Source organism: Mucilaginibacter sp. 22184 (genome assembly GCF_052045695.1).
In the GTDB taxonomy this organism is placed as follows: domain Bacteria; phylum Bacteroidota; class Bacteroidia; order Sphingobacteriales; family Sphingobacteriaceae; genus Mucilaginibacter.
The window spans coordinates 230686-288356 of sequence record NZ_JBQEPI010000006.1 but is presented as its reverse complement, the minus strand read 5'-3'; the positions used below and the strand labels follow the sequence as shown (position 1 = coordinate 288356).

45 protein-coding genes (2 of these 45 only partly in view) are annotated in these 57671 nt (G+C 40.8%); 32 read left to right on the top strand and 13 right to left on the bottom strand.

Annotated elements, in window-relative coordinates; translation table 11 throughout:
* From ACTJKG_RS15230 to ACTJKG_RS15215, 4 genes are all read right to left on the bottom strand, one after another.
* On the bottom strand, positions 1-328 hold the 5' end (the start) of the coding sequence (locus ACTJKG_RS15230) for a TonB-dependent receptor (protein WP_440739709.1). The gene continues 2993 nt to the left of window position 1, outside the view; the window shows 328 of its 3321 coding nt (coding positions 1-328); it begins with the start codon at positions 326-328; its stop codon lies off the left edge, out of view.
* A gap of 270 nt (positions 329-598) precedes the next feature.
* Entirely contained in the window at positions 599-1732 is a 1134-nt protein-coding gene (locus tag ACTJKG_RS15225) for a FecR family protein (protein ID WP_440739708.1), read from the bottom strand.
* A gap of 68 nt (positions 1733-1800) precedes the next feature.
* A complete protein-coding gene (locus ACTJKG_RS15220) occupies positions 1801-2373 on the bottom strand; it encodes an RNA polymerase sigma-70 factor (RefSeq protein WP_172337364.1) in 573 nt (190 codons plus the stop codon).
* Positions 2374-2695: 322 nt separating this feature from the next.
* The gene (locus ACTJKG_RS15215) at positions 2696-3304 is read right to left on the bottom strand and encodes an RNA polymerase sigma factor (RefSeq protein ID WP_172337363.1); all 609 of its coding nucleotides are present in this window, start codon (positions 3302-3304) and stop codon (positions 2696-2698) included.
* A gap of 169 nt (positions 3305-3473) precedes the next feature.
* On the opposite strand from ACTJKG_RS15215, the gene ACTJKG_RS15210 reads away from it, so the two are divergent.
* The 3 genes from ACTJKG_RS15210 to ACTJKG_RS15200 all read left to right on the top strand — a co-directional run bounded on the left by ACTJKG_RS15210 (position 3474) and on the right by ACTJKG_RS15200 (position 10192).
* Positions 3474-4631: a FecR family protein gene (locus tag ACTJKG_RS15210; protein WP_440739707.1), complete on the top strand. Its 1158-nt coding sequence runs from the start codon at positions 3474-3476 to the stop codon at positions 4629-4631.
* A gap of 310 nt (positions 4632-4941) precedes the next feature.
* Positions 4942-8313 carry a TonB-dependent receptor gene (locus ACTJKG_RS15205; protein WP_440739706.1) on the top strand — a complete coding sequence of 1124 codons (3372 nt, stop codon included), beginning with the start codon at positions 4942-4944 and terminating at the stop codon, positions 8311-8313.
* 10 nt (positions 8314-8323) lie between these two features.
* Positions 8324-10192 (top strand): RagB/SusD family nutrient uptake outer membrane protein, encoded by a 1869-nt coding sequence (locus ACTJKG_RS15200; protein ID WP_440739705.1) that lies wholly within the window; start codon positions 8324-8326, stop codon positions 10190-10192.
* Between the two features lie 138 nt (positions 10193-10330).
* Here the strand turns inward: ACTJKG_RS15200 and ACTJKG_RS15195 are convergent, their stop codons facing one another.
* Both ACTJKG_RS15195 and ACTJKG_RS15190 read right to left on the bottom strand, forming a co-directional pair.
* Positions 10331-11290 (bottom strand): glycoside hydrolase family 26 protein, encoded by a 960-nt coding sequence (locus ACTJKG_RS15195; protein WP_216650670.1) that lies wholly within the window; start codon positions 11288-11290, stop codon positions 10331-10333.
* A 76-nt stretch (positions 11291-11366) separates the two neighbouring features.
* A complete protein-coding gene (locus tag ACTJKG_RS15190; protein WP_172337359.1) occupies positions 11367-11726 on the bottom strand; it encodes a winged helix-turn-helix transcriptional regulator in 360 nt (119 codons plus the stop codon).
* A 110-nt stretch (positions 11727-11836) separates the two neighbouring features.
* On the opposite strand from ACTJKG_RS15190, the gene ACTJKG_RS15185 reads away from it, so the two are divergent.
* Entirely contained in the window at positions 11837-12433 is a 597-nt protein-coding gene (locus ACTJKG_RS15185) for a short chain dehydrogenase (RefSeq protein ID WP_172337358.1), read from the top strand.
* Positions 12434-12686: 253 nt separating this feature from the next.
* Here the strand turns inward: ACTJKG_RS15185 and ACTJKG_RS15180 are convergent, their stop codons facing one another.
* Positions 12687-14321, bottom strand: a complete 1635-nt coding sequence (locus tag ACTJKG_RS15180; RefSeq protein ID WP_172337357.1) for an ABC-F family ATP-binding cassette domain-containing protein — start codon at positions 14319-14321, stop codon at positions 12687-12689.
* 183 nt (positions 14322-14504) lie between these two features.
* On the bottom strand, positions 14505-14621 hold the full coding sequence (locus ACTJKG_RS15175; RefSeq protein WP_172337438.1) for a hypothetical protein: 117 nt from the start codon (positions 14619-14621) through the stop codon (positions 14505-14507).
* A 326-nt stretch (positions 14622-14947) separates the two neighbouring features.
* Here ACTJKG_RS15175 and ACTJKG_RS15170 point away from each other — a divergent pair, with 326 nt between their 5' ends.
* The 6 genes from ACTJKG_RS15170 (at position 14948) to ACTJKG_RS15145 (ending at position 24687) form a co-directional block, all read left to right on the top strand.
* Complete coding sequence (locus tag ACTJKG_RS15170; protein WP_172337356.1) at positions 14948-15538, top strand: RNA polymerase sigma factor; 591 nt, start codon at positions 14948-14950, stop codon at positions 15536-15538.
* 71 nt (positions 15539-15609) lie between these two features.
* The gene (locus ACTJKG_RS15165; RefSeq protein ID WP_440739704.1) at positions 15610-16554 is read left to right on the top strand and encodes a FecR family protein; all 945 of its coding nucleotides are present in this window, start codon (positions 15610-15612) and stop codon (positions 16552-16554) included.
* Between the two features lie 128 nt (positions 16555-16682).
* Positions 16683-20075: a SusC/RagA family TonB-linked outer membrane protein gene (locus tag ACTJKG_RS15160; protein WP_440739703.1), complete on the top strand. Its 3393-nt coding sequence runs from the start codon at positions 16683-16685 to the stop codon at positions 20073-20075.
* 28 nt (positions 20076-20103) lie between these two features.
* Positions 20104-21642, top strand: a complete 1539-nt coding sequence (locus ACTJKG_RS15155) for a RagB/SusD family nutrient uptake outer membrane protein (RefSeq protein WP_440739702.1) — start codon at positions 20104-20106, stop codon at positions 21640-21642.
* Positions 21643-21714: 72 nt separating this feature from the next.
* A complete protein-coding gene (locus tag ACTJKG_RS15150) occupies positions 21715-22764 on the top strand; it encodes a metallophosphoesterase (RefSeq protein WP_172337353.1) in 1050 nt (349 codons plus the stop codon).
* A gap of 66 nt (positions 22765-22830) precedes the next feature.
* A complete protein-coding gene (locus ACTJKG_RS15145) occupies positions 22831-24687 on the top strand; it encodes an FG-GAP-like repeat-containing protein (protein WP_440739701.1) in 1857 nt (618 codons plus the stop codon).
* A gap of 367 nt (positions 24688-25054) precedes the next feature.
* On the opposite strand, the gene ACTJKG_RS15140 is transcribed toward ACTJKG_RS15145, so the two are convergent.
* The 3 genes from ACTJKG_RS15140 to ACTJKG_RS15130 all read right to left on the bottom strand — a co-directional run bounded on the left by ACTJKG_RS15140 (position 25055) and on the right by ACTJKG_RS15130 (position 28511).
* Positions 25055-25900, bottom strand: coding sequence for a hypothetical protein (locus ACTJKG_RS15140; protein ID WP_172337351.1), 846 nt, complete (start codon positions 25898-25900; stop codon positions 25055-25057).
* Positions 25901-26444: 544 nt separating this feature from the next.
* Positions 26445-27584 carry a hypothetical protein gene (locus ACTJKG_RS15135; protein WP_440739700.1) on the bottom strand — a complete coding sequence of 380 codons (1140 nt, stop codon included), beginning with the start codon at positions 27582-27584 and terminating at the stop codon, positions 26445-26447.
* Between the two features lie 33 nt (positions 27585-27617).
* Positions 27618-28511, bottom strand: coding sequence for a TssN family type VI secretion system protein (locus ACTJKG_RS15130; RefSeq protein ID WP_172337349.1), 894 nt, complete (start codon positions 28509-28511; stop codon positions 27618-27620).
* A 117-nt stretch (positions 28512-28628) separates the two neighbouring features.
* Here ACTJKG_RS15130 and ACTJKG_RS15125 point away from each other — a divergent pair, with 117 nt between their 5' ends.
* On the top strand, positions 28629-29564 hold the full coding sequence (locus ACTJKG_RS15125; RefSeq protein WP_172337348.1) for a type VI secretion system baseplate subunit TssG: 936 nt from the start codon (positions 28629-28631) through the stop codon (positions 29562-29564).
* An 8-nt stretch (positions 29565-29572) separates the two neighbouring features.
* On the opposite strand, the gene ACTJKG_RS15120 is transcribed toward ACTJKG_RS15125, so the two are convergent.
* Entirely contained in the window at positions 29573-31426 is a 1854-nt protein-coding gene (locus ACTJKG_RS15120) for a type VI secretion system baseplate subunit TssF (protein ID WP_172337347.1), read from the bottom strand.
* A gap of 10 nt (positions 31427-31436) precedes the next feature.
* Complete coding sequence (locus ACTJKG_RS15115) at positions 31437-31871, bottom strand: GPW/gp25 family protein (RefSeq protein ID WP_440739699.1); 435 nt, start codon at positions 31869-31871, stop codon at positions 31437-31439.
* A gap of 200 nt (positions 31872-32071) precedes the next feature.
* On the opposite strand from ACTJKG_RS15115, the gene ACTJKG_RS15110 reads away from it, so the two are divergent.
* The 21 genes from ACTJKG_RS15110 to ACTJKG_RS15010 form a co-directional block, all read left to right on the top strand.
* Positions 32072-32593 (top strand): hypothetical protein, encoded by a 522-nt coding sequence (locus ACTJKG_RS15110; protein ID WP_440739698.1) that lies wholly within the window; start codon positions 32072-32074, stop codon positions 32591-32593.
* A gap of 5 nt (positions 32594-32598) precedes the next feature.
* Complete coding sequence (locus ACTJKG_RS15105; RefSeq protein ID WP_440739697.1) at positions 32599-33087, top strand: type VI secretion system transmembrane protein TssO; 489 nt, start codon at positions 32599-32601, stop codon at positions 33085-33087.
* Between the two features lie 44 nt (positions 33088-33131).
* Complete coding sequence (locus ACTJKG_RS15100) at positions 33132-34091, top strand: PKD domain-containing protein (RefSeq protein ID WP_172337343.1); 960 nt, start codon at positions 33132-33134, stop codon at positions 34089-34091.
* 14 nt (positions 34092-34105) lie between these two features.
* A complete protein-coding gene (gene tssR / locus ACTJKG_RS15095) occupies positions 34106-36499 on the top strand; it encodes a type VI secretion system protein TssR domain-containing protein (protein ID WP_440739696.1) in 2394 nt (797 codons plus the stop codon).
* Position 36500: 1 nt separating this feature from the next.
* Positions 36501-38981 (top strand): ATP-dependent Clp protease ATP-binding subunit, encoded by a 2481-nt coding sequence (locus ACTJKG_RS15090; RefSeq protein WP_440739695.1) that lies wholly within the window; start codon positions 36501-36503, stop codon positions 38979-38981.
* A 96-nt stretch (positions 38982-39077) separates the two neighbouring features.
* On the top strand, positions 39078-39518 hold the full coding sequence (locus ACTJKG_RS15085) for a type VI secretion system contractile sheath small subunit (protein ID WP_172337340.1): 441 nt from the start codon (positions 39078-39080) through the stop codon (positions 39516-39518).
* A 26-nt stretch (positions 39519-39544) separates the two neighbouring features.
* Positions 39545-40924 (top strand): DUF5458 family protein, encoded by a 1380-nt coding sequence (locus tag ACTJKG_RS15080; RefSeq protein WP_440739694.1) that lies wholly within the window; start codon positions 39545-39547, stop codon positions 40922-40924.
* Positions 40925-41045: 121 nt separating this feature from the next.
* Entirely contained in the window at positions 41046-41615 is a 570-nt protein-coding gene (locus ACTJKG_RS15075) for an NAD(P)H-dependent oxidoreductase (protein WP_172337338.1), read from the top strand.
* Positions 41616-41720: 105 nt separating this feature from the next.
* Positions 41721-42119, top strand: coding sequence for a type VI secretion system tube protein TssD (tssD, locus tag ACTJKG_RS15070; protein ID WP_076376521.1), 399 nt, complete (start codon positions 41721-41723; stop codon positions 42117-42119).
* Between the two features lie 79 nt (positions 42120-42198).
* A complete protein-coding gene (gene tssD, locus ACTJKG_RS15065; RefSeq protein WP_172337337.1) occupies positions 42199-42591 on the top strand; it encodes a type VI secretion system tube protein TssD in 393 nt (130 codons plus the stop codon).
* Between the two features lie 97 nt (positions 42592-42688).
* On the top strand, positions 42689-43582 hold the full coding sequence (locus ACTJKG_RS15060; RefSeq protein WP_440739693.1) for a hypothetical protein: 894 nt from the start codon (positions 42689-42691) through the stop codon (positions 43580-43582).
* 2 nt (positions 43583-43584) lie between these two features.
* Positions 43585-44205: a hypothetical protein gene (locus ACTJKG_RS15055; protein WP_172337335.1), complete on the top strand. Its 621-nt coding sequence runs from the start codon at positions 43585-43587 to the stop codon at positions 44203-44205.
* A gap of 17 nt (positions 44206-44222) precedes the next feature.
* Positions 44223-46094 (top strand): type VI secretion system Vgr family protein, encoded by a 1872-nt coding sequence (locus ACTJKG_RS15050; RefSeq protein ID WP_440739692.1) that lies wholly within the window; start codon positions 44223-44225, stop codon positions 46092-46094.
* Between the two features lie 2 nt (positions 46095-46096).
* The gene (locus ACTJKG_RS15045) at positions 46097-46975 is read left to right on the top strand and encodes a hypothetical protein (RefSeq protein ID WP_440739691.1); all 879 of its coding nucleotides are present in this window, start codon (positions 46097-46099) and stop codon (positions 46973-46975) included.
* Between the two features lie 38 nt (positions 46976-47013).
* Positions 47014-48375, top strand: coding sequence for a PAAR-like protein (locus tag ACTJKG_RS15040; RefSeq protein ID WP_172337332.1), 1362 nt, complete (start codon positions 47014-47016; stop codon positions 48373-48375).
* Positions 48376-48394: 19 nt separating this feature from the next.
* Positions 48395-49162: a PoNe immunity protein domain-containing protein gene (locus tag ACTJKG_RS15035; RefSeq protein WP_172337331.1), complete on the top strand. Its 768-nt coding sequence runs from the start codon at positions 48395-48397 to the stop codon at positions 49160-49162.
* 614 nt (positions 49163-49776) lie between these two features.
* Positions 49777-50781 (top strand): LacI family DNA-binding transcriptional regulator, encoded by a 1005-nt coding sequence (locus ACTJKG_RS15030; protein ID WP_172337330.1) that lies wholly within the window; start codon positions 49777-49779, stop codon positions 50779-50781.
* Between the two features lie 256 nt (positions 50782-51037).
* Entirely contained in the window at positions 51038-54226 is a 3189-nt protein-coding gene (locus ACTJKG_RS15025; protein ID WP_440739690.1) for a SusC/RagA family TonB-linked outer membrane protein, read from the top strand.
* Between the two features lie 21 nt (positions 54227-54247).
* Positions 54248-56068: a RagB/SusD family nutrient uptake outer membrane protein gene (locus ACTJKG_RS15020; protein ID WP_172337328.1), complete on the top strand. Its 1821-nt coding sequence runs from the start codon at positions 54248-54250 to the stop codon at positions 56066-56068.
* A gap of 67 nt (positions 56069-56135) precedes the next feature.
* Positions 56136-57341, top strand: coding sequence for a glycoside hydrolase family 172 protein (locus tag ACTJKG_RS15015; RefSeq protein ID WP_440739689.1), 1206 nt, complete (start codon positions 56136-56138; stop codon positions 57339-57341).
* Between the two features lie 304 nt (positions 57342-57645).
* A protein-coding gene (locus ACTJKG_RS15010) for a sodium:solute symporter family transporter (RefSeq protein WP_440739688.1) crosses the window boundary here: on the top strand, positions 57646-57671 show its start. The gene runs 1816 nt beyond the window's last position; 26 of the gene's 1842 nt are visible here — the first part of the coding sequence; the start codon lies at positions 57646-57648; its stop codon lies beyond the right edge, outside the window.

The following is a 57671-nucleotide window of genomic DNA, read 5'->3' as shown; positions in this document are numbered from 1 at the left end:
GTTGTGCATCAGCTGTTTTCGATGGTTGAACAGTTACGGGAAGTTCTTTAATAAAAATAGTGTTATTCACTATTTCATAGCTTAAATGCAGGCTTTTTAAACAGGTTGTCAAGGCCACATCAAGGGAAGCGTCTTTAATATTTACGGTAATGTTTTTATTACGGATAACTTTAGATTCATAAAAAAACACATAACCAGTTTGATCATTAATGACTTTCAATACCTTTTTTAAAGGAGCATTGCTTTCATTAAGACTAATCTTTTGACCAAAAACCGCAGCACTGCATTGCAGTATTGCCAGTAAAATCATGAGGGTAGTCAATTTCATAATCAGTATTATTTTTTTGGGGAGCCACCGATTTTCAGTGGACACAAAAAGAGACTTTAATTTCATACTTTTGAAAAGTTTGAGTTAATGGATGATTGCTGAATAAGATCATTTTTCTGTAAAGGAGGTTAACTCAGATATGCGTATCCCGATTGCAGTCGGGGTACGTTTCTGGTTTTAATTAACCGCCGGCGATTTGCCTAAGGGACTGTTTTTTGTACTTTTTTTCTCATATATGTTGTTTAAAATGAATAACTGGTGTGTTAATAATTAAGGCATAATAATAATTGTTCTGCCCTCTATCCGGTAATGGATCTGCTCAATACTTAAAATGTGCATCAGCTGTGAGGCATTGATGTTTTTATTCATTTGCCCCGAAAATTCCCTTGTGGGAATTTGCCCTTCGTATTTTACAACTACATCGTACCAGCGCGAAAGCTGCCGCATTACCGTTTGAATATCATCATCCTTAAAATAAAAGAATCCCTTTTTCCAGGCTATGGCTTCTTCTATGTCGGCCTGTGCTATTGCCAGGTGACCATCTTTAAATTGAACCTGCTGGCCTGGCCTTATTTTGCTGGTCATTTCACCTGCTGATACTTTAACACTGCCTTCCAGTAATGTGGTCCTGGTCATTTTTTCATCAGGATAGGCATTCACATTAAAATGGGTGCCCAAAACCTCCACTGTTTGCCCATTTGATATTACCAGGAATGGTTTATGCTGATCATGGGCTACTTCAAAGTAAGCTTCGCCCGAAAGCTCTATTTCACGTTTTATACCGCTGAATGTTACCGGGTATTTTAATGTCGATGCGGCGTTGAGCCAAACTTTGGTGCCATCACCTAAAACAAGTTGGTATTGCCCCCCTTTGGGTGTAATAACGGTGTTAAATACATTGGCCCCGGGAGTTGCATTGTGGCTGGATTCATCATAGGTAATGCGGCCATCTGCGTTTTTATGAATAACTACACCTTTCTCATTAGCCAAAGCCCCGTTTTTGGTATCATTTAGGTTGATGGTGCTGCCGTTTGATAAAATTAGCGTGGCCCTGTTACCGCCGGGAGGTATATTTGTATTACCCTTTTTAACCGCATAGGATGGCTGACCCTGATGGGGCGTGCGGTATTTTATAAATAACACACTGGCACATAATATCAAAATGGCAAGTGCTGCGATACTGATCAACCTGCCGAAATTAATTTTCCTTGTGCCCGATACGTCAGACAGAACGCGCCGGAGAATTTCACCGCGATTTTTTTCCAGCTCCTGATCGTCAATTTTAGGAGTAGCAGCGTTTTGGGTATAAGCTGCATACCAGCTTTCTACCAAAGCTTTTTCTTCTTCGGATACCTCACCGTTACGGTATCGGTTCAACAGATCTGTCGCGTCTTTTTTTGACATAATTGGTTAAGGAGTGAGAGCCCTTATTACGCTATATGCACTTCAGGAAGGTGTAGGGAGTAGATGAATTATAAAAAAAGAAAAAAAAATTTACTTCCCAGTTTTAATCTTAAAATTTTCAATGAGTTATTAACCTGTTTTCTAACGGTCAACACGCTGAGATTAAGCTGATCAGCGATTTCCTGGTGCGAAAGATGGTTGTTTCTGCTCATCTGAAATATGAGCCTCATTTGTGCCGGAAGCTTCGTTATTTCTGCTTCAACAATGGCAATAAGTTGTTTTATGCGAATAGCCTCATCTGCTTCGGGTTGACTATTACTATCCAGGTAATTTTGAAATGACGCGATATAATCTTTTTTAATTTTCAAATGCCTGAAGTTGTTCAACACCTTATTTCGTACAGATGTATACAGGTAAGCAGCAAGATTATCTTCTGGGTTTATACTGTCGCGGTTGTTCCATAAATATACAAAGACCTCCTGGAGCACATCCTTTACCGCTTCGGAATCGGGCAAGCTTTTATAGGCATGGTGGTAAAGCACGCCATAAAACCGGTGATAAATTTCTGTAAAGGCCATTTCATCACTATCCTTTAACAGATAGGCCAATTCTTTATCCGAATAAGCGTGATGATTAGACATACAATATTTTTAAACAATCAGGGTATATAGCCGGCTATTTGTTGCCGGGTACATGTTTAGTATTAATAAGGGTGTAGCAATAAAAAGTATATAATGGTTTATAAAGTTGGTAAATGTTTACCAATTAAAATTTTGCGAATTTGTCATAAGACTAAGCGAAATTGGCAGTAATCTAAAAAGGGAGCATTTTCATAATCCTTTTTTGCTAAATCCCGGATAGCTGATTCAATGGTCGCACCAATGGTTGAATCGAGTGGCCTTGGGGCGAGACGCTATAACTACACGTCAGGATACAACCTTTGTATTACTTAATCTCAATGAACTATAACGGGAATTTCGAATGTAGAACGAACAGTTTTGCAAGGAGCAACACGGTCGGATAGTGTTTAAAATATGGCTTTAGGAATCGCAATGCCAATGAGATTTGATTTTCGACAGCTCTTTTCGAAATGGATAGTTTATCTGCAATTTCTGTATTCGTCAGGTTATTCACCCTGCTCAACAAAAATATTTCCCTGCATCGCGCAGGCAGCCTGTCCAGCAATTTCTCCAAGTCGCTGCTTAATTCGATTGTCTGGATATTGCTTTCAGCATGATTATATACTACACTCAAATCATCCAATTTTTGATAATCCTGAACATAGGTTAGGGGAGAAGCATGATTCGCTTTGATGAAATTGTACACCCGGTAGCGGGCAGCAGAAGTCAGATAATTTTTGAAAGTGATAATGTTCAGCGCTTCTCTCTTTTCCCAGATGTTAACAAAAATATCGTTGACGATAGCCATACAGGCATCGGTATCATGCAGGTAAGAAAAAGTTTTTTTATAGATTAATGCCCAATACCGTGCATACAACAAGTTAAACGCTTTTTTGTCATTGCGCTTAACTGCTTCAAATAATTCTTCGTCTGTTGGTAAGGGGTGGTTCATTTTAGTTGGTCTTAAATGTACACTTCAACCTCGCAATTTAATAACAAACTTTAATTGTGGACGGTTTCTGGGGATGCCATTCAAGGTATGTGTAAAAAAATCTAAAAAAAGTAAAAAAGTATGTGAGTTCTTCCTGAAATAGTTGTCTATAAGAGTAACCGTTATAACCATGTCTTACGAAGAATTTAAAAAATTATACGAGCGATGCACGTCTGGCAATTGTACGCCGGAAGAGCAAAAAATGTTTGAAGAATACAGGGATAGCTTCGACCTGTCTGATATTCCCTGGCTACCAGAATTTGGAAGTAAGGAAAAAATAGAAAAACGGCTTAAAGAAGATCTGCATACCAGAATCTCTACAAACCAAGTCAGAAAGCTTAGGTTGGTCTATTTGTCTGCGGCAGCGGCAATTCTGGTTCTTGTGCTCAGCGGGCTATTTATTAGCAAAAAATATTTCGGAGCAAAAAATACTATGCCTTATGAATTGGCCAGTAATAAAAGCACCGTTAAGCCGGGCGACAATAAGGCGATCCTAATACTCGCAGACGGTAGGCAAATAGCGCTTGACAGGTCAAAGAAAGGGGAATTGTTTACACAAAACAACGTTACCGCTGAAAATTATGCTGATAGCACGCTATTTTATAAAAAAAATACATCCGGATCTTTTCACTCATCCCTGCTTTATAATGTCATGTCAACGCCTCGGGGAGGAAAATATCAACTGGTCATGTCTGATGGAACGAAAGTTTGGTTGAATGCGGCCAGTACAATTAGATTCCCTGTTGATTTTGCGAAAACCGAAAGAGTTGTGGAATTGTCAGGGGAGGCCTATTTTGAAGTGGTCCATGATGCGGGCAGACCGTTTAAAGTGCTCAGCGCCGGGCAGGTGGTACAGGTATTAGGAACGCATTTCAACGTCAACGCTTACCAGGAGGAGGGGGTAATTAAAACTACCCTGCTGGAAGGCCGTGTTGAAGTCTATGGAAAGAATCGGCCGGCCTTATCGAGTGGTGGCGCGCTTGCTATCGAACCGAATGAACAAGCCATTTTCGGGAATGGTCAAATTGCTAAAGTGACCGTTGCGGCAGAAGATTATACCGCCTGGAAAAAGGGGGTGATCTTATTCAGGAATGCTGATATCCAAGATGTAATGCGTAAAATTTCCAGGTGGTATGATATTGATGTGGTTTATCAGGGGCCGATAGGTAAAGATACCTATAGTGGAGAAATACCCAGGAACGCATCATTTTCTGACGTGATCAAAATTCTCACACTTGATGATATCCATATAAAAGTGAGCGGTCGAAAACTGATCGTTTCATCATAGCCGCTTTTGATTTGCTGATTGTAACCTCAGAATCAATAACCAATTATAAACCACAAAACCTCATTTATTATGAAGAAAGAAAAATACTAGAAAAACTCCCACAAGAATCTCCCTGAACAAAAATGCCGGTAGTGCGCTAACACAACCGGCTAAGTCCGCTTGCGCGGAAGTTTCTGGCTTTGAGATTTATAGAAAACCTACTCAGTTTACTTTTTAACCCAACCAAAAACCTAACGAAGCTATGAAAATTTATCTACGTAGTTTAAAAAACTGCGAGTTTCTGTTTTTATGTCGAAGAACATTTTTACTGATGAAGCTAATTATTTTGTTAACGATTGCTTTTACTTTTCAGGTTAAAGCAGACGTATTCGCCCAAAAGATCACCTTGTCAGAAAGTGGGGTATCACTCGAGAAAATATTGAAGGAAATCAATAAGCAAAGCGGCTACACTTTCTTTTATAAGAACAAGTTGTTGCAAAGCTGTCCACCGGTATCCATTCACGTTAAAGATGCCGATATCAGGGATGTGCTTGATCTATGTTTAAAAGGACTGGCGCTATCCTATAACTTTGCTGAAAAGACGGTGGTTATTAAAAGTAACGATAACGCCAGAGGAGGGCAGGACCTCAGTGAAAAACGACCCGTAGCGGCCAATATAGATGTTAAGGGAACTGTAGTGGATGAAACAGGCAAGCCCCTGCCAGGTGCATCTGTGAAGATCAAGGGATCCGAACAGGGCATGACCACAAATGATCTAGGGGAATTTGCCTTCAAGAACATTCCAGGTAATAGCACCCTGGTCATATCCTTTATAGGGTATGCAACCAGGGAGGTTCAGGTTACAAAAGATCTTGGGGTTATTGCGCTTAGTCCCGGAACGGGGCTACAGGAAATTGTTGTTGTAGGGTATGGAACACAGCGAAAAGAACGCGTTACAGGCGCGATAGCAGCCATAGGCACCAAAGAACTTCAGCAAAGTCCGGTTGCTAACTTAAGTAATGCACTGGCTGGCCGTTTACCTGGATTATTAGCGGTTCAAAATAGCGGCGAGCCCGGAGCAGATGGGTCGAATTTGAATATAAGGGGCTTTGGCACCACCAATAATTCAGCACCGCTGATCCTGGTAGACGGTATTCAAAGAGATTTCAGCGGGCTGGATCCTAACGAGGTGGAAAATGTAAGTATTTTAAAAGACGCCGCATCAACTGCTATATATGGTATCCAAGGCGCCAACGGGGTGATCCTGGTTACTACAAAAAGGGGTAAAATAGGTACATCACGCATAACTGCAACCGCGCAAAATGGCTGGCAATCACCAACCTCCCTACCTCAATATGTTGATTCTTATACCGGGCGAAAGCTTTATAAAGAAGGCTTGATCAATGACGGTCTTTTCGCAGACACGAGTACTTATTCCGACGTACGGTTGAATAAATATAGGGATGGTACCTATCCGGCATATCAATATCTGTATCCCAATGTTAACTGGACAAAAACGATGCTGAAGCCCTTTTCTTACTTAAGACAGGGAAATCTGAATGTCTCGGGAGGCACTGAAAAGGCAAGGTATTTTATCTCCTTATCTTACCTTCAGCAAAATGGCTTGTATAATTACGAAGAAGCAGTAAGCAAGTATGATATACAAGCGATAACCCACAAATACAACTTTCGTTCGAATATCGACCTAAACCTTACCAAAAATCTAACCCTTGAGCTTAACCTGGGAGCCATTGTTTATGACAGAAACTACCCTGGGGTAAGTGCATCGCAGATATTTAATGATATCAAGCAGACGCCGGCCTGGTACTATCCGATAACCAATCCCGACGGCTCACCCGGGGCTGCTCCAAATACTAACCAATCTCCTTACGTGGACTTGACCCAGTCTGGTTATCAAAGAAACTTTGAAACCGAACTGCAATCTACAGCTGGTTTTAAATGGGATTTAGGCTGGTTAACCAAAGGTTTGAGTACACGGGTACGGCTTTCTTTTGATAACGATAATTTCCGGAACGTTAACAGGCCGTTATCTAATATCACCTATCAATATTTGCTAAATCCCGGAGTTGCAGATACAGAGACAGATTTAGCAACAAACGGGCATTATGTAATAGTCAATAACGGCAAGGGAACCCTGGACTACCAGGTAAATGCCAATGGTTCGCGTCGCACTGTATTGGAAGCTTATCTTAATTATGATCGGGATTTTGGCAAACATTCGGTCAAAGCCATGGCCATCTATAATCAGTCGAGCTTTTTCGACGCTGTAGGCGGTGGAGTAGCTAATGCCATTAATGGTTTGCCCTATAAATACCAGGGTCTTTTAGGGCGAGCTGCCTATGCCTATGACGATCGCTATCTGGCGGAATTTAACTTTGGTTATAACGGCTCCGAAAACTTTGCTCAGGGTCATCGGTTTGGGTTCTTTCCTGCTTTTTCTGCGGGGTGGATAGTATCCAATGAACATTTTATAAAAGATAACTCATCCTTCGGCTTTGTTGATCAACTGAAATTACGGGGCTCCTATGGACTTGTTGGTAATGACAAGATCGGATCAAGCAGATTTCTTTATTTAAGCACCTGGGTACAGGGCAATGGTTATACTTTTGGCTTCAATAGTAATGGAAATACCTATAACGGCTATCTGGAGGGGCAGGCCGGGAACACACTACTGACCTGGGAAAAAGCTAAGAAAATAAACCTTGGACTTGATTTGAGTTTGTGGAAAGGAATGCTGACTGTTTCGGCAGATGTATTTAAAGAACGCCGCAATGATATATTGGCAACTTCACAGCTGATACCGGGATTCATCGGCTTACCGCAAATTCCGGCTGTCAACGCAGGAATAACTGACAATAGGGGTTATGAAATTTCGCTTACCCACCGAAACGAATTCGGTAAGAAACAAGGGTACAGTATAACGATTAATTATGCTTATGCTCGCAATAAGATTCTGTTCTATGCGCAGCCTGATTATCCTGGGCGTGAATGGCAGGCTCTGAAAGGCACAAGTATTAATGAAATTTACGGATATACCGCTATCGGGTTATTTAAAAGCCAGGACGATATAGATAAAAGCCCGTCCCAATCCAGTCTTGGTGTTACCAAGCCCGGTGATATCAAATACAAAGACCTTAACGGCGACGGTATCATTAACAGTCTTGATGCGGGCTATCTGCCTGGTAAAGTAGCAAATCCCACATCCCAATTTGGTGTGGCATTAGGTTATCATTATGCCAATTTTGATGTTAGCGTATTGTTTCAGGGAGGGCTTGGAGGCTCAACCCTGCTGTCTGGATCTGGTATATATCCATTCTCCAGATTTGCCAGCGCCCTTGAGCAGGTTGTAAATAACCACTGGGTAGTATCAAACCCGGATGGCAATTATATGTTCCCGAGAATTTCTTCGGCCGATAATGTGAACAATCAGCAAGCTTCCACTTTCTGGATCTATTCGTCCGATTATCTCCGTTTAAAAACGGTTGAGCTGGGTTATACCTTGCCTGCAAATTTGATGAAGCGTATAGGGATAGATAATGCGCGTGTTTTTGTGAACGGCATCAACCTCCTGACATGGAGTAAGCTCAAAGACTTCAATTTTGACCCTGAAATTAGTAATAATGGTACCGGTACCTATCCGCAGCAAAAGGTGATCAACGCCGGCCTGAAATTTACATTTTAAAGTATTTGACATGAAAAACAAGAAATTCATATACCTGATCGTCATAGCCTGCATTGGCCTGGCTTCCTGTAAAAAGTATCTTAATGTAGTACCTACAGAGCTGGTTACCCAAGATGCTGTTTTTAATAATATTCAAAATGCAGAAAGTGCCTGGGCGCATTTATATGCATCGTTAAACAGTGGCGATGTGCAGTTCATTCACGGCGGCGGTACTGTGTTGGGCGCCTGTACCGATGAATGTAAAAATCACTGGGAAAATGTGGCCGAACTGCCTTTTAATTCCGGTGCATGGAACGCGACCAATAACTCGCTTGATATCTGGAGCGGCGCTTACCAGTATATTCGCTCTGCAAATATTTTTCTGGCCAGCATTGATCAAACACCCATCCCGGATTCGCGCCGCGACTACTATAAACCCCGGATACCTCTTTACAAGGCGGAGGCCAGGTTCTTACGGGCCAATCAATACTTTGAGCTATTCAGAAGGTATGGCGCTGTGCCTTTGGTCAATAAAGTGTTGACTCCAACCGACCCGGCCGCTACTACAACGACACGGAATTCTGTGGACGAGGTAGTGAAATTTATCACGTCGGAGTGCGATGCGATAGCGGCAATTCTCCCCATATCTTATGCGAATGGTTCAAGTGATTATGGACGGATTACCAAGGGAGCGGCATTGGCGCTAAAAGCGCGTACTTTACTTTACGCTGCGAGTCCTTTATTTAATGGTAATTCAATGTATGCCAATATTAAAAATGCCGACGGTACCCAGTTATTTTCGCAAACCTACGATAACAATAAATGGTTGTTGGCAGCAAATGCCGCAAAAGCTGTCCTGGATCTGAATGCCTATTCCCTGTCTAATCCCAACCCGGCCAATCCCGTTGATAATTACGCACAGTTGTTTTTTAGCAGAAACTATAATGAAATCATACTGCCGCTGATCATAGGAGGTAACCGGGATTTTGAAGGTACTTATATGCCCAATGGAAGGGATGCGAACGCCGTTAACGGGAATGGTAAAATGAGTGTTTTTCAGGAACTTGTTGATGCTTATGAAATGAACAATGGACGGCCTATAACAGATCCTCAGTCTGGTTATCAAACTACCGGTTTTTGGAATGGTGAGTTGTGGGATGGCGTGCAAAACACAGCTGTTTCAAATATTTCGAACATGTATAAAAACAGGGATCCCCGATTTTATGCTACTATATTCTTTCAATATGACGTTTGGAATTATACCAATAACGCGAGACCGCTAAAATTTGCGTGGTTTGGAAATAATGGTGGCGGATGCGACGGATGGCCAAAACCAGGAACGAATTGTGAAACTGGTTATAACTGGAGGAAGTGGGCAGATCCGTCGGTTAATTTAAAAGGGGGCGGTAGCGCCAACCGTAATTTTCCGCTGATACGCCTGGCCGAAATGTATTTGATTTATGCTGAAGCGATGAATGAGTATCAACCGGCGCCAACCAGCGAGGTTTATAGTGCTATAAATAGTGTGAGGAGCCGCGTTTCTATGCCAGGTCTACCCATCATCGCCTCTGATAATACCAAAGAGGGTATGCGGAAAAGGATACAAAACGAGAAACGAGTGGAATTTGCTTTTGAGAACCAACGATTTTGGGATGTGCGTCGCTGGCTGATCGCCAAAACAGTTGATAACGGCAATATGCATGGTTTAAACGCCAGACCGACCCCCGCAGAACTAAGTTCTAGCGGTTTTGATTCCAATAGTGAAGCCGCAGGCGTAGCAGTATTTTACAAAACCGTTGTTGACCAAACAAGGGTTTTTGCAGACCGTCATTACCTAATGCCTATACCACAAACAGAGATTAATATTGATCCGGCATTGGTGCAGAACTATGGGTGGTAATCGGTATTGAATTTGGATATCTACAGCGATTGCCTTTAAACACAATCGCTGTAGATTGACAGCCCAACTGCTGGATTTTATAATGTTTAATGCTAAAACCAGGCAGAAATCATTAAACCTGATTAAGAACCTGCCACATTAAGGTATGTTGAAGTAGGGATCTTTTGCCATATTTCGGTAAGCATCCAATGATTTTTGCTTACTGTTGATTTGCCAATGCCGCTCTTTGTCTACATCAAACCAGACTACGGCTTTAATTGCCGGAAATTGATTTTTTAAAGTTGGGATGACTTCTGATATCCACTTAGCTTTGTCTCCGCCGACTTCGTCTGAGGCCATTTCGCCAATTATTACGGGTTTGCCGGTCGCCGTGATTTTTGCATAGATATCTTTAAAAACGTTATAGAAGGTTTCCCATTCATGATCTGAATCTGAAGTTCCCCAATTATAACCATCGGCTCCTACCCAATCAACATAAGTATCACCCGGATAGTATTGCATAGCAGTTGGTGCATCAGGTGAATCTACATTATTCGGGCACCATACCCAAACCACATTTGTAGCGCCGCGGCGGACGAAGATGTCATGAATGTGTCGGTAGGCTTTAATATAAAGATCTGGATTGTGGCCACCCCAACCTTCTTCCTCATTCATTTCGGCAGCAAAGTCAAGGAAAAAATGTTTGCCAAGTCTTTTAGCTTCATCGGCCTGCAGACTTATCTGACTGTCATATTTACCATTCACAATATCTGTAAACTTAATATCAAATGGCTCCCAATTAACCAGAGGTATGCGTCCGTCGGTAAAGTCCTGTGTGGTGGCTTCATCTTTGGCCCAATGATCTGTCCATCCATAATAAGAAAGATGAATTTGAGGATGCTTCCCGATCCTGGTATCTGTTTCATTTATTGTACCAGTGCCATAAAAATGTCCCAGTAATGCTCCTTTAGCCGGAACTAATGCAACCTTGACAAGTGAAGACGCTGTTGGTATTATTGAATCAGAGGAGGGAGATTGGGCTTCAGTTTTTTTGCAGGAGACGAAGGTTACCATGCATATGCCCAACGTAAATAATAGATAAGACTTTAATAAATTCATTTGCAAGATTTCATCTATAACGAAGTTGTTTCATTCTTATTGTAACTGAAATGTTACAGTAGTTTAGATGACTTATTTAATTTTTTTCACTGACATCGGCGACAGTCATAATATGCTCAAGGCTCCATTCAGACATCAGTGTCATGATTTGGCGCAGGGATTTGCCTTTTTGACTTAGCGAGTATTCTACACGTGGGGGAATTTCCGGATAGGCCTTGCGGTCGATAATGCCGTCTGCCTCCAGCTCTTTCAAAGTCCGCGACAAGACTTTCAATGCCATGGTTGGAATGGTTTTGTGCAATTCACCGAAGCGCATAGAGCCTTTGAGGAGCAGCCAGATGATAGGCGGTTTCCACTTGCCACCAATCACATCAATGGTTGCTGTAATAGGACATTCCTCTGCACTGTGATATTTTTGAATTTTATTTTCTTCCATACTTCAGCAATAGCTTATTTAATACCTTTTTGTCATTACTTGACAAAAAGGTAACTACTTGACAAAAGTATAGTATTAGGCTAGCTTCGTCAAATAAAAGGAAATAAACTATGAAAATTATCATCATCGGTGCCACTGGCACTATTGGAAAACATGTAGTAAAAGCGTTGGAAACCGGCAACGAGATCATAAAGGTAGGGTTGAAAAGTGGAGACCATCAGGTAGATATAAGCGACACCAGATCTATCAGAAATTTGTTCGAAAAAGTTGGCCGATTTGACGCGTTGATCAGCACGACAGGCGACGCGCATTTCGGTCCGCTTAAAGATATGGCCGATTCAGAATTCAGGATCGGACTTAACAGCAAACTGATGGGGCAGATCAACCTGGTCTTAATAGGTCAGCACTATATCAATCCAAAAGGTTCATTTACGCTAACTTCCGGCAGCTTAAGTGAAGATCCGGTCACATTTGGAGCGGCGGTAAGTGCTATTAACGGTGCCTTGGATTCATTTGTTAAAGCAGCCGCTATTGAGTTGGAAAATAACGTACGTATCAATGCGATAGGCCCGGATGTGGTAGAGGAATCACCCCAATATTTTCCATACTTTTCGGGACATATACCGGTAACTATGCGCCGGGTTGCACAGGCCTATGTTAAAAGCGTTTTGGGCGCACAAACCGGGCAGGCTTATAAAGTACTTTAAGGAAAGAGTGCTCCGCAACACGTTTAAAACAAGTATCAAATAGAGGTGTTGAATTATGTTCATAGCTTATTTATTCATAATAAGGATAATTCATGTATCCTGATCGAAAAAGAAGTAGATTTTATTGACGTAAAAAAGGAGACAACAAATATGTTGTCTCCTTAACTGCCCTGCTGATCACAGTTTACTAATTTTTTATGGAGAGCTTAAGGAAATTGGCTGCAATAACTTGAAGATCGGATTAATAGATCATTTAACTTTGTTCGATCTCTTTTAAGCTATCCATCTTTTTGTAGGCTAAAAATCCTTTGATATCCTCAAAGTGCTCGCGTACACGTTTATTACCAAACTCAAATACTTTTTTCACCAGTCCATTCAGGAAATCCCTATCGTGAGATACCAGGATCAAAGTGCCATCAAAATCCCTAAGCGCATCTTTAATAATGTCTTTGGTCTTCATGTCTAAATGGTTGGTGGGCTCATCCAGTATTAATAAATTCACGGGTTCCAACAATAACTTGATCATGGCTAAACGTGTTTTCTCTCCTCCGGAAAGTACCTTTACTTTTTTGGTGGTATCATCACCGCTGAACATAAACGCACCTAAAAGATCCTTGATCTTTACCGTGCCATCGCTTAACGGAATCTGGTCGATGGTTTCAAATACGGTTAAATTTCCATCCAGTAATGCGGCCTGGTTCTGGGCAAAATACCCGATCTTGCAATTGTAACCTACTTTCAAGCTCCCTTCAAAATCGATCTCGTTCATAATAGCTTTGATCATGGTTGACTTACCTTCACCATTTTTGCCCACAAAAGCTACCTTTTCTCCCCGTTCAATCACCATAGACGCGTTTTTGAACACGACATGGTCGCCGTATGTTTTGGTCAGGTCTTCTACCATTACCGGGTATTGCCCTGAGCGTGGTGAAGGTGGGAATTTCAACCGTAATGCCGAAGTATCTACTTCATCTATCTCGATAATTTCAAGTTTCTCAAGCATCTTTACACGCGATTGTACCTGCAAAGTTTTTGAATAAGTTCCTCTAAAGCGATCTATAAACTCCTGATTATCTGCTATGAAACGCTGCTGCTCCTCATAGGCTTTCAATTGATGCACGCGGCGGTCGGCACGCAACTGAAGATAATGAGTGTATTTGGCTTTATAATCATATATCCTGCCCATGGTAACTTCGATGGTACGGTTGGTGATGTTATCTACAAAAGCACGGTCGTGCGAGATCACCATCACTGCCTTTGCCGAGTTGATCAGAAAGTCTTCTAACCATTGTATGCTCTCGATATCCATGTGATTGGTAGGTTCATCAAGTAAAATAAGATCTGGCTTTTTTAACAAAATTTTGGCCAGCTCAATACGCATCCGCCAGCCACCCGAAAATTCAGAAGTTTGCCGGCTAAAGTCTTTACGATCAAAACCTAGCCCTTTTAGCACTTTTTCTACTTCAGCATCATAATTGGTGACTTCTACGGTATAAACTTTCTCACTCAGTTCTGATACCCGCTCAATCAGCTTCATGTAATCATCAGTTTCGTAATCGGTACGGATGTTAAGCTGTTCATTTAGCTCATCGAGCTCCTTTTGCATTTGGTTCGCCTCTTCAAATGCTTTCATCGTTTCTTCAAACACGGTAACCTTATCCTGAGTGAGCAAATGCTGTGGCAAATAGGCAATTACCGCGTCCTTAGGACCGGTTACGCTACCGGTAGTAGGTTTGGTTACATCGGCAATTATTTTGAGGATGGTAGATTTACCCGCACCATTCTTGCCCATCAGGGCTATTTTATCGTTCTCGTTTATAGAGAAGGTTACATCACTAAAGAGCGTGGTTCCGCCAAATGAAACGGAAATGTTATTTACATTTATCACAGTATGAGCTTATTGAATTAGGTGCAAAGATGGTAAACCTTAACGAGAAATAGAACTGCAAAAATTATTGTTGTAAATATTTGTTTATCAGGGTTTTATCAATATTAAAAAAAGAGACAACACATAGGTGTTGTCTCCTTAAGTGAGCTTCTGCCCGCAATTTCGAACTCTTTTATAGAGAAGTTAACGATGTAATGATTTTTTACGTAAATAATTCAATAACTCTTTTGGCCTGTCTGTTTGGATGATGGTTGCCCCATGGGCAATTAGCCAGTCCCAGCTGTCCTTAGTATTACCCAGATTTACCGCTTTATAATCATCGTACCTGGCATTGAAACATGGTCATAGCGAGTTTGATCCGTGTTGATCGATGTATGCTTATTTAATAAAATGGCCGAGTATCAGTTTTAAAATTCAACTTAGAGGCTACCGGTTTCATGTGCTCCTGGTAATCCTTAATAATTTGTTTTGCGTCCGGTTTGTCCTGGCGCATTTTGACTTTCAATCACTTGTCATAAATTCGGCCATTTAATTTTTTATACAATTTAGATCATTGTAATTTCATGAGGTAATTATTTCCTTAAAGTTCAGTTAACATTAGTAGTGTAGGTTTGCGCCACTAAGTAATGGAAACTGCTGACGCTATTTTACTCTCACGTATCCGGGAAGACGATCATTCGGCTTTTGACCAGATGTTTGAGCGTTATTGGGAGCGGTTATATCGGGCAGCCCTGTCACGGCTTGATGACGAGGCGCAGGCACAAGACCTTGTGCAGGAGATTTTTATCAAGCTCTGGCAACGCAGGCGCAGTTTATCTATTCAAACCACCCTGGAGCAATATTTATTAAGCGCCGTACGCTTTAGCGTGATCAGTCATTTCAGATCGCAAAAAGTTACGCATGTGCGCCTGGAGGATGCCTTGCAAAGGGTGGAACTGCTGGAGAACTCTATTCATGACCATGCCGGATACCTGGAGTTGGAGCAAACACTTGAACAAGCGGTTAAACATATGCCCGAAATGCTGCAAAGGGTTTATCAATTGCGCAGCGAACATCAATCCGTAAAAGCCATTGCCAGCAAACTGGGTTTGGCCGAGCAAACGGTAAAAAATTATATCTCCGAAGTACTGCGGAGACTGCGCATAGTTGTTTCCGAAAAACACCCCGAACAAAGTGCTGCTTATATAGCTCTGGTATTATTTGTGCTTTACAATTAGTTAACAAAATGTTGATGTAAATTATAAGTACCTGTATGGCTTTTTAACGACTTACTGTTGAAAACCCCAACATGGAGCTACGTAAATTTATAAAACAATTGCGCCGGTATCAGAAAGATACAACTAATGAAACCGAAAAGGCCATCATTGAAGCTTGGTATGAATCGTACAAGACCGAAAGTGAAAAGAAATCCCTGCCTAAAGAAGAACTTGAGCGTGCCAGAAATGTTATACAAGCTAACATCAGCGTATCTATTCACAAACCTGTGCCATCATTATGGTTCAACTATCGAATTGCCGCGAGCGTTTTGTTATTATGCTCTTTGTCTGCCCTGATTTACTTTCTGCGCAGGCCTATAGCCCCACCCAAGGAAATCTTTACTACTTTAAGAACACTTAACGGCGAGATCCGGAAACTAACCCTGTCCGATAGTTCGGTTATTTGGCTGAACGCGCAAAGCAGGATTCGTATCCCTTCCAATTTTGATAAAAATATACGTCAGGTTTATTTAGATGAAGGTGAGGCCTTTTTTGAGATAAAACACAATAGACATAAATCATTCAGGGTTATTACCGCTCCTTTACAAGTACAGGTCTTAGGAACCTCATTCAATATCAATGCCTATCATAGTCTGCCCCATGTAAGGGTCACTGTAGCTACTGGTAAGGTTGGAGTGAGCAAGGGAGCAAAGCTGCTGTCATTCCTCACGCCTGGGCACGAGCTTACTTATGTGGCCAATAAGGGAACTTTTGAGCAGAAGGTAGTAGACGCCAGTCAGAGCCAAAGCTGGAAAGACGGCGATACCTATTTGAACCGCGTAAAATTTGAAGAGCTATCACTTGTTTTTAAAAACTTGTACGGTCTTACTTTAAAAGCAGGTAATCAACGGGTGCATGATTATCTGTTCAGTTTACGTATTAAACGCGATATGCCTGCCTCAGAAACGCTAAAACTCATCAGCGCTATACACAATGCACATTTCAGAAAGGAGGGCACTAACGTAATTATTTATTAGCCCTAATTAATAAAGAAACCGGTCCCTGTTTCAGCAGGAGCCGGCTTTAGTTTTCAGCAGGTGAAGGTTTGCCGACCCCGCCTGCCATGCTCAGCAACTATTTGACTCATTACAAAGCAATCAAAAATATGAATTTCCATACACAGTTATGCAGACAGTTTATGCGTATCTCTTTTTTACTTATTTCCATATCATTAACCATTGGCCTGGTATCGGTACGGGCCACTGAGTTAGCTGCCCAGGGGGTAAATACCCGGGTAGATATTAGCTTCGGCAAGGAGGACCTTTCTTCGGTTATCAAAAAACTAGAGCAAAAGGCCAATGTGGTATTTGCCTATGACGACGTATTTTTAAATCTCGCCGGCAAATATGTCGACGCGGCGGATTTTAAAAATGAAAGCCTGAAAAACATCCTTATGGCCCTATTCAAAGGGCAGGAGATCGGTTTTAAAGAACAGGCCGGTAACATTATACTTTACCGGCAACTTACCGGGCGGATAAGCGGTAGGGTCACAGATGAAAACGGTGAGCCCATGCCTGGCGCGTCGGTCAGTATCCTGGGCACTTCGTACGGTATGATAACCGATCTTGATGGTAAATATAACCTCAGCCTGCCCGAGGGTACTTACACGGTAGCCGTTACGTTTGTAGGCTACAACCGTGTAGAATCTGCCAATGTTAAAGTTACCGGCAACCGGGCCACGGTGTTAAATATCCGTTTGACGGCAGATAATCAGCTTAAAGAAGTTACGGTAAGTTACGGTAAACAACGCGCCCGCGAGGTTACAGGTTCAATAGCACAGCTTAGTGCCGCGCCATTGCAGGATATGCCGGTAATACAGTTTGCGCAACAATTGGAGGGTAAGGTAGCTGGTGTATCGGTTGTGCAAAGCAGTGGTCAGCCGGGCAGAGGGATAGATTTCCGTATTCGTGGTGCTGCATCTTTTTTTACAGATAACCAGCCTCTTTTTGTAATTGATGGGATGCCTATAACAGGTAGTATCAACAATATTAATCCCGATGAGATTGAGAGTTTTAGTATCCTGAAAGATGCGTCTGCTACGGCTTTGTACGGTTCAAGGGCTTCTAACGGAGTGATACTCATAACTACACGTCACGCTAAACCCGGTACGGGTACCTCGGTAGAATTTAATGCCAACTACGGTGTGCAATCTATCCCAGGCAATAAGGTGCCTAAAGTGATGAATGCCGAGCAGTTTGCTGAGTTTATGAGAGAGCGGGCAGAGGATGGTTTGTTATATGAAAAAAATTACACCATCGCCAAAGACTATAAAGCCGCTTACCTTGATGTCGACCCTTCAAGCTATGGTACCGGAACCAACTGGTATAAACTGCTTACGCGCACCGCGCCTATTCAGAATTACGATGTAACCATACAGTCGGCAACAGAAAAATCATCTTCCACTGCTATAGTAAGTTACCAGGATCAGCAAGGTGTTTTAATTAACACGGGGACACGTTTATTTTCTGCACGTTTCAATAAAGATCTGTCTGTAGCCAATGGCAGACTAAAAATGGGAGTTAATTTGGCGCCAAGCTACCGCCTGGATCATAACAACCGTTTAACAACAGATGGTGTGGGTGGCTTATTTGAGCGCATCTTCGAAGCCAGCCCGCTGATCTCTCCTTTCAATGCCGATGGATCTTATCAGCGCAATGTGAGTTCACCAGGCATGGTAGCCTATGTTAATCCATTGGCCCAGTTTAATCTTACTAATGATAATTACAAAACTACACGCATACTTGGAAATGCTTACCTCAATTATGAGGTTATCAAAGATCTGTTGTTAAAAGTAAATGTAGGCGTTGATAAGGGTGGCGAAACACGTAACTATTATCAGTCGGGTATTGTAACTTCTACAGCTAATAACCCAACCGGTACCAGCAGCTCAGTTGATAATGGTTCATATACAGCAGAGGGTTATCTGAACTATACTAAAACTTTTCATCAGGATCATCATTTCGAAATATTAGGAGGATATTCTGTTCAAAAGTATTCATCAACATCAAATACGCTAACCGGCCTGGGGTTCCCGAACGATGATATCCCATACCTGACCGCGGCCACCAGCGTAACCGGTAATAGCTCCTACACCGCTTATTCATTATTGTCGGTTATCGGACGTATTAACTATAATTATAAAGGCAAGTACCTGCTGCAGGGAGCATTCCGTAACGATGGATCTTCGCGTTTTGGTGCAAATTCCCGGTACGGTAATTTTCCTTCTGTATCGGCTGGCTGGGTAGTAAGCGACGAGAAATTTATGGAACGTTTAAAAGCCGTTGACCTGTTTAAAATTCGCGCCAGTTATGGTGTAACAGGTAATAACTTCTTTTCGAGCAATTATGTAGCACAATCTACTACTTCAAATTACTATTACAATTACAACAATACCATTACACAGGGTACTACGCTTAGTAATTTGGGTAATCCTAATTTGCAATGGGAGCGGAGTTTACAGCTTGATTTAGGGTTTGATTTGAGTTTGCTGAAAAACCGTATCAGTTTGACTTACGATTATTATCACAAAATTTCTGACCACCTGATACAAGCCAGGCCATTGCCAACTTCATCGGGTTATACAACAGTTTATGATAACGTAGGTAAGCTGGCATTCTGGGGGCATGAAATTACCATCAACACAGTTAATATTAATAAACACGATTTGAAGTGGAATAGCTCTTTCAATATTTCATTCGATCGTAACATCATCAAGAGTCTGGTATCGCCAGGTTACATCCGCCGAAATAATACCGTAACCTCCGATTATTTCCGCCAGCAGGTTGGCCACCACTTGGGTGAGTTTTACGGCTTTGTTTTTGAAGGTTTGTATAAAGACGCGGCCGATCTCGCCAACTCTCCAAAATACCTGGCTACAACTACTTCGCCTAATGGTTCATCAGATATAGGAACTATTAAGGTTAAAGACATTAATGGCGACGGTGTGATTGATGACGTGAACGACCGCACCTTTATCGGCGACCCTACGCCAACGTTTACAGGCGGTTTTACCAATAATTTTGTCTATAAAAGGTTCGACCTTAATATCCATACATCATTTTCCGTAGGAGGGAAAATCCTGAATGCAGCAAAATGGGCTTATCAAACCAATATGGATGGTTCGCGCGTGCCACTGGCCGCCGCGCTTGATCACTGGCGTTCTGTTGACGACCCCGGGTCGGGTATTTATCCGCGCACTAAAACAGGTACTACAGCAATCGGCCGTGAAGTAAACTCCCAATGGATCGAAAATGGCTCGTATTTCGCCATCAAAAACATTTCGCTGGGTTATACCATACCGTTTAAAAATAATATCGCCTTCAAAGCTCTTCGTGTTTATGCTTCGGTACAACAGGCATTTGTATTTACCGGTTACTCGGGCATGAACCCGGAGATTAACCTGAGCGGGCAGGATCCAACCCAGGGTATTGGTGTTGATGAAAATGCGTACCCCATCCCAAGGACTTTCTCATTAGGTGTTTCAGCCTCCATAAAATAAATCGAAAGCAAAACTTAAAAAGAGCACAATGAAAAAAATATATATTTTGATGGGGCTATTCTTACTAACAGCGGCCTCATGTAAAAAAAGCTTTATTGATTTAGCGCCCCAGTCATCATACAGCGATCAAAACTATTATAAAACCGATGCACAGTTTGGGCAGGCAGTTACAGCGGCTTACGCAGGTTTGCGAGACGTAGTAACAACAGACTACCTGTTTTCTGAAATGCGCTCAGATAACACCATTTATCAGTCGTTTTTAAATAACAGGGGTACAGCGTATACCGATCGTGAAAAATTGTCTGATTTCATGGATGCCTCAACCGATAGTTATACCGCTACAGAATGGCAAAACGCGTATCTGGTAATATCCCGGGCAAATATTGTGATCTCGAGGCTTAAAACGGCGTCGGGTATTGCTGATGCTTCTGTGAAAAGCTATGACGGACAAAGCAAATTTCTGCGTGCGCTGATGTACTTTAAACTGGTGAGACTGTTTGGCGGCGTTCCGCTTTTTGTTAAGGAAGTGACTACGCCCGATGATGCATTCCTGCCGCGCTCATCTTCTGATGATGTGTACAAGCAGATCATTGCCGATGCCACTGATGCCTTAAACGAACTGGCGCCTCCGGCAAAGTTTCCGCAAACAGGAATTGCTACCAAAGGTTCGGCAGCTGTGCTGTTGGCCGATGTTTATGTAACGTTAAAGCGTTGGGCTGATGCAGAAACACAGCTGAACACTCTATCGACCATGGGCTATGGTTTGAACACCAATTACGCCGACGCCTTTTTACCTGCTAATAAAAACAACAAAGAGTCGCTGTTTGAAGTGCAGTTTTTGGATGGAACCCTTACCGGCGCCACACCCAATCCATTGTGCTTTCATTTCCTGCCACGCAGTAAAAATACATCGTTAATTACTACGCTGGCTATTGACAATACTACTACCGGTGGCTGGAATACACCAACACAGGATCTGATCAGTAATTATGAAACCGGCGACAAGCGTCTGGATGCCTCTATCGGTATTGCCGAGGGTACGTACGATGGCAGTAACTACTTTACTTATTCCGCGGTAAAAAGCATTGTAAATTACAGCGGAGCCCCAAGTGGAAAAACAGCGGTGCCTTATATCAAAAAATATGAGCATACACCAGCCGCCATAACCGGCTCTGCGGATGATTTTCCGATCTACCGTTATTCAGAGGCTTTACTATTACTGGCTGAGGCCCAAAACGAGCAGGGCAAATCACCGCTGGCGGCTTTAAATACAGTTAGGGCCCGTGCAGGTCTGGCTCCGGTTGCCGGTGCTGATCAGGCAACGCTGCGCAATACTATTTTGCATGAACGCCGTGTTGAGCTGGCATTCGAAAACAAGCGCTGGCACGATCTGACGCGTAGTGGTAATGCAGTTGATGTAATGAATGCTTTTGGTGTTAAGCTAAAGACCCAGATCAACTACATTTCGCCCGATTCATACATTGTTAATAGCAATAAGCTGTTATATCCTTTGCCTGAGGCTGAAATAGGCTTGAATACGTTGCTTACACAAAACCCCGGTTATTGATCTGATATTTTTTACATCCCCTCGTGCACATAGGGCAGGAGGGGATGTTATGAATCTTTAAACAAAAATATAATGCCGAATTACAGAAAGAAGTTCGCAGCCGGGTTTTGCCTTGGCCTGTTGTTACTGAATTATAATGCAAATGCCGAAAATAGTTTACCCCTGGCAGATACAGTTTTAAATACGCCCGGCCCCGACGCGGTAGTTAAACCCGGCGATTTTTGTATCGCGGTACTGCCCGATACACAATACTACCTGGCCCAGGCCCAGCTTGGTGGAACCTTTGACATGTTCAAAGCCCAGATTGACTGGATAAAAAAGAACCAGGTTAAAGAGAATATCGCTTATGTAGCACACATGGGTGATATCACCGAGCACGGCGATAATCCCGTCACCGCAAGGAGCGAATGGTACCTGGCCAAAACCGCACTTTACGGGCTGGAAAACCCGGTTAGCATACCTTATGGATTGGCTGTAGGTAATCATGACCAGTTTCCGTCGCAGTATCCGGTTAAGGGTACCACCAATGGCTATAATCAATATTTTGGTGTACAGCATTTTGAGGGCCGTTCTTACTACGGTGGTCATTATGGTAATAATAACGATAGCCACTATGACCTGTTTACGGCAGGCGGTGTTGATTTTATTGTGTTGTTTTTGGAGTTTGATGCTTTTAATGAAGACCAGGCAGGTATGTACAGTTGGGCCAACCAGATCCTGGCCAAATACGCAACCCGCAAGGCAATTGTGGTAAGCCATTCCATTTTACATTTTAACCCGGTAACCGGTTCCAATACGCCACAGGCCCCTTTTAATGCACAGGGTAAAGCCATTTATGAAAGCCTTAAAGGCAATCCCAACCTGTTTATGATGCTTTGCGGCCACGTAGGCGACAATGGCGAAGGTTATCGCTCCGAAACTTTTAATGGGCATACGGTTAAGGCTTTCCTTAACGATTATCAAAGCCGGCCAAACGGCGGGAATGGTTTAATGCGCTTGTACAAATTTTCGGTTAAGAACAATGAGTTATCGGTCAGAACATTTTCGCCTTATGCCAATACGAGTGAAACCGATGCCGACAGTCAGTTCACCGTTCCATTGTTTGATAAACCGGTAAAGTAAACCAAGCTAATTACACTATAATGTACTATATGTAAATCATCCTATCAAAATATATATCAACCTATCATGAAAAATAATAACACAAACTTTATCAAGGCGGCGGCCTGCTTGTTAAGCAGCCTACTGCTTTTTTCCAGCTGCCAGAAATCACAGCTTGGCGATACAAAAACAGTAAATAATAGTAAGCTGCCGGCTATTAACGAGCTTACTGCATCGGCAACAAGTCCTGAGATCAGGGTGTTGTCCTTCAACGTGAGGCATAATGACCCTTCCGACGCGCAATCTATTACCGAGCGGCAGGGTAACATCCGCCAGATCATTGTAGATAACAATCCCGATGTTTTCGGGTTGCAGGAGTTTTCGGATAATTCATTTGAAAACTGGTTTATCCCACAGATGGCAACACTGGGTTATGGGGTGTATTTTGATGAGTCGGCCGGTATGGGCACACCCAAAGTTATTTTTTATAAAACCAATCGTTTTACGCTGGAAAGCAGCGGTACTGTTGTACTTGGGCCAACCAATACCGGTACCTGGGCCAAATTGTTGGATAATTCAACAGGCCTCAGATATTTTGTAAGTAACAGTCACTGGCAGTTTGATTCGCAGCCAGTGAGGTTACAAAACTCTCAGGCGCTGGTGGCAGCCGTTAAGCAATACAATACTGAAAACCTGCCTGAAATTGTTTTTGGTGATTTTAACGCGAAGCCCAGTACCGAAGAGATCAACAACCTGAAGGATGGCCTGGATGTAGTGGATGCCCTTGGCGATACCGATGGCGACCTTACCTTTCACGGCTGGACAGATACTGGTACGGGTAAGATAGACTGGATGATGAGCGACCGGAGTATGTCTTTCACTTCATGGAAAGTAATTACCACCAGTTATAACGGTTTCTGGCCTTCAGATCACTGGCCGGTAATGGCAAACTTTGTGCCTGGTATTTTTGGCGGCGCCCATGCCGATGCCAACGGAAAAAGTGCGAATGCCAATACTAAATTCTCGTTTGCCGATATCAACGGCGACGGTAAAGCTGATAAAGTATACTGGAATGCTACCTATGATAGCGGCCGTCCGCAGATATTCCTGTCCAATGGTGATGGCACCTTTGCTGTGACAGCTGTGGTTCATACTGCTGGCGCTTCTACATCAACCACTACCCGTTACTATTACGCCGATGTGAACGGCGACGGCAAGGCGGATGAGATACTTTGGGATCCAACCTTAAACTCGGGGCATACACGTGTTTATTTGGCTACTACCAATGGTAATTTTAGCTCAACCGTGATCGACAACCCGGAAGGAACGAGTGCGGGTACTACCACCATTTATAACTTTGCCGATGTAAACGGCGATGGCAAGGCCGACAAGATCTATTGGAACGGTACGTTTGATTCGGGGCATACCCGGGTTTATCTGGCTACCTCAAACGGTAATTTCAGCGGTACGGTTGTGTCTGGTACCGAAGGTGCAAGCACTACAAGTGGCTCGGTATTTTATTATGCCGATGTGAACGGCGATGGAAAGGCAGATAAGATACTTTGGCAACCAACACTCAACTCAGGTAAACCATCAGTTTTCCTGTCAGATGGCGCCGGTACATTTACTGCCTCAACCTCATTCACCGATGCCGGTGCTTCAAGTGTTTCGGCAGCGACCGTATTTTATTTTACCGATGTAAATGGCGATGGCCGCGCCGATAAGATCTACTGGAACCCTGGTAATTATTTAGGTAAGCTCAAGATTTATTATGCTACCACTGCTAATACATTTGATGGGCCATATTATTCATTGCGGGGTACTTCACAAAGCGGGGATACTGATTTCTTTTTTGCTGATATTAACGGAGATGGAAAGAATGACCAGATCCGGTGGAACTACGCAGAAAACGGTGGCGAATTAAGAAATTATTTTGCAAAATAATTTCCCTGCTATCATGTTTTGAGCGTATTGAAAGCATGTGTTGGAAGAAAAGGAAATTCGCTTGACGAATGTTAAGAATTTAGATAAAGGTATAAGGCCTTGCCGGAAAATTTCGAACTCTTTTTGCGGCGATCTAAAGTTCTGGCTATCTTTTCTTATGCCCATAAAAGGATATGCCCATAACGGAATATTTCTTTCAGTGGCCTTCAGATCGCAATTTTCGAACCCTTTTACAGAAGATTTGAGGAAGTTAGCTTTGATGGTAGTATAGTTCGAACAATACAGGATCGATTTCCCGGGAATGGACCACTGATGGGTTACATCATTAAAACCAGGTAAGATTCTAATATATTTGAGAGATATAGACCTATGTTTTTAAGCTCCACTCAAAAGTAAAACCAGTAGTTATAGCTAAAATAATAGCTTCCAGGGTAAATTGTCCCTCGCTTGCCAGATTTACTATAAGATTGTCTTTGCCTAACATTGCGTAAAATACCGGCATAAACAATTGATTTTTTATAGCTAATATAATTAAAGTGAACAACAAATACTTTAGCCATCTTGCTGGTGAAAGTTTATCCCAAGTTAAGATAGCTATTATCACACAGGCCATAACAGGTTCAACAAAACTGATATATGAAGGAATGAGCACTTCAGGACCATAGGGCAATTTACACCATTCGTTTGTAGGAGCAAGGTGTGCGATCGAGTTCGTTACCGGCTTCCAGACTGCGGTAGTTAATGGACTCGCAACGAACATGAAAATAGCGGCTATGGCAGCTGCAGCCAAAAATTTAAGAAAGAAATTATTTAGCCTAGGAGCAGAGAAAGCTATTAATCCACACATTATAGCGATCGCCAGTAACTTTGGAATGTTGCTTATTAACATAAAGCCTATAGAATTGCTACAATAACCGTTCATGAATGGCCCTCTAAAGAGACTTTCTGTTAACATAGCATCTATAATAACCAGGAAAGCCCACTTTTTGGCAATAACTCCTCCAACTTTCTTCTCCGCTAATTGCCAAAAAAAGATCAAACCCAGGACTGAAACCACGCGAGTGAAGAATTTGTAAGGTGTGGTAATAACTGTAAAATCAGGGAAGGCTACATTCATCTCTTGGAGCATTACAACATGAATACTTAGCGAAAGCACCAGGCTAACGATAACTCCTATGCTAAATTTCAACCAGTTAATATTGTATTGTTGCATAAATTATTATAATGTTCAGGAAGGTTTCGTTTTAAGATTAAGGAAACTAAAGTAGCATTTTCACCGCATCGGGCTTGAAAAGCCAATAACAATATCTAAAAAATATCATTTGTGATTTTTTGCTATTAATGAAAAAGAGCTTTTGCTTTAAAAGCACCCTAAGTGAAAATTGAATACCTCATAGCCGCTTATTTAGCAAAAAACATACATAACTGTATTTTGATTAATTGAGAAGCGGAATTATGTTGAAATTTCGAACTCTTTTTTGTGGGCAGTGAATTTAGTATAAATATTATAGGTCAATAACGTGCAGTGATATAAAAAGTAGATGTTCTGAAGTGAACATCTACTTAAGTGACTTCCGATCACAGTTTAAAAGTTTTTTTATTAAAGATTTGAAAAGATCGACTTCGATATTTGATAAAACGAGATGAATAAAGAAAAAAAAGATTTTAACGCCCTTCTTGGAGGATAATTGATTTTACTTTTTTGTACAAAGTTCGATTATAAAAATTAAGTGGTTGTTTTATTCGGGATTTATGAGTTAGTCTAATAAAGTCCATGTACGCTTAGATTGTACAGTCTGTATCACTTGTTGTTCAGCTACCACAATGTTTTCCTTACGTTGGCCAATATATTCCAGACCGCTTAGTTTATTCCATAAAGCTACTATTACACGCAGGAATTCATCAACGGTTATCATAGATGAATTGATATCATGATGGTTGTAAACTATTTCTATTAGGCGGGCAAGTAACTCCTCAAAGTTGCCAGGTGTAACATCCTTCCATTCATAAAAATACTTGAGTAATTCTTCGCGTTCGGCACCGGGGATACTTTTTACAGTGCTGAAAAATATATGTGCCATTTCCGAAAAACATGACACCATATATACCGGTGGTTGTTGGTATACGATGTTACGGTACGAAAAATAGATTCGGGCAATATACTCCAGCATCTTTTCGCACAATATTTTTACGTTTTTACCAATGGTTGAAACAGATTCCTTTGAAGTTATTTTATCCAGAATACGAAACGACAGTAGCTGTAGGTTATTCAGTTGATTACTAAAATTTTCATAATACTTAACCAGTTCCGGGTGGCTTAATACTGATGTGCAAGGAGGGATGAAACTGATATCAGTTTGCAGATTATTGCCGTTTTTAATGAATTTGCCTACCTCCAGAAAATGGGAGCTTCGGCCGTTTATTTGCGAGGCCGGTATTATGGTAATATTGTATTGTTTATCAACCTCTGGATATCTTAAGGGAACCTCCTCCGGATCTGGATTGCCACTTGCCACGCGCTCGAACGGGTTGACGGTTAACAAGACGTAGTACGTTTCGGAATTTTCTGTTGCGTTATCCTGACCGAAATAATGGGTAAACAGCAATTCAGTACCTGTTCTGGATATATCAATGCGGTGGCCTTCGGCGGTTACCGCGCTACAATGGTTTATTTTAATCTGTACCTGATTTGAGGCCCTCTCTGTGATCTGTATATCCAACGCGGCAGATTCGTTCGCGACAGGTGGTAATAAGCCAAAGTTATGGTTATTGAGTTGAAGGGAGTTAGAATCCCTCACTATATCATGTATGAAATTATCCGTGCTAATAAAATGCCCGCTGGAAATTTTCATTCCGTCTACCCAGTTTACAGGCTTGTTTTTTAATGGACTAAGCATATCATATTTTTGTATGTAGATGTTATTAAAAGGTTACAGGTAAACGGCCTGATCGCCGGTGCGTTCTGGCTCGCTTACAATTTCAGAAACACGTTTGGCATATATTGTGTTTGCTTCAGTGATCTTATTCTCAGTTATGTTTAGATCGGGATCGATAAATCGCCGCTGTTTCCAAAAAGATGGTTTAGTGTAAAATATCCATTTATAACTGTCGGTTTTATTGGTTTTATATCCCACAGGCGCATTCGGAAATTTTAAATTATAATCATCAATAAATTTCTGAAACCATTGGCCAAAATTCATATTCGGCGGTGCTTTAGCCTTAACTTTTAGGGGTTCCGGATCATCCGTATTTTTATACAGATCAAGTTCCAACACCATTAGTTTATCAAAGTTAAGATGCTCCATACTAATATCTTCAGGTGTTCGTGGGTATTGCCATACTTTGTATATTTCCAGCGGGATGCTCATAAATGCAATATAAGCCCACCAGAAAATGGGCGGAAGCAAAAATATGATTACGCTGGTGGCAGCCCATAAACCATATTGCAAATTGTTTAGCCAATCAAAGCCCAGTTTAAAAAGATATATGCCCAGCAGGCAGGAAATCAGCGTGCAGAAAATAAAGAAGCCCTTTTTATTCAAAAGTTCATTTTCATGATATCTACCAGCAAGCCATACGTAAACAGAACCAAGGGTTAGGTAAATAAGTTGACAAAATAAATAACCCCAAGGCATAAATTGCAGATCGAGAAAGCCCAACAGACCGGGAATGCCCAAAATAACGGCTGTTAACAGAATAATAACAATGAGGCGTTTATTGCTTAGGAGCTTATTCTTTTTGTTAATTATGGTCATAATTGCCGCAGCAATCACGAAGATGAGGGGGAAGATAAGATAACGTATAAAAAATGATTTAACGTCCATGATATAATTGTATGTTCAGGTCTGTAACGGGCTTAAAAAATAAATTTGATATAAGTCTAATCAATTACCAATAATTGTGGTTATTGTTTTAAATATTATTTGTAAAAATATTAAAAAATGAAGATCAAGAGCCCTAATCTTATCGATACTGATTTTAAAGCAACGGTTGTTGCTGCAGAAATTGTTGAGAATGAATTGGTTGAAGTTGATGGTGTTGTGATATTACCAGTAGGCCCCCAACAACGTGCATTTGCAAAAGAGATTGCCGGAATTACCGTAAACCAAACCGATATCACTAACAAGAAAATGCTTCAGGTTTGGGTAAATCGAGATGGGTTGTATGATATGTTACCTGAGGGATTGTTCCATAAACCGCCTGCATCGAGTTTAATGATCACCGAAGAGGAGATGATTAAGGATATTGTTGACAGGAGGGATGAAGAGAAGCAGACACGGCGCTTTTTTGCGCCGTTTGAAGCAGAGGTGAATCACCTGAAAATGATCCTTGAGCTTTATGAGAACCGTCTGGATAAGAAAAATGAATACGACGATCTGATCAACATATTTTTAAAGGAGTGGAAAGAATTTAGCTGCTTTACAAATAAGCAAATGCTTATATTAATACACGTTTTGCCTGTTATACATGAGCAACGGAATAATCTTGTTTTTATAGGCAAAGTATTAACCATGTTATTTAAAACGTCTATATCACTCAGTTATAAATTAACGATTGGGCGTGGGGAAAAAGACTTGGCAGACATACAGACTTCATTGGGTAAGGCGGCCTTGGGAATAGATTTTATAGCAGGACAATTGATTGAGCCTGAAGAAGAGCTACGTGTTGCTATTGGGCCATTGAACGCTTCAACAATGATAGACTTTTTACCTGGAGAGCGATCAGCTGTTTGTATTGATGTACTACTATCATATTTTATACCGATGCAGGCCGGTGTAAAGATCGAATTGTTGGCCACGCCTGATTCTAAAAAAATAATTATAGGGGCGCAGCAGGATAATGCCAGACTTGGTTATACTACTTATTTGGGTAGTTAGATTTAATACTACTTTTCAATAAAAAGACGGTAATTATAATTGATGATACTCCGTGATTCCAGTTTTGACTGAAGCAGACTGAGCAATGTGTCCCATTCATTTGTTGATAGCTTACTTCCTTCATGGGGCTTTAAATATATATCCGTAGTTTTTTTAAAGCCTTCTTTGGGGTTCGAAGAAATACTTACCCCTTTAGCGATGCGGACACTTTTTAATTTGCTGCCCAGTTCATATTGGCAAAAACTAGTCAGATCAGCTTGAGTAACTATCCGGTCTTTGGTGGTAAGCCCATATTTATATGCCTGTATACGTTCGGCAGCGCCGAGACTATTTCTACCTCCAATGGAGGTGGTCATCAAGCGCAAATTATCTGTTTTTAGCTTTGTTGTTTCGAACTGCTGTAATCGGGAGCCCTTTCTGATATTATTAGCAGTATCTGCCAGGGTAGTCCAAAACTGAAGATATAACATGCTGGCCTTATTGGCCGGTTTCAAAACAAGATAATTGATTAGTTCATGATTGTCTTTTGCTTGATTTGATTTTTTTTCAATGAGCGAAATGTTTTGTTCGAGTGTTTTTAATGTCGAGTTTAAAAAATCATTCCCATAAGCCGCAAAGGCAGCTTTTTCATCCCTGAGCAATTCAAAAAGGTATTCGATGATCTGTTGTGCGTTCCGGGAGTCAAAACGTTCGGCCCCACCATTTCTGACAGAATAACTTCCTTCAAAATTTTGATCAGACTGGCTGTACGGGATTTCATTATAGTGAATATCGAGGTCGTCATGTAAATTTTGAACGGATAAAAAATGATCATAGGCTGAAGGTTTGATCGGGATGATGTTATTCATTTCCTTTACCCTGAATTTTTGTTCATGTAGTTTTCGGCTCATAACCGGAAAACAGTTTAGGTGAAGTTGCAGTTCGTTGAGTACATCCGGCCCGATCATTGCCGGGAAAACCATTTTTATCCATATACAAGGCTTAAGCCGTTTCAGATCAGAAGGCTCAATCCACCTTTCAAAGGATGTGGGATAGCTTTTTTTAAGCAAGTTAAGATCATTTAAGCTATCATCTGTAAGAGATATAAAACGATTTTGATAATATGATTTTACATCCCGGGTAATTAAATTAATAACGTTTTGATCATAAAATACAGGTTTGTTTTCGCCCGCTTTCTCCTCTTCATATATTAATCCGCTTGTGGTATGCAGCTCCCGCTCATCTGTGTAGAAACGGGTAACAGACAGTAGGTTATAAAAATCATTATTGGTAGTATAGCCTGGCCATTCAAAATACAATCCGGCATCCCGAAGCGTGTTAAGTTTAGGGTCGGTTTCGATACCCACCCATAAAGTATTGTTTTCGATAAAAGATTGTGGTAATGAACTCGTAATTAAGCTTTTTTGGGCATCCGGAGCATGCTCCCATAATTGCCTGCCATTGAACGTATATTTAATTTCGGCTTTGAAAACAAAGTTTTCGCCTACTGGAGTAAAAAAAGCCTCTAAAGTATCCGGTGTCGTTTTGCCTGCGTCAGGAGAGACGGCTTTTTTATAAATAAAATGGTTTTTGATGTTTAAGGTTTCCTTAACTTCAACCGGCATGCCCTTTAACAGGGCATGCGCGGGGAGGGGGGCAGTGAGGTAATCAGAAGCAAGTATTCTTGATATTTTATTGAGCACTCTGTTTTCCAGATTTTTAACATCATTTGAAAGGTTGAATAATTCTGAACTGAGCGCTTCGATCAATAATTTAACCAGTGGGTCAATGTCGTTAACATTTGTGGTGTTCCAGAAATCCATAGCGTTTCGGAGCATTCGCCCCTTGATTTCTTCTTTCGATGTGAAAAATAATTTGCTCATGTTTAGGCTTTTATGCAGATAAAGGGCTTAAAAATAATGACGTGCAAAAGGTATAATACTCACCGGTTTTATTGAGCTTTCCTTTTATAATGATCTGTACTTGCTTCTTTATTTCGCTTACATTTCTTAAGGGATAAAATTTATTGATCTCGCTGATGTGTACATCAATATCAATATCATAAATCCTTTTTTCAAACTTTTTGATTGATTTAAGTAATGATTGCCTTAGTTTTTCTTCCCAGAGAGTTTCACTCTGTATAAGTTCAAAATCCATGTCCCATATCTCGCATCCAAACTCGGGGTTATAACGATGTTCGCCGTACCTGGTAAAAATGATCAGCTCTATGTATTGAGAGATAGAGGCTCCCAGATCCTGTGTTTGCATATCTCGCCCCAAACTAATGTTTTGGAATCTTAATGGCTTGAAATATAGTGGGTTTTGCATATTAAATATTTGATTTGCAAGATGGCGATAAAAAAAATCACTTTTTCATAAACATTTCTTTTGAAAAATAGTTGTAGAAATGTTTTAAAGGTTAATAAAATATTCATTACATCCTTTATTTTGAATGATTTATATTGATAATTAATCGTTTTAATCTTAAGTTATCTATGATCTCTTAACAATAATATTACATATATTTAATGAAGCCCATAAATATAATTGACCTGAACCGATCCTACAGGGTTTTTATAATGTACCTGGCAGGGTTATTAATGTTTGCTGTTGTAACCGTTTATTTCTTTTTCCTTACCTCAAGCCATGAAATGGTACTGTTGAATGCCAAAGTGAAGCAAACTGATCAATTAGTAGCTATTCGTAATGACATCAACAATAGTTTCGAAGTTATTCTTATGCGCATGCAACAGCTGTCGCAGTATTCAAGAATGAATTCGGAGGAATTAAACAATCAAAATACCTTGCTTAATGATATTCAGGAGAATAACCAGCATATTCTTGACAAGCTTCAGAGCAACCCCTATCCGCTCAAGAGTTTCGATCTGTACAAAAAATTAAGTAACCACATTGCTACTATAGCTAATGTAAAAGATTCATTATTTACCACCCGTTTTCAGATTGAAAGCCTTCGTTCGCAACTGGAATCGTGTAATAAAATAAATAAAGCAGCGGCCAGCAAGCTAAGTGGCCGGTTTTCACATTATTAAATCATATGTTAAAGTTTAATTTAAAAGAGCGAAGAGAGAAATTCCTTTTGTTTTTAGGAATGTTTCTGATAACATCAGCCATATTGTGTACAGCCATCTTTTATAATTATAACGATGGTGCAACTATATCAAAGGAGGAGTTTTCCAAGCGAATAGCCGAAGAGGATGAATTTGAGGCTTTGGTTACAGAGGCTATACCAACCGTTGACACTACCTATACACATATTGCCAAATTTAACCCCAATGTACAGGCTCTTTTTTTAGAGAACGATATCAGGAATTCTATTGGCGCCATACGTTCCTATTATAACCGCCGTCCGTATGATAACCGGTATAAATGTTTTATTCACGCCTCAAAGCTTTTCGAGAACCTGTTTTATGATAAACGCGAACTCACCGGTAATTACAGCGATATGAACCGGCTTAGTAAACTGCTTGATGACTGTAAGCTATCAACACGGCAGTTACAACAAAGCCTTGGCGCCAGCAAGTAAACGCAAAACATCACATCACTATAAAAACAAAAACCTTTAAACCAATGAAAGACGATTACAACAGCGGCCGCCCCGTGGATACCAACAGGCAAACCTATGCCTTTTTATATATCATTGTTGGGATACTCATTATTGCCGCACTGATTTTTTTATTTAAAAGCTCATTATTTGATAAAAGAACTGTTAATGCCAGGCTGCTAAAAGATGAGATATTCTTAAACGAAAACCTCGTGTACTCAGATAATACAGCTAATGCCAAAAGCTGGGTATGGGAGTTTGGTAATGGCGATAAATCAAACGTCCAAAACGGAAGTTATAAATTTAAGCACGCCGGCGATTATATTGTACGGATTACTGTTGATGGTACCCTAAAGCAGCAGTTTCCGGTAAATGTTAAAGATACCATTGCCCAGTCTGTTGATACCCTGATGACGATCAACGGGCCTACCCAGGGAATCGTCAATGAGCAAATCAGGCTGGAAGCACAAGGCAATGCCAGGATATACGAATGGTCATTTGGTGAAACCGGCAGGGTTGATGTTAAAGGAGCCACCGCATTATACACTTATCATAATCCCGGAACTTATTTTATAAAACTCAGCACCGATAAAAGCAAACACCCTGTTTATCATCGTATGCTGATATCAAACCCCGACTCGACAGTTAACGCCATTGTAACGCCTGGTGAAGGGGAACGAAAAGTGATTGACGACATCAGGGCACATTTGCAAGCCATTGCTAATGGGGCCGATTTTAATACCAATTACTATTATCTCGTTAACAAGTATTTCTGTGGTGATGAAAAAGTAACCGTTAACCTGGAAACCAATGGCGATAGTAAGCAAACCGACTTTTACTCATACTGTATGCGGCTTACTTTTGGCGGTGGTATTAATATTGATGAAGCCCAGGTAACCTTAAGGGCTAAATCAACCTGCTCAAGTATGCTTACTGTTAAACAGCATTCATCTACCTCGAATGCCGCTCCGAGAAGAACCAAATAATAAACCGTTATCGAATGAACCTAATATATGCACCTATCAAGATGAAAAATATTTTAATAATGTTATTGTTGCTTTGCTGTATTTCGGTGAAAGCGCAGTCGCCTGTATCCATTAGTAAGAAAGTAATAACCCTGCCTGCTGCATTTGAAAAGCCAAATGAAAGTACCAATATCTATAACAGCGATGATAAAACCAGTTTACCATGGATAGTTTTCTCTGATCGAGATGAGAATTACACTTATACGTCTCCGGGAGGTACTCTGGTCATGAAAAAATTAAAGTTCATGGATCCTTTTTATGTTAGCGAAGAAAGAAATGGCTATATAAAATTGATCAAATACCAGCCAGGAATGGTACAGGGCCGTAAGCTTACGAACAAAAAATCGAGTCAGAGTTATGGCTGGATCAGTAAGTCGAAAGTTTTGCTTTGGCAATCGGCATTTATTAACCAGGGTACTTATCCCAGTAAATATATAGCGGTTATCAGCGGTAAAAACCCACTACTGATGCCCGACTTTTATTATGATAAAACAGATTCGTTATATGTATTTACCTCGCCGGAGTTGGACCGTAAAAAAGCAAAACTTGCGTTAAATAACATCGTATATGTTTTCAAAAAATCAGATGATGGTAAAAAAATGCTGGTTGGTTCTGAGGGACAACTTGTAGCCGACAGTGCATCCCGGAGTATTTATGGATGGGTGGCAGCCGACGCATTGCATAACTGGGGTAACCGGCTATATATTGGCTCGGCTAAAAATAACACTACAGATGGCGACGATTCAGCCGCAACGGCTATCAATCAGGCCATATTGGTATCTGCTCCTCCTGCCACAAGCACCTACTTTAAATTTGATCCTTTGATAAGCACAGATGAGCCTGTATTGCGGAGTGTGCCGGTAATTACAGGGAATGCGCTAAGCCCTAATGACAAGTTAGGAACCGGACTGGCTGTGGATGTGTATGATAAATCGAACAATAGTATTCTTAATGTTAAAGGTGGCCATCTTAAATACCAGGATTATCTGAACATCCGCAAGAACATCCATCACATTAATGTTGTTTTTGTGGTTGATGGTGGTAGCACTATGCGGAGTTATTTCTCCGGAATAACCAGCACTATACAGTCATTTGAAAATATATTTAATGCTCATGCAAAAGGTAACCAGATAACATATGGAGGTGTAGTATACCGGAATGCGCAGGATTGCCCTTCAGGTGGCATCAATAAAATGAACTTTACAGCTGATTATAGGGAGCTTGTAAAGTATTTTGATAAACAGGCATCGGTAACCAATGGCTGCGGCACTACTTTGCAAAATCAACCGGTATTTGAAGGTATAAACACCGCTCTTACTTTATTTAAAGGCCATACTAACGAAACCAATCTGATTGTATTGATAGGCACTACCGGATCGGGCAATTATAATGCCGATGATATAGCCAACGAAGCTGACCAGGTAGCTGCTGCTGACGCCCGCTTATTGGCTATACAAGTGTTTAGTGATTATAATCCTATCTATAATGATTTTGTGATACAGGCCAGGCGAATTGTTTCACAATCTGCCATAAAACTGGCTGATCTTAAAAAACAACGCATGATCACGGGCGAAGGCTTGAGCAATGTTCAGCAATTTAATACCTCGCTTTCCGATTCAATCTCCTTTTATCTGGATTATCCTAAAAACAGTATGATACAAGGTGCTGTAGTATTCCCGCCCAAAGGCGTTGTGAAAACAAACCAGGCCATGCGTTTATCTGTTGATCGCCTGATGAAAGAGACAGATTATGATATTAATACCCAGGTACATGCATTGGATAGTGCTTTCAGGCTTACCGGGCGCGAAAATCGTTATGTGCAACCCGGAGTAATTGCGCAGGTAAGTCCTGCAGCCAATGACTTAGGTAATAATATGCCGCATAATGCATTTAAGTACTTTATTAATGCTCAATTGCCGGCAAGCGTAGTAACACAACACCCAGGCCAATTGCAGTATTTATTGATTTTAAATGAACAGGAATATAATCAGTTAACTGATATATTGTCATTGATGATAGGCGAAAACCTGCAGCAGGATGCCTCTGATTATCGTAAAAGGTTGTTTAAAAACTACGTTGATATTATTCAAAAACGATTAAACCAAAAGATATCAAAAGGCGACATTAAAGATATGCAGTTGAGTACATACTTTAAAACGGTTACCGGTTTGCCATTGCCCGGAAAAAATAGTTTCCAGAATACCAAAGTAGCTGATTTAAGAGGAGATATGCCTCAGCAACAGTTCGAGACATATATTAAGTTTTTAGTGCATAGCAGCGAGCAGGTTAAGCGCTCGGTGCTGGTTAACCAGCATTTTACCTCAAACGGCAAAACTTATTTTTACGTAACCCAGGCCAACCTGCAATAGCATGAATGTAGTTAATCTCAGTGAATCAGTAAAAACGGCCGTTAGGGTGGCTCAATCGCTCGCGAAAGAATATCACCATAAAGAGTTTGGCCCGGCGCACCTGTTAAAAGGTTTAATGCACCAGGAGGTAGGGTTGCGCGGTATGCTGCAATCTTTGGGAAAAGACGCAGCTTATATACAGGATTGGGCCGACGTTAGAATAGAGGAGTATGCACCTGCCATTACCGTACCTGATGAAATGCTGGGCAATAACGCTGTTAGACAGGTTTTTGAAGAAGCCGATAACGTGCGTATTAAGCTTGGGATTGACCTCATAACCCCGGTTTGTGTGCTTATTGCTCTGGTTAAACCCAACGTAGGTTTTGATGTAAATCAGCTTAAATCGTTTCCGGTAAAAGAAAAGGAACTATTGGATATTTACCTGAGCAATGAGGAGATACAGCAAGCTGTGCAAACATCAGCCAATAAAGATGCTGTTGGGGATACTCCGGCAAAAACAAACAGTGCTTTGCTGAAATATTGTATCGACCGTACCGAACTGGCCCGACATGATAAAATAGATCCTATTATTGGCCGTGAGCGGGAAACCCGCATGGTCATGGAAATATTAAGTCGCCGTACAAAACCCAATGTGCTGATAACCGGTGATGCCGGGGTGGGTAAAACAGCGTTGGTTGATGGCTTTGCTCTGGATATTGTAAATGACCAGGTACCCGATTCGTTAAAAAACGTACAATTGTATGAGCTGGATCTGGGTTCATTAATAGCAGGGGCATCTTATAAAGGCGAGATTGAAGATCGACTGAAGAATATTCTCCGGGAATTAAAGCAGCTGGATAAAGCCATCTTGTTTATTGACGAGATACATACGTTATTAGATAATAAAGGCCCGATTGGCGGTGGGGTAGGTAATTTGCTCAAACCGGAATTAGCCCGGGGCGAAATAACCGTAATAGGCGCTACTACTATTGATGAATACCGAAAGGTTATCGAGCCCGAACAGGCTTTTAGTCGCCGTTTTGAAGTATTGCAGGTGAATGAGCCGGATACAGCCACGGCCATAAAAATGCTTAAAAAGCTGGTGCCCCGTTATGAGTCTCATCATAACCTAAAAGTGGATGCCAACGCGGCAGAAGAGTGTGTGCGCCTGGCGCAGCGTTATCTGAAAGATAGACGCTTGCCCGATGCCGCTTTTGATCTTCTCGATCGTACCATGGCGGCTATCCGCTTAATGAACGATACCTCAATAACTTCATTAGCCGAATTGCGGGCGCATTTTGAAGAGCTCAAAAACAGCAACGATGATCCCGAACTGATCCTTTCTTACAAATGGTTATATTCTCTGCTGCGCAATAAGATCAGTGCCGTATTATTGGGGCAACTGGAGGACGAAACACAGGTGGAAAGTCTGGAAACTCCCGAAGAGTTTGATGCTTATTTTGAAAGAAATATAAGTCAGCTGGAAGCTTTGGCCGGCAATAAAACAGAGGTTGTTGATAAACAGGATATCGCAGCCATTATATCTTATAAAACAGGTATCCCTTTAGGCAAGATACAAGCTCAGGAAAAAGAAAGGCTTTTAAACATGGAAGGCTTTCTAAAGAAACGTGTAGTAGGACAGGATCAGGCGTTGAAAGCCGTATCAGACGCCATCCTGGAATCGCGCAGTGGTTTAAATAAAAAGGGGCAGCCAATTGGTTCGTTCTTTTTATTGGGCCCAACAGGCACGGGTAAAACTGAGCTTGCTAAATCAATTGCAGAGTTTCTCTTCAACGATGAAAAAGCTATGATTCGCTTTGACATGTCTGAATTTAAAGAAGAGCATTCCGCGGCCTTATTGTATGGCGCTCCTCCGGGGTACGTAGGATATGAAGAAGGTGGTCTTTTGGTGAATAAAATTCGCCAGCAGCCATACTCAGTAGTATTATTTGATGAGATCGAAAAAGCGCACCCATCGGTATTCGACATCTTTTTGCAAATATTAGACGAAGGTCATATGCATGATAGATTAGGTAAAGAAGGTGATTTTTCCAATGCACTTATCCTGTTTACATCTAATATTGGCAGCGAATGGGTAGCAGGCGAAATACAAAAAGGCAATATGCCAACATCTTCTCAATTAATGGAGGTAATGGGTAAAAATTTCCGGCCGGAATTTTTAGCGCGTTTATCTGAAATTGTGCCGTTTGCACCAATATCAGAAGAAAATGTGGTGCGGATATTTGACATTCAGCTCAAAAGCCTGGTTCAGGCTCTGGAAAAAATGGGCATCGGTATGCAGATCAGCGACGAGGCCAAGAGTATGTTGGCATTGAAAGGTTTTACACCCAAATATGGAGCAAGGCAATTATCGGGTGTGATACGCAACCAGCTTAGAAGGCCCATTTCACGATATATTATTTCAGGGGAGTTAAAAAAGGGAAATAGTGTGATCATAAGTAAAAATACCGGTAACGATGAGCTATTATGGGATATTAAGTAACTCTTTTTGAAAGAATTAAACCACAGTAAAAACAATTTGCGAGTAATTACATTATTAATATTTACAATTCTATACTTATCATTTAATTAAGAAATTATGTTTAACTACGAAATAGGAGGAAACGAGAAGAAAGTCGATACCTCAGAAGCATTTAATGATATAGCTCCCAATAAAACATTATTTATCCAAAAACTTACAGATAATGAACCGCTTAGGCCCGAAAAAGTGGAAGGGCTGAAAAATGTGGAGGAAGTATTTGGTCATTACAAGCCCAAGGTTAATGTGGCCCTTGAAAAGACGGATGGATCAAGTATTAATGAGACTTTTCATTTTGCCAACCTGGGCGATTTTGCCCCGAAAAGATTGGTTCAGCAAAGTAATTATCTGCGTAAGCTCAATATTCAGCGCGAAATGTATCAGAATATCATTAAGCAGTTAAAAACAAATAAAACATTAAAAACAACCCTTGATAGTGCCGAAACCAAACAGGCATTTATTGACGCGCTGAAAGGTATAGTTAAAGAGTTGGAGCAATAATAACCTAAACAAATAAAAATACGATCATGGCAACACCTAATGAGCAGATACTTAATGATCAGTCATCTGGTCAGGTTTATAAACCTAAAGAGAAAGAGGAGCTATCGTTATCATCAAGTCTTGATAAACTTTCACGTGTAGGTGGGTTCGACTTGCTCGAATCCGCTATTGAAGGCTTACAGAACCTTAATCCCGAACGCAAAGCCCGTAAACAAATATTTTTAACCGACGATGAAAAGAAAACAGAGCGTGAGGAATTAAAATTAAAACTTAATCAGTGGATTGATGCTTTGGAAAATGGCGATTCGGTAAGTGATATTGTTGAGAAAAGCACTGAAAACCTGCAAAGCACCGAAGAGAATTTAAACAAAAACCTGCTGAACACGCTACAGGCTACACGCGAGCTGGAGCAGGCATATCGTTCGGTTCATTTGTTTTATAAAAATACAGAGGCCGACAAGTTGAAAAATGTTGTGGTGATGAATGCCTCGCTTGATCAGTTGAAGGAATTAGATAACCCAAGGTTTATTGAGTTTACCGCCAACGAGTTAAAACAAAATTACGATCGATTGGATCTGCGCCAAAATTATTCCATTCTGGTTATTCCAGGCTATCTCGGTTCCAATAAAGTTGTGGAGCGGTGGTCAAAAATAGCTTATGATAATAAGGTAATGCTGGTTACCGATTTTGCCGATCTGGAACAGCCGGATGATGTATTGGATTTGTTTACCGCCGCCAATTTAACTGGTGGCGATGCCTTTAAGTCGAATACCATCATGACCTGTAATTGGCTGGTAGGCAGGGGCAAGGTATCAGAAGCTGGTGAGGTGGATGATCTTTATGTGCCAGGCTCTGCAGCATTGGCCGGTAAAATGTATTACACACTTATGTCGCAGGTTACTGCCGGTAAAAAACATGGAGCGGTAAATGAGGTTGACGGTGTGCGCTTTGATTTAAAGAAAAGTGAAATATCGCACCTGGAGCGTGTAGGTTTAGTGCCTATGGTTAATGAGTATGGTAAGGTGATGGCATTTTCGGCCAAAACATTGTTTAATGGTGATAATATCGGCCTTCAGACATACTCTGTGGTTCGTGTATTTGACTATATCACTAAAGTATTGTTTGACTTTTTGAACCGTCGTGCTTTTGAAAACTGGAACTCAAAAACCGAGCAGGATCTGCGCTCACAGATCGTAAAATTCCTTGATAACATTCAAGGCCCCGACAGGTTGATCGAACGTTTTAAAATCATTCGTTTTGAACGCGATGAACAACAGAAAGATCGCATTCATTTGGATATCAATATTATCCCTTATTTTCCGGCAAAAAGTTTCGTTGTGAAACTTGATGGTCAGAAAGGTGATGATGACAGTACTACCTGGGATACCGAATATAAGCAACAATAGATAATAAATAATAACTGCAAAAAAGCCATTTAGCATTTGTTAAATGGCTCTTTTGTTTGATGTTAATTTAAGTTCGCCGTTAGCTTTATTTATTGTTAAATACTGGCTATGTTTGTAGCCAATGAGGCAACTATTGATCATTAACGCAGATATTAATAAAGGAGAGAACACGGCCGCGTTGATCGGCGCTTATAAAGATGGGGCAGAAGCCGCCCAGAGTGTTGTAAGAGAGCTGGTGATAGCCGACTTAAAGTTTAATCCCAATAAACAGTTTGCTGTTCCCAATACCGTTACGGAGCCCGATCTGCTGCAATCCATCAATATGTTAAAATGGGCAACCCACATCGCTATTTTTTGCCCGGTTTATAAAGATTCCATTAATACCCGTATCAAAGGTTTTTTTGACCGCATATTTATGCCCGACCAAGTATTTATCAGTTCTGCCGGGCGTATGGATATTAACTTTAGTGGAAAATCTGCCAGAATAATATCTATACTGGATGAACCAGCCTGGGACGACTGGCAAAAAAATCAGCACCCTACATACCTGGCTATCAAAAAAGGAATTCTTGAAAAACGTCAGATAAAACCTGTGCATACCAGCACAATAGGGCATTTGTACTCTCTGCAAAATGAATACAGCAAAAAATGGCTCCAAAAATTATATTCATTTGGGTTAAAGCTTATTTGATAAAAAAATAATATTTACCAAAACAATAATAATTCTTATTTGTAGTTATAAAGGATACAGAAAAACTGTATTTTTTTAAATTATTAACCTTTAAAATTTATCGTTATGGCTTTCAAAGCAAGATTAAATTTTTCGGGCAAGGATTACGATGTACTTACTTGCTCGTATGCGCTTAACCGCGATGTTGATTCAAAAGGACGCCCTTCCTCTGGCGTTTATGGTGGTACGATCGATATCGAGATCGAATCAACCGAAGACACTTCCATCATCGAGTCGATGGTAAACAACCAGTACAAACCTATTGCGGGTACTTTGCTGATTAAAAAATCTGAAGAAGACGCTAAAATGAAAGAGCTTTCTTTTGAAGATGGTTACATTGTAAAGTATTCTGAAGGGATTGACATTACTGGATCTACTCCAATGAGCCTCAAATTTGTAATCTCTGCGCGCAAGCTTAAATTAGGCAGTGCAGAGCATGTAAATGACTGGCCGGGCAAAAATTAAATTATTTAATTTTTTTTGACCAAATTGTACTGGTGCTTATGTGCACCTGGTTATTTTTTAATTTAAAATTTTTAGAACAATGGCTTTCAAAGCAAGAATTACCCTCGGATCAAAGGAGTTTGATGTGCTGCAATGCAGCTTTTCATTAAACAGGGATGTGGACGCGAAAGGCCGTCCGTCATCTGGTGTTTACGGTGGCACCATACAAGTTGAGGTTGAATCAACTGAGGATACATCGGTTATCGAATCAATGGTTAATAATCAATACAAACCCGTCAATGGGACTATTACCTTCAAAAAATCAGATGAAGACGCCAAAATGAAGGAGTTGAACTTTGAGGAAGGTTATATCATCCAATATAATGAAGGTATATCGATCATTGGCAACAATCCTATGTCATTAAGCTTTGTGATATCGGCACGCAAATTAAAAATGGGTAATGCCCAGCACGAAAACGATTGGCCTAAATAAGCCGTCGTTTATATAAACTGAAAATACGGAGAAAGTAAGTAAATGTATTTTCTCCGTATTTTTTTAGTTTGTTCTTATTTATTTCTTTGATATACCTATGAAAAAGAAGAAAAGAATAACGCGTGCCCCTGTACCTACCACTAAAAAAAAGGTAAAAAAGTCATCCATCCCAACGGCTATGGAATATCTGTTGCTTTTTAACACCTGTGTAATCAACAAAGAAAAGGTTGCCCAGGTTGATAAAGTGATTGATGAAAATGTAACCGTAAACCGTAACCGGTATGAAAACATTTCAAGCTTGGTTCGCTTAGGCAATGGTATGTTGTTTCCGCCCGCAAACAGAAATTTATTTGCTTCCAGTTATACTTCTTTTTTTGACAGGTTTAGTGCGGGCTCGCTTAATTTGCCAACGATTGGTGCATCACAACAAAATAGTTTATTGAATGTAGCACCACAGCCACAAACGAATACTATGTTGGGCAATAATTTTTTTAATAGTGCTACTTTACTTGGTGGCGATGTTTATTCACCGGTTAATTTTTTTGGTGGAGGCTCTTCTATCCCATGGTATTTTATTGCTTGTGTACATTATCTGGAATGCTCCTTCAGTTTTAAAAAACATTTACACAATGGCGATCCTTTAACGGGTTACACAGTGCAGGTGCCCGCCAACAGGCCAAAGGTTGGGCACGGGCCGCCTTTTACCTTTGAGGAAAGTGCGGTTGACGCCCTTAAGCTCATGAAATACGATAAGGTAAATAACTGGAGCCTGCCTTTTATATTACAAAAACTAGAAGGTTATAACGGCTTTGGTTATGCCGGTAAGGGAATACATACACCATACCTCTGGAGCTTTTCTAACCATTATACCAAAGGTAAGTATGTAAAGGATCGTGTTTTTGATGTCAACGCTGTATCCAAACAATTAGGAGCTGCGGTAATTTTAAAAAGAATGGAAGACAGGGCCATTATCAGTATACCAAGAAGTTGATCATGATGAAAAAGACCACATATATTTTGCTTTTTCAGCTTATTTTGCTGACTTGCATACATATGGGTTGCAAGGGTAATACGCCCGTGCAAAATAAAGCAGCAGTTAGTACTTCTCGTGTACAACAGGTCGGTAAGATGGCTCAAATTGATATTCCTGTTAACAATAATGATGAACAGCAGTTTAGAGCGTTTTTAAAAAAATTTAAAGAAGCGGCAAAAAAACATGACAAAATACAGCTGAAAATGATGTGCTGCTTTCCGTTGCAAACCCTTCCTCAATGGACTGCTGAAGATATGAAGGCTACTACTATAAATCCTGCAGAAGGACTAATTAGTGCTACCGAGTATCCGATATACGAAGGAGCTATTTTTAGTAAAGATGCCTTGCGGTTAATACCTCTAAGTAAAGAAGACGATCTGTCTGAAATTGATCCGGCTACTCAAGATAACTATTACAACACCTTAAAAAAAGCAACTGACAAAGGTAGTAAGCTGTATGAACTGCAACAGCAATATGAACAAAAAAACGGTAAAGAAACTTCATACGGTTTTGTGTTTGGGAAGATAAAGGGCCAGTATAAAGTTATAAGTTATTTCTGCCCTTGGCCACTCAAAGGCTAGGGATCATCTACTGAATTATGGAAAAGAAATTAATAGTTGATATCAACATAGAAGGCACTCCAATAACGCATTTTTCAACGTTTAACCTTGATCAGCGTTTTAACGAGCACCACACTTTTCAGTTACGCTTTAACCATGATCAGGTTGAAGAGTATAACCAGGTAACATTGCAAAACTCTAAAGATTTTATCGGTAAAAACATAACGGTACAATTTGGGGTAGCCAGTGGTAGCGAAAATATATTTAGCGGGATCGTAACCAAAGTAGAGCTATCACAAAGTCATGGTTTTCATGGAGATATATTAATTAGCGGCTTTAGTCCGGGTATACTGATAGACCGAGGGCCTGATCTGGGTTCATACCTGAATAAGGATCTTAAAACCATCATTCAACTGGCTACGCAGGATGCACCTCAAAATGATCTGAAATTCAATATTAAACCAACTAATACTTCTCCAATTGATTATATCATCCAATACCGCGAAAGTGATTATGACTTTATCAATCGACTGTCGGCTGAGTATTATGAATGGTTTTACTATGATGGGCAAAAACTAAATTTTGGAAAGCCAGATAAGCTTGATGAAGTAAGCCTGATCTATGGCCGCGACCTCCATAGCCTGCAGTACGCTATGCAGATAGCTCCTCTTAAACAAAATAAGTTTGCTTATAATCCCAAACAAGACGAGTTGCTTAAAGCCGAACCGAAAGGGGCGGCAGGTGGCAATCCGGATGTGGCACATGCGATAGATGCTTCTAATAAAGTATTTAGCAAGGTTTTTAATGGGCCAATGGAGGTGCGTGTGAATTCGCAAAAAGAAATAAGTGATTTTGTAAATAATGAGCAAAAGGCGCAGATAGCTGAATTGGTAAATATTATAGGCAATGGCGATAATCCACAGGTAGGATTGGGAAAAGTGCTGAATGTGAGTACAAGTATGCGGGGTGCTACCAGTTTTGAATTGCAGGATTTCGGAAAATTCCTGGTTACGGCAGTTTATCATCAGATAGATGGTGTAGGCCATTATCAGAATACTTTTGAAGGCGTAACCGCTGATACAGAACGCCTGCCGGTGAATGAAGCCGTTAAGCCTAATCCGGATATGCAACTGGCTGATGTGGTTGACAACGCGGATCCCGACGGACATGGACGTATTAAGGTGAAATTTAAATGGCAATGCCAATCCAATGATGTTACAGAATGGTTAAGGGTAGTTGCACCGGATGCAGGCAGTTCTGATAAAGTAAGCAAGAATCGCGGGTTTGTTTTTATTCCTGAGGTTGGCGATCAGGTTTTAGTTGCGTTTGAAGAGGGCAATATAGCCCGGCCTATTATTATAGGTAGCATGTTCAGCGGCAAAACGGGCAGCGGCGGTAACCAGAATAATAAAGTTAAGGCGCTCACGACTAGAAGCGGTAATACGGTAATATTGGATGATAGTAACGGCAGTGTTAATGTCAAAGATCCGAGTGGTAATGTGGTTACGCTCAATGGTGATGGAACGGTAACTATTTCTGCGCCAAATACCATCACCCTGGTATCAAAAGATATTAATATAAATGCGGGTAATAGTATAAATATAACGGCCGCCCCTGCTAAAGAAGGTGGAGGGGATGGCGTAATCAACATGACAGCCAAAAAGTCAATCGGTGTTACTGCACAGGATGAAGGGATAACCACCAATGCAAAAAAGGATATTTCGTTTACCAGTGAAACAGAAAGTGTAAAACTATCTGCCACGGCAAAAGATGTGACCATGGATGCTCCATCAGGAAAAATTTCGGCCTCGGGTAAAACAGCGGAGATAAGTTCGGTTGATAAAATGAATATCGATGGAGGCAGTTTGGCACATATCATCGCGGCTGATGTTGAAATTAATCAATCCTAATCATGAAACTATCATTTGGAACCGATTTTGAAAGTGCCTGGTATCAGGTTACGTCATCCAGTCGTACCATTACCGGTACAAAAGTATTGGAGTTTGTACAGGACAGATGGGTACAAATAAAGTTGATAAGTCAGGACGAAAAACAACGGGTTTTTGAGTATTCCTTACTTGATCAGGACATGGAGGGATCGGCGCTCATCCACGAATGGGCCGGCGATATGGAATGGCTGCAATCGCCGATACAGGTTATTACCGATCTTGAGGGAAAATTTATTGGCATTAATAACTTTAACCATTTTATAACCCGATGGAATAACGGTTATCGGGTAAAAATTGCCAATAAATACCAAAACCATGAAGGTATTCATGTGATGCTCTCCGAAACCGAAAAATTACTACAGGATCCCAAACGTTTTTTACAAAGTTTTATGGGCTATAGCCATTATCGCTGTTTTTTTCAACCCTTTTACAGAGCGTTAGAAATAACCGAAAAATATCCCTTATTGCTCAAGGGCTTTTTTGGCCCGGTTGATCTGCCGCTGATCATTCACGCTAACAACGAGCAGACCGGCGATTGGGTAAAAATAACCAATGACGCAAAAATCGATGACGAAAAATTTGACCGGAAAGCTTTTGTACGAATGATGAAAGATCTTACCAATACTTATGATCTAAAGGTTGATCTGCAAACCGAAATTGAGGAGATCTACCTGTTTAAAAATAACGTATTGCAAAGCGCTGATCTGTATTTACAGTTACATGTACCATCTTTTTATACTGTGGTAAACGCACATCAGTGCAAGCGGATAGAGCAATCTGAACTACCCGAATCAAATGGTAAAAAAGCCAGCATTTTTAAGAATAGTATGTTAATGGTATAATATAAAGGAAGTGTTACACCGCCTTAAAGTTATATAAGATGTCAAAGAAATATATTCCGGATAATAGCTGCCTTACCTGCGATAAGGGTTCGAGCCCGTGCAGGCTGAAGGTTACCCATCATAACAATACCAAAATATATGGTGAGTATTTGGCCAGTGAAATGGACATGATCCCCGGTGAAAATATTCAGCCAATGGGTAGGTGCTCAGCTACGGGTGGCCCTTGTCAGTTTGAACCTATCTACTGGGATAAAACAAATAAGGGCGTAAAGGTAAATGGTTATAAACTATTATTTGAAGACGCTAATTTGCTTTGCAAAAAAGGAGGTAAAATAAAAGTAGATTTTAATGCCCCCAGTGGAAGCAGTAACGGAGCCCTAACCGGATTGGGGGCTGGCGTATTTACTTATGGAGATTATACCAATACTTTAGATATATTACAACGAGGCACTATTTACGACGTGGAAAACGGTAAATTGAGCCTGGTGCGGCCAAACAGTCCAAGCGATTACCGGCGGCAGGGCAATTATGGCGAAATGAAAGATAATGTTTATCACAGGCAGCAAGGATACCGAGATGTTAGGAGCGAACACCCGCTAATAAACATTGATAAGCCCACTGCTTCTGGTATAGACGGTGCCTATGCCAAAGGCGATGAACTTAAAATAACCGATACCAAATATAATACCGCCACCATTGCCAATACCAATAATGGGCGTGAGTTAAGCGCCCGTTGGACAAGAAACCATATTGATAATAATGGGGCTATTAACCCTGCTGATGAAGAGGCATTTGCAAGGGCTAATAATAATGGTACGCTTACGCGAGAGGTCACTAAAGTAAAACCCGATGGTACCATGACGTCAGAAACCATGAATGACAGGGGGTTTAAGGCTACCAGAGGACAAAGCGAGGCATTGGAGATTCAAACTTCAAGGGCAGGCAATATGATGAATAGTGTCCGCTCATCTCTGCGCAATTCAAAAGCTTTAACAGCACTTTCAGAGTCAAATTTCTCCCAGGCGGTGCGTAGCAGTAAATACGCTACAGGAGCTAACGATGGTTTATTTAAAGCGAGCCAGGCAATAGCAAGGTCACCTGCTTTAAGTGTTGCTGGGAAAGTGGCCGGCCGTGGCCTTATTGTTGTTGGTGTTGCTATTGATGCTTATAACATATATTCGGCTTACGAAGAAGAGGGGGGCTTTGGCGAAAAAACAAAAGAGGCTGTTGGCGGTGCTGCCGGCGGGCTGGCCGGTGGAATCGCAGGAGCGGAGTTGGGTGCCATTATAGGTACCGCTATTTGTCCTGGTGTTGGCACGGTTGTAGGAGGAATAGTTGGAGGGGTGATAGGGGGGATCGCCGGTAGTGGCCTGGGTAAAACAATTGCAAGTTGGTTTTAAACATAATTAATATATAAAAATGGGTTTTTTTAACAGCATATTTGGAAATTCTAAGGCCGAAACCGCGAAGCCGATAAGGGCCCAGTTTAAAGATGAGGCTTTTTTTGATTCAATGATCAAAAAGAAACAGCGTAATCTTGAAATGTATTCGGAAGATAACGCGAAACTGCAAAGCGAGAGCAAGCTTAAGCCCTATAATCATTGGATAATTGCAATGGAGTATCTTGATTTGGTATACATCAATTATTCTATGAATAACAATATTAACCAATGTTATGATGATTTTTTAAAAGCTACTGAATACTATGGAATAGGTTGGGATGCAGATGCCTTTTATGCCGATATGATCGATATGGTCTCTTTAGGTTATTTGTTAAATATCCCGGACGAAGATTTTAAAAAAGTTGTTAATTATGTGGCACAGGCTGATGAAGGATCAAGTTTTGAAGAGTGGAAACCCGATGGTTTGCTTTGGTATATCATCAACGCCAAAACCACTACAGGAAAAATACCGGATGACGTAATTTATAAAAATCTGTATAGTGAAATATTTTCATTAACCAAACTGCCTAAAGATCAGGCTGAAAAGGCCATGAAAACTTACTTGGAAAATTGGTACAAGCTGCATAAAGATGATCCATGGTATGATGCTCATAAAAAAGAACGTGCATACCGGGGGTATTGGTGCTGGGAGGCTGGTGCCGTAACTAAAATAATGGGACTTGATGATAGCAGCTATAAAGATAATCCTTATTATCCTTATGACATGGTACATTGGAAAGGCTAACTTATAATGAATATGAAATGCTTTTAGGTCGTTCATATTGTAATTATTTGATCTGTATATTTTTATCACTTAAAGAGGCAACACATTAGTGTTGCCTCTTTAAGTGATGGTCTGACCGCAGTTTCCGAACCCTTTTATAGATGACTTGAAGAAACTAGCTTCTATCGCTAATTGTGTTTAAGTACTGATGAGACTCGAAATGTTTTCGATGGAATTGGATATTAATGTAGAGTCGAACGGGCTTTTAGCAACTCACTTAAAGGTTTGTTCGCATGTCTAATATGGACTAGGCAAAAAGCATTCCTTTGTACAGTCTGGCTATCATTTTCTTATGGGCATTAAAAAAGGAAACGTCCATAATGGAATGTTCCTTCAGTGACTTGCGACTACAGTTTTCGAACTCTTCTATGGAGGGTTTGAAGAAATTAGCTTCAATAAGTGCATAATTATAATCCGAATGCCTTTCTTATCCTAATCGAATTTTTGTAATTCGCTATACTGATATCAAGCGAAAAAAAAGTAAATAAATTAATCTCTTTTTAAAGAAAAAAATTATATTTGATTATTGAATACGTATTCAGTATGTTTATGGTTCTTATTAATCACTTATAAGTTTGAATAAAAAAAATTACACTTCTCAGGATGTAGCGGAACTAGCGGGCGTTTCGCAGTCTACTGTTTCGAGAGTTTTTGCAGGTAATACCAATGTGTCCGAAAAAAAACGAAAGAAAATATTAGATGCTGCAGAAAAATTAGAATATCAGCCCAATGCCCATGCCAGGAGCCTGATCACCAGAAAAACCATGATGATTGGTATTGTTATGCGAAATATCCGAAATCCTTTTTATTCAGCTGTTTTAGAGATATTTCATAACCGTTTAGCAGCACTGGGTTATCATTTGATATTTATTAATTCAGAAAACGAAGAGATCCAGGAAAAGGAGATAACCCAATTGTTAGAGTATAATGTTGAGGGCGTGATTATTACGGATGCTTTATTATCCTCATCAGCTTCACAAAAATTTAACAGGAACGGCATTGTGGTAATTTTATTTAACCGTTATACCGAAAAGCTGGAGAGTAGTGCTGTTTTTTGTGATAATTATCTTGCTGCCAAGCAGATAGCAACATATCTTGTGGAGATGGGCCACAAGTCGTTTGCTTTTATTTCGGGCCCTTCAGACACGTCAACCACTATCGACAGATTGAAGGGCTTTAAAGAAGTGCTTGATGACAGGGGAATTAGTAACCTGGTAATTGAACCGGGCAACTATACCTATGAAAGCGGTTTTAAAGCCGCCCAGGAATTGATAACACGTAATAAGAACATTGATTGTATCTTTTGTGGTAATGATATCATAGCTCTTGGTGTAATGGACGCTATACGGGTTATCGGCTTAAAAATACCCGACGATATATCGGTCATCGGATTTGATAATATAAGGATGTCTGAGTGGCCTTCTTATTCTTTAACAACCTGGGAACAACCCTTGGAGGACATGGTTGATAGTACCGTGGAGTTAATGCTAAAAGAAATCAGCGATAAAAGTTCAGAACCGCAAGTGATCATGATGAAAGGGCACCTGGTTGTGCGAACATCTGTAAGACAAAAAAAATGACTTGGTCATTTTTTTTGTCTTTTATTTTTTTGAATACGTATTCAAAAAAATAAAAGACAAATTTTTTTTAAGACACTTTAACAGAGTAACTATATAGATAAACCATAAAAACCAAAAAGCATGAGAGAATTTGATGAAAACCCACCTTGAAACAGCTATAAACAAAGACTGCATGACGCAGTGTGGATGAACGTGTTTTAAACGATCATCTTGAGTAATTAATAAATAATACACGTATGCTAAACTTTATTAATTTATGCGAATTTCTACAAAACCGGGGGTTTTGGATCTTGAAACCCACATTAATCTAAAAGGGAGCTTTAGATATGCAAAGCACAATAATTATAAGCTTTTTTTACTTGTTATTATTTGTGCTTTATGTAACCAGGTAAGCGCCACGGTGTCTACATTTGGCGAACTAAAGAGCGCGCCAAAAACGTCAAATCCTGCATCGTTTGTGTTATCTGGTACTGTTGTTGACGAAAAGGACGAGATATTACCCGGAGCCACGGTTAAAGTAATAGGTAGTGCAAAAGGAACAATTACCGACGTATACGGCAAATTTCTGATCGAAGTTGCGAGTGAAAACGACTCAATATCCGTAACCTTTGTGGGTTATAAGACCCAACATGTTAGGGTAGGTAATCACCGCACCATGCGAATAAAGCTGGTTCCGGATGAGATAGGCCGGAAGTTAAATGATGTAGTAGTTGTGGGCTTTGGTACACAGAAAAAGGTATCAGTTACCGGAGCAGTATCAACCGTAAAGATCTCCGATCTGCAGCAGGTTTCAACACCTTCACTATCCAATGCTATAGGAGGCCGGTTGCCGGGTATTATCACGAGGCAGAGTTCTGGCGAGCCTGGTTATGACGCTTCGAGTGTATATATCCGGGGGTTTGGTACCACATCCGGAGGGCGGGCACCACTGGTACTGGTTGATGGGGTTGAGCGGGATATGAATAATCTCAATATACAGGAGGTGGAAAGTTTCTCGGTGTTAAAAGATGCTTCGGCTACAGCGGTGTATGGTATACGTGGTGCCAATGGTGTTATTCTGATCAATACAAAGCGTGGCGCCGAAGGCAGGCCAAAGGTGACATTTCGTACAGAAACGGCTATGCTGACCGCCCTGCGTCTGCCTGATTTTATCAATAGTTATGAATACGCGATATTGGCAAATGAAGCCATGGCCAATGTAGGGAAACCTGCTTTTTTTACACCAGAAGAGGTGCAAAAATATAAAAATCATTCAGATCCGTTTTTATACCCGGATGTTAATTGGATCGATGCCACCTTAAAAAAGAATACAATCCAAACCATCAACAATTTAAGCCTGCAGGGAGGTAATCAAACATTTAAATATTTCACCAATGTTGGCTACACCATCCAGGACGGTATATATAAAGAAGATCCTACCATTCCATACCCTACAAATACCAGTGTAAAACGCTACAACTTCCGTTCAAATGTTGATGTAAGTCTATCTAAAAGTTTCTCTATAGCGCTTAATGTAGGCGGTATTATATCAAATGGTAATTATCCGGGCTCAAGTGCAGGCGTTATTTATGATGCCTTAAATTATACACCCAATAACAGTTATCCTTTTAAAAATCCCGACGGTTCTATCCCCGGTAAAGGTACATTCCTATCAGAAAGTCCGTACACTCGTACAACGCAGGAAGGCTATCAAAAACAATTTCGTACCACATTACAAAGCTCTTTAGGTACAAAATGGGATTTATCTTCGCTTATTACCCCGGGATTGTCGCTTAATGGCTTGTTTTCTTATGACTACTTCAATGAAACGGACAATGTACGTCACAAGATACCCAGCACGTATCAGTACCTGGGTAAGGATACTAATGGACAGGATCAGTATAAACTGATCCAAACAGAGACTGCTTTAGGGTTTTATTATGGCAGCGCCGCTAATCGCGCGGTTTACCTCGAAGCATCGGTTAATTATGACCGTAAATTTGGTAGGAGCTCGGTAAGTGGCTTGTTATTGGGTAATAGGAGGGAGTATATTAACCTCACTGCCGGCAGTTCACTTGATAATATTCCATTCCGCAGGCAAGGTTTGGCAAGTCGGGTAACCTATGATTACGATTCCAGATATTTACTTGAATTTAACGGTGGTTACAACGGCTCAGAGAATTTTCCGCCGGGTAAACGGTATGGGTTTTTCCCATCAGGAGCTTTTGGGTGGATCATATCCAATGAAAAGTTTTGGAATAAGAAAGTGGTCAGTTCCTTGAAGATCCGGGGATCATATGGAAAAGTTGGTAACGACCAGATCGGCGGTTCGCGATTCCTGTTTCAAACCACCATTAATAAAAATGCTGACAATTATCCTTTTGGTTCCAGTCAGGCTTTCCCAACAGGAGCATTTGCCGAAAGCCGTATTGGTAATGAAGATATTAGTTGGGAAACATCAACCAAAGCCAATCTGGGTTTGGATATGGAGATGTTTAATGGCAAGGTGGTATTACAGGTTGACGCCTTTCGCGAACACCGTACCGGTATATTGCTTCAACGTCAGCAGATCCCCAGTTCGGCAGGATTTGGAGATAATATTCCTTACGCTAACTTAGGTATTGTTAACAACAAAGGCATTGACGGTAATATACAGATCAGAAACCGTACAGCCGGTGGATTTTACTATGCATTCCAGGCTAACTTTACTTATGCCCGCAATAAAATAATTGAAGACGATTCGCCGGTAAAACCATTGGCTTATCAGAACTCACGTGGACAGAGTATCGACCGGCCATATGGTTATATCGCTGTAGGGTTATTCAAAGATCAGCAGGATATCGACAATAGCCCGTCCCAAACGCAGCTACAATCCGTTATCCGTCCAGGTGACATTAAATATAAGGACCTTAATGGTGATGGTAAGATCACTCCGGATGATCAAATCTACTTTGGTTATGCCCGTAATCCCGAAATTATGTATGGTTTTGGTATAACACTGGGATATAAGAGCTTTGATATCAGTGTGTTCTTTACAGGTGCCGCCCGCTCTACCTTCTTTCTGGGAGGACGACCCGTATGGGCCTTTATGGATGGGGTTGGTAATTATAATGTTATTAAAGAATATTATGATAACCGGTGGATCCCGGGCGCAAATAATGCCAATGCCAAGTACCCTTCGGTTATCGATGTAAAGAATACCAACAATTATGTTACCAATTCTCTGTATGCGGCAAATGGTAATTACCTCCGACTCAAATCGGCCGAAATAGGTTACAATATACCTAAAAGCTTTTCCCAAAAGCTTGGGATAAGTAATGCGCGCTTTTTTGTGAACGGTACCAACTTATTGCTTTGGGATCATTTGAAGGTGATTGATCCGGAGCAGGATAACAGTAATGGCGTGAGTTTCGGGGGATATCCCCAGGTACGAACACTCAACTTAGGCCTGCAGGTTACTTTTTAAACACATTTAATTAATAGTATTATGAAATTACTTGTAAAATCAGTTATGATCACGTTGTTGCTTTTTGTAGTAGCATCCTGTAAAAAAGATTTTTTGAATAAAGCGCCTGATGATGACCTGACTATTGATAAGGTTTTTGCTAACCGCGATTATGCACAGAGTTTCCTGAGCAACATTTATGCTTCCTTACCAAAAGAGCATAGGCAGGTCGACAACGATACCAAAGGTAACCCTTACATAGGTGCATCTGATGAGATGGATCAGTTTTACGCCATCTCTTTTTCAAACAGCATGAACGCGGGTTCGTGGAACCCAACATCTTATAGCAATAATATCCCTGATCCGTGGACTGAGAATTATAACGCCATTCGTAAAACCAATATTTTTATTGAAAACATTGATAAGGTACCACTTGACGACTTTTTTACAGATGCATTAAGGTCAAGATTAAAAGGAGAAGCTATTTTTCTGCGCGCGTACTTTCATTTTTTATTGATCAGGGTTTATGGTCCTGTACCTATTTCAGATCATACGGTATCACTTTCTGCCGATCTGAAAGCCATTCGCCGTGATCCGATCGATAAATGTGTTGCTTTTATCACATCAGAATGCGATAAAGCCGCTGCGTTACTCCCTGCACGTATTACCTCTGATGCCGAATATGGTAGACCTGCAAAATCTGTTTGCCTAGCTTTAAAGGCGCGTACCTTGCTTTATATGGCCAGTCCGCTATGGAACGGAAACCCGGATTATACTGGCCTGGTTGACGATAAGGGTACTCATTTATTTCCGGCTTTTGCTGCCTCACGCTGGCAGGACGCCGCCAATGCAGCCAAAACCTGTATCGATCAGACAGAAGCGGCTGGGTATGGACTTTATACCTCGGCAACAAATGATCCGGTAAAAAACTACCAGGAGATATTTTATGTAAACAACAACAAGGAAGCATTTTTTTCCTACAACGCGGGTTTGTTTAATGATCATGATGTGTATAGTGAACCACTGAGTTTACTTGGGTTTACCTTGAACGCCCCAACGCAGGATCTGGTTGATGATTACGAGATGGCCAATGGCACGCGACCCATAACCGGATATAATGCCGATCATACTCCAATCATCAACCCGGAGTCTGGCTATACGGAAACAGGTTTTACAACGGAAGCTGACCCTGGTGGAAAGTATGTAGCAGGCACCAGTAATATGTATGTCAACCGTGATCCTCGTTTTTATGCTACCATTCACTTCTCAGGTGATATATGGAAAACCCGCACACAGGGACTGGAATTTTGGTTTAATGGCGCCGATGGTAAAAAGGCCGCGGGTTCGGGCAATTATTCCAAAACCGGGTATCTCGTAAAAAAATTGTGTAACCCCAGTTTTGTCTGGAGACCGGTAGTACAATCGGTATTACGTACCTGGGTTCTTTTCAGACTGGGCGAACAGTATTTGAATTACGCGGAAGCCTTGAATGAAGCGCAGGGGCCAGTAGGCGACGTTTACCGTTATGTCAACCTGATCAGGGCTCGCTCCGGTATGCCAGGATTACCAGCAGGCCTTTCGCAAAGTGATATGCGAGAGCGTATCCATCATGAACGTCGCATTGAACTGGCATTTGAAACACAACGTTATTTTGATTGCCACCGTTGGAAAATAGCCGAACAAACCGATAATACTTATATCTATGGTATGAATATTCAGGCAGGCGCATCAAAAACAGACCCCGCCTTTTTTGTAAGAACAATAGTAGAGAAACGCGTTTTTGAAAAGAAACATTACCTATGGCCAATGCAGAAGCGCGAAACAGATAAAAATCCCAATCTGGTACAAAACCCGGGTTGGTGATTGTTTAGTTGGTTAGTTTAATACCGGGGGCGAGCCCCGGTATTATTTGACTTAATAAAATTTATATATGAATAAATCATTTGGAATAACCGCAGTATTGTTAATAGTTAGCTTTTACACAGTTGAGGTAAAAGCGCAGCAGCTTTATGAGTTGCCAGCAGATGCAGAAGCCCGTTGGGTAAGTTTCGAGAATCGCTCCGGTGATAAGGGCAGGGGAGCCATGGAGAATAAAGGCGGTAAAGGCCATCCCAGCGAATGGATAAATGCCGGCCAAAGTGTCACTTTGCTTGATTTTGACGGTGCTGGTATTATCAACCGCATCTGGATGACCATTATTGACCGTAATCCTGAGGCTTTACGTGCTATTCATATAGAAATGTATTGGGATAAAGCCACAAAACCAGCGGTATCGGCTCCGTTGGGGGATTTTTTTGGTGTGGGTTTAGGACGAATGGCCGCTTTTCAAAGTGCGTTGTTTACTAATCCTGAAGGTAAATCATTCAATTGTTACATCCCTATGCCTTTTAAAACACATGCCCGGATCGTGCTGATTAATGAATCAAAACAAAACCAACTGCTATTTTATGATGTGGATTTGACCAAGGTAAAGAAGCACCTCAAAAACATAGCTTATTTTCATGCTTATTGGAGCAATAATAAAGGCGTAGAATTAGGCCAGGATTTTGAGATATTACCCCGGGTAAATGGTAAAGGCAGGTATTTGGGGGCAAATATTGGTGTAATAGCTGATAAAATATACGGAGATACCTGGTTTGGTGAAGGTGAAGTAAAAACCTATCTTGACGGTGACAATGAATATCCCACTTTAGCTGGTACCGGTACGGAGGACTATATTGGCTCGGCATGGAACCTTGGACCATTTTCGCAATTATATCAGGGTGCAACGGTTGTTGACAAACAGAAGAAGCAATTTGCTTTTTACAGGTATCATATACCTGATCCAATATACTTTCATACCGATTGCCGTGTAACCATACAACAAATAGGAGGGGCTGGGCGCGACCTGATCAGGGCAATAGTCAAAGCCGGGGGGAAGGCGAAGCCCATATCGGTAGGAACGTCAAGAAGTTTAACCAAATTATTGGATGACCCTGCTTATCCAGATCTTTTTGATGATAAATTCCCTGCAGATGAATGGGTGAATTTTTACAGGGTTGATAACTATTCGGCGACTGCATATTTTTATCTGGATAAGCCCGAAAGCAACCTACCACAACTGGCTCCATTGGTCGAAAGGATAAAGGGGGTATAAAAAGTGAATTTATTTTGATCAGCTATTGGAATGTTAATTGGAAAATTTTAAATTTGAATACGCATTCAAAATGTCCAGATCAAAAAAGTTGTGGATATTGAGATTCTATTCATCGCCGTAAAGCTCAAAACCTAAATATAAATAATGTTAAGATAATAATGCTTCTAATACCGGTATTGATGAATGATATAATAAATAAAAATGACTACGTATTCATGTTTGATTTTTTAGATAGGAGATGGTGGATTGAAAACTTTTTCAGCCAATATGTAATTATCAATCCAGACCAAATTAATAAATCTATATGAACTGGGATCAATTGGATGTTTG

What these genes read in the sequence shown, in the direction of transcription:
- ACTJKG_RS15225 (WP_440739708.1), bottom strand. Translation starts at nt 1,732, where the DNA reads ATGTCAAAAAAAGACGCGACAGATCTGTTGAACCGATACCGTAACGGT.
- ACTJKG_RS15220 (WP_172337364.1), bottom strand. Translation starts at nt 2,373, where the DNA reads ATGTCTAATCATCACGCTTATTCGGATAAAGAATTGGCCTATCTGTTA.
- ACTJKG_RS15215 (WP_172337363.1), bottom strand. Translation starts at nt 3,304, where the DNA reads ATGAACCACCCCTTACCAACAGACGAAGAATTATTTGAAGCAGTTAAG.
- ACTJKG_RS15210 (WP_440739707.1), top strand. Translation starts at nt 3,474, where the DNA reads ATGTCTTACGAAGAATTTAAAAAATTATACGAGCGATGCACGTCTGGC.
- ACTJKG_RS15205 (WP_440739706.1), top strand. Translation starts at nt 4,942, where the DNA reads ATGAAGCTAATTATTTTGTTAACGATTGCTTTTACTTTTCAGGTTAAA.
- ACTJKG_RS15200 (WP_440739705.1), top strand. Translation starts at nt 8,324, where the DNA reads ATGAAAAACAAGAAATTCATATACCTGATCGTCATAGCCTGCATTGGC.
- ACTJKG_RS15195 (WP_216650670.1), bottom strand. Translation starts at nt 11,290, where the DNA reads ATGAATTTATTAAAGTCTTATCTATTATTTACGTTGGGCATATGCATG.
- ACTJKG_RS15190 (WP_172337359.1), bottom strand. Translation starts at nt 11,726, where the DNA reads ATGGAAGAAAATAAAATTCAAAAATATCACAGTGCAGAGGAATGTCCT.
- ACTJKG_RS15185 (WP_172337358.1), top strand. Translation starts at nt 11,837, where the DNA reads ATGAAAATTATCATCATCGGTGCCACTGGCACTATTGGAAAACATGTA.
- ACTJKG_RS15170 (WP_172337356.1), top strand. Translation starts at nt 14,948, where the DNA reads ATGGAAACTGCTGACGCTATTTTACTCTCACGTATCCGGGAAGACGAT.
- ACTJKG_RS15165 (WP_440739704.1), top strand. Translation starts at nt 15,610, where the DNA reads ATGGAGCTACGTAAATTTATAAAACAATTGCGCCGGTATCAGAAAGAT.
- ACTJKG_RS15160 (WP_440739703.1), top strand. Translation starts at nt 16,683, where the DNA reads ATGAATTTCCATACACAGTTATGCAGACAGTTTATGCGTATCTCTTTT.
- ACTJKG_RS15155 (WP_440739702.1), top strand. Translation starts at nt 20,104, where the DNA reads ATGAAAAAAATATATATTTTGATGGGGCTATTCTTACTAACAGCGGCC.
- ACTJKG_RS15150 (WP_172337353.1), top strand. Translation starts at nt 21,715, where the DNA reads ATGCCGAATTACAGAAAGAAGTTCGCAGCCGGGTTTTGCCTTGGCCTG.
- ACTJKG_RS15145 (WP_440739701.1), top strand. Translation starts at nt 22,831, where the DNA reads ATGAAAAATAATAACACAAACTTTATCAAGGCGGCGGCCTGCTTGTTA.
- ACTJKG_RS15140 (WP_172337351.1), bottom strand. Translation starts at nt 25,900, where the DNA reads ATGCAACAATACAATATTAACTGGTTGAAATTTAGCATAGGAGTTATC.
- ACTJKG_RS15135 (WP_440739700.1), bottom strand. Translation starts at nt 27,584, where the DNA reads ATGCTTAGTCCATTAAAAAACAAGCCTGTAAACTGGGTAGACGGAATG.
- ACTJKG_RS15130 (WP_172337349.1), bottom strand. Translation starts at nt 28,511, where the DNA reads ATGGACGTTAAATCATTTTTTATACGTTATCTTATCTTCCCCCTCATC.
- ACTJKG_RS15125 (WP_172337348.1), top strand. Translation starts at nt 28,629, where the DNA reads ATGAAGATCAAGAGCCCTAATCTTATCGATACTGATTTTAAAGCAACG.
- ACTJKG_RS15120 (WP_172337347.1), bottom strand. Translation starts at nt 31,426, where the DNA reads ATGAGCAAATTATTTTTCACATCGAAAGAAGAAATCAAGGGGCGAATG.
- ACTJKG_RS15115 (WP_440739699.1), bottom strand. Translation starts at nt 31,871, where the DNA reads ATGCAAAACCCACTATATTTCAAGCCATTAAGATTCCAAAACATTAGT.
- ACTJKG_RS15110 (WP_440739698.1), top strand. Translation starts at nt 32,072, where the DNA reads ATGAAGCCCATAAATATAATTGACCTGAACCGATCCTACAGGGTTTTT.
- ACTJKG_RS15105 (WP_440739697.1), top strand. Translation starts at nt 32,599, where the DNA reads ATGTTAAAGTTTAATTTAAAAGAGCGAAGAGAGAAATTCCTTTTGTTT.
- ACTJKG_RS15100 (WP_172337343.1), top strand. Translation starts at nt 33,132, where the DNA reads ATGAAAGACGATTACAACAGCGGCCGCCCCGTGGATACCAACAGGCAA.
- tssR (WP_440739696.1), top strand. Translation starts at nt 34,106, where the DNA reads ATGAACCTAATATATGCACCTATCAAGATGAAAAATATTTTAATAATG.
- ACTJKG_RS15090 (WP_440739695.1), top strand. Translation starts at nt 36,501, where the DNA reads ATGAATGTAGTTAATCTCAGTGAATCAGTAAAAACGGCCGTTAGGGTG.
- ACTJKG_RS15085 (WP_172337340.1), top strand. Translation starts at nt 39,078, where the DNA reads ATGTTTAACTACGAAATAGGAGGAAACGAGAAGAAAGTCGATACCTCA.
- ACTJKG_RS15080 (WP_440739694.1), top strand. Translation starts at nt 39,545, where the DNA reads ATGGCAACACCTAATGAGCAGATACTTAATGATCAGTCATCTGGTCAG.
- ACTJKG_RS15075 (WP_172337338.1), top strand. Translation starts at nt 41,046, where the DNA reads ATGAGGCAACTATTGATCATTAACGCAGATATTAATAAAGGAGAGAAC.
- tssD (WP_076376521.1), top strand. Translation starts at nt 41,721, where the DNA reads ATGGCTTTCAAAGCAAGATTAAATTTTTCGGGCAAGGATTACGATGTA.
- tssD (WP_172337337.1), top strand. Translation starts at nt 42,199, where the DNA reads ATGGCTTTCAAAGCAAGAATTACCCTCGGATCAAAGGAGTTTGATGTG.
- ACTJKG_RS15060 (WP_440739693.1), top strand. Translation starts at nt 42,689, where the DNA reads ATGAAAAAGAAGAAAAGAATAACGCGTGCCCCTGTACCTACCACTAAA.
- ACTJKG_RS15055 (WP_172337335.1), top strand. Translation starts at nt 43,585, where the DNA reads ATGATGAAAAAGACCACATATATTTTGCTTTTTCAGCTTATTTTGCTG.
- ACTJKG_RS15050 (WP_440739692.1), top strand. Translation starts at nt 44,223, where the DNA reads ATGGAAAAGAAATTAATAGTTGATATCAACATAGAAGGCACTCCAATA.
- ACTJKG_RS15045 (WP_440739691.1), top strand. Translation starts at nt 46,097, where the DNA reads ATGAAACTATCATTTGGAACCGATTTTGAAAGTGCCTGGTATCAGGTT.
- ACTJKG_RS15040 (WP_172337332.1), top strand. Translation starts at nt 47,014, where the DNA reads ATGTCAAAGAAATATATTCCGGATAATAGCTGCCTTACCTGCGATAAG.
- ACTJKG_RS15035 (WP_172337331.1), top strand. Translation starts at nt 48,395, where the DNA reads ATGGGTTTTTTTAACAGCATATTTGGAAATTCTAAGGCCGAAACCGCG.
- ACTJKG_RS15025 (WP_440739690.1), top strand. Translation starts at nt 51,038, where the DNA reads ATGCGAATTTCTACAAAACCGGGGGTTTTGGATCTTGAAACCCACATT.
- ACTJKG_RS15020 (WP_172337328.1), top strand. Translation starts at nt 54,248, where the DNA reads ATGAAATTACTTGTAAAATCAGTTATGATCACGTTGTTGCTTTTTGTA.
- ACTJKG_RS15015 (WP_440739689.1), top strand. Translation starts at nt 56,136, where the DNA reads ATGAATAAATCATTTGGAATAACCGCAGTATTGTTAATAGTTAGCTTT.